The sequence below is a fragment of the Paraburkholderia sp. RAU6.4a genome, from assembly GCF_050435625.1.
Lineage (GTDB): Bacteria > Pseudomonadota > Gammaproteobacteria > Burkholderiales > Burkholderiaceae > Paraburkholderia > Paraburkholderia tuberum.
This window is the reverse complement of record NZ_JBNDKQ010000002.1, coordinates 3726865-3783835: the sequence shown is the minus strand read 5'-3', so window position 1 is coordinate 3783835 and position 56971 is coordinate 3726865. Positions and strand designations below refer to the sequence as shown.

Genomic DNA, 56971 nt, shown 5'->3' with positions numbered 1-56971 from the left:
GCACCGCCATCTCGGCGTGCTCGGCCGGGAAGATATCGATCGTGTCGCCGCGCACGCGGAACGAGCCGCGCTGGAAGTCGGCTTCGTTGCGGCTGTACTGCATCGCGATCAGCCGCGCGATGACGTCGCGCTGGCCGAGCCGATCGCCGGTGCGCAGCGTCAGGATCATCTTGTGGTATTCGGACGGATTGCCGATACCGTAAATCGCCGACACCGTCGCGACGATCACCACGTCGCGCCGCTCCATCAGGCTCTTGGTCGCCGACAGCCGCATCTGCTCGATATGCTCGTTGATCGACGAGTCTTTCTCGATGAACAGATCGCGCTGCGGCACATACGCTTCCGGCTGGTAGTAGTCGTAGTACGAAACGAAGTACTCGACCGCGTTGCGCGGAAAGAACTCGCGGAACTCCGAATACAGCTGCGCGGCGAGCGTCTTGTTCGGCGCGAACACGATCGCCGGGCGGCCGAGCCGCGCGATCGTGTTGGCCATCGTGAAAGTCTTGCCGGAGCCGGTCACGCCGAGCAGCGTCTGGAACGCGAGACCGTCGCCGACGCCTTCGACGAGCGTGTCGATGGCCGTGGGCTGGTCGCCGGCGGGCGGATACGGCTGGTAGAGCTTGAACGGTGAACCTTCGAACGCGATGAATTTTGATTCGTCGAGCGTATCGTCGGCTTCAGTCAGATGGTGTTCGGACATGAGGGGCGGCACCGGGCCTTGGGCAAAGAATCATTCTAACGGGTTGCGGAAAGCGAAGATCGAGCGGGCTTACGTAGGGCGGCCCTGGGCGCCGGTGTGTTATGGCCCTTTGCGGACTTGCGTGCCCTGACGGGGTTTACCGCGAACTCCCATGCCGGGCTGTGTCCTCCACGCCAGGCGTCATCGTGGCGCAGTCAGCGCCAATGGGCAGCGCACCTCGGCCTGGTCGCGCCGTCGACATCGCCACACCCGCTCGAATTCCTTACTGCCACATGGCTCTCCAGTGCCTGTTTTTCAAGCAAATAATCGCCTTTTGCCCGTCTGGTCGTCCGAAAAAAGCGCCCGGATTCGTTACAATGCGAAGTTGCGCTCGCTCGCCGCTGTCCATAGGCCGTCCCCGATTTTCGCGTTTCGTCGAACTCACGCCCACCCGCGAAACGCCGCCGACGCCCCAGATGGAGCCGCTCGCGCGCGAAGCCGCCCTCTTTTCACTACTGCTGCCCACCCATCATGTCTCTGTTCTCCGCCGTCGAACTTGCTCCCCGCGACCCGATTCTGGGCCTGAACGAAGCTTTCAACGCCGATACGCGCGCCACCAAGGTCAACCTCGGCGTTGGCGTGTACTTCAATGAAGAAGGCAAGATTCCGCTGCTGCGCGCCGTGCGCGAGGCGGAAAAGGCTCGCGTCGAAGCCGCGCTGCCGCGTGGCTATCTGCCGATCGAAGGTATCGCCGCTTACGATGCCGCCGTGCAAAAGCTGCTGCTCGGCAACGACTCGCCGCTGATCGCGGCCGGCCGCGTCGTCACGGCGCAGGCGCTGGGCGGCACGGGCGCGCTGAAGATCGGCGCGGACTTCCTGAAGCGCGTGAATCCGAATAGCAAGGTCGCGATCAGCGATCCGAGCTGGGAAAATCATCGCGCGCTGTTCGAAGGCGCGGGCTTCGTGGTCGAATCGTATCCGTACTATGACGCGCAGACGCACGGCGTGAACTTCGACGGCATGTTGAGCGCGCTGAACAGCTATGAGGCGGGCACGATCGTCGTGCTGCACGCGTGCTGCCATAACCCGACCGGCGTCGACCTGAGCGTCGAGCAGTGGAAGCAGGTCGTCGAGGTCGTCAAGGCGCGCAACCTCGTGCCGTTCCTCGATATCGCCTACCAGGGCTTCGGCGACAACATCGAAGCGGACGCGGCAGCCGTGCGTCTGTTCGCGGCGCAGGAACTGAACGTGTTCGTGTCTTCGTCGTTCTCGAAGTCGTTCTCGCTGTACGGCGAGCGCGTCGGCGCACTGTCGATCATCACCGCGAGCAAGGAAGAAGCGGCGCGCGTGCTGTCGCAACTGAAACGCGTGATCCGCACCAACTACTCGAACCCGCCGACGCACGGCGGCTCGGTGGTCGCGGCCGTGCTCGCATCGCCGGAACTGCGCGCGACATGGGAAAGCGAACTGGGCGAAATGCGCGAGCGCATCCGCGCGATGCGCAATGGTCTCGTCGAGCGTCTGAAGGCAAGCGGCGTTGATCGTGACTTCAGCTTCGTGAACGCACAGCGCGGCATGTTCTCGTACTCGGGTCTGACGGCACCGCAAGTGGACCGTCTGCGCGAAGAGTTCGGTATCTATGCGGTCAGCACGGGCCGCATCTGCGTGGCTGCGCTCAATACGCGCAACCTCGACGTCGTCGCCACCGCGATTGCTCACGTGCTGAAGTAAGGCGATTCACAGCGCGGAGGTTTGCCGTGCAAGTGCAGCAGGTTCGCCGCTGCCACCGCCTGTAAAAACGGCGCCCTTTTCTGAAAGGGCGCCGTTTTTTTATTTTCTGACGGTTCGGCCTTGGTTGGCGCAGCGTCGGGGCTCTCCGCGAGGAATCAGCGCGAATCCCGATGAATATCGTGGGTGACGAACCCGGCATCGTTTTCCGGCATATCGAGCCAGTCGGGCTGCTCGAGAGAACGGAGAATATCTTCAAGACCGCTTCGCCAATGCTCGCGCATCGTCGACAGACCGAATTGAAAGTCCTTGTAGTGTCCTTCGTATTCCTTGTGCCGGTAGATCAGGTGAATCACGTTGTAGCGCTTTGAACACGACAGATCTTCGGCCAGCTTGCACCACGGATCGTCGCGTTGGTCTTCTGGCACACGGTCCAGCACCTCGCGCAGTACGTGGCGGAAACGCTGCGAGCGCTGCAGCATGTCGGTCACGAGACGCGTACGGCTCGAATACTGGATGTCTTTCATGCGGCCCTGCACGTCGGTGAGGTTGTCCGGCACCGGCCCGATCGCGCTCCATAGGTCGACCTGAAACGCGAGCGTGTCGCGACGCGGCGTGGACTGGAGCATCTCGTAGAGCGGCGTATTCGACATCAGGCCGCCGTCCCAGTAGAACTGACCGTCGATCTCGACGGCCGCGAAGCCCGGCGGCAACGCGCCAGACGCTATGAAATGCTCGGGCCTGAGCGTGGTGTGGGTATTGTCGAAGTACGCGAAATTGCCCGTGCCGCAATTCACCGCGCCCACCGACACGCGTATTCCGCCGGAATTAATCCGGTCGAAATCACACAGCGACTCGAGCGTGGCCTTCAGCGGCGTGGTGTCGTAGTAGCTCGCCAATTGCGGCGGACCGGACACCGTGGGCAACGGCGGTGGGAAACGCGGCACGAAAAAGCCCTTTTGCCCTTCGACGATCGCGCTCATTGCCTGCGCTGCCGTAAATGCCTTGCGCACCGCTTCGCTCGAATTGAACAGCAGGTGCTCGATCGGAGCCGGCAAGGGCGCCCCGAACGCCGGCTGGCAGATCGTCTCCCAGAATTGCAGCAGACGCTCGACGCGTCGTTCCGGTGGATTGCCCGCAATGATCGCCGTATTCAGTGCACCGATCGAGATGCCCGCGATCCAGTTCGGTTCGATGCCGGCTTCGTAAAGTCCCTGAAAGACGCCGGCCTGATAGGCGCCGAGCGCGCCGCCGCCTTGCAGCATCAGCGCGACGGTTTCGTAGTTGGGCAACCGGAGATGCCGGCGCGGGCGGGCGGCGACCGACGGACCCGCGCCCTCCCCGTCGCCCGACACGCCCACCCGTGCCCGCTTCAGATTGCGTTGCGCCATGGGCCGCCCCTTAGTGCATGTACCAGCCGTGGCTCACGACGAACGACTGGCCGGTCAGCGCCGCGCTCGGGAATGTCGACAGGAACAGCACGGTCTGCGCGACGTCTTCGACCGTCGTGAAGATACCGTCGACGGTACCGCCCAGCATCACGCGCTTGATCACTTCCTCTTCGCTGATGCCGAATTCTTTCGCCTGCTCGGGAATCTGCTTGTCGACGAGCGGCGTGCGCACGAAGCCCGGACACACGACGTGCGAACGCACGTTATGCGCAGCGCCCTCTTTGGCAAGCACGCGCGACAGGCCCAGCAGAGCGTGCTTCGCGGTCACGTACGCCGACTTCAGCGGCGAGGCGAGATGCGAGTGGACCGAGCCCATGTAAATCACGACGCCGCCGCGATTGTCCTTGTACATGTGCTTGAGCGCGGCCTTGGTGGTCAGGAACGCGCCGTCCACGTGAATGGCCTGCATCTTCTTCCAGTCCGAGAACGAATAGTTTTCGATCGGATTGACGATCTGGATGCCGGCGTTGGAAACGAGAATGTCGATCGAACCGAATTCCTCGGCGACCTTGTCGATCCCCTGGTTGACGGCATCTTCGTTCGTCACGTCCATTGCCACGCCGATTGCCTTACCGCCGCCCTTTCTGATTTCTTCAGCCACGGCGTTCGCGCCGTCCTGGTTCAGGTCGGCGATCGCGACCGCAGCACCCGCGGCCGACAGAGTCAACGCGATCTGTTTGCCGATGCCGCTCGCGGCACCAGTGACGACGGCAACTTTGCCGTTCAGATTCGAGTTCAGAGACGACATCCAGAACCTCCATGCAGTTGATGAGCAATGAGACCACGAGACCGCGCGCGGCGAGAAGTCGGCCAAACGGTATAGACCGTTCGGCGGATGCAGCGCGGCGGCCGACTTTGCTATTGTGCATGAACCCTGTGAACGACATAGGTAAAACGCACATCGAGCCGTATCTCTTTAAACTGGACGCTTTCGGGCTGAATCCGGGCTCCATTCCCGTGGCATCACCAACCAGGAGACATGCATGAATTATCGACGTCTGGGCGCGCTCGGGCCTGCAAGTGAGCGAGTTGTCCATCGGCTCATGGGTCACGTACGGCAACCAGGTGGATCACCGCGCCGCGCGCGAATCGCTTGCCGCTGCGCGCGACGCGGGCGTCAATTTCTTCGACAACGCCGAAGTCTACGCGGGCGGCAAATCCGAGGAGATCATGGGCCATGCGTTGAAGGAGCTCGCGTGGCCGCGCGTGAGCTACGTCGTGTCGACGAAATTCTTCTGGGGACTCAACGAAGCGCCGAACCAGTACCACACGCTGAACCGCAAGTACCTGATGAACGCGATCGACGCGTCGCTGAAGCGCCTGCAGCTCGACTATGTGGATCTCGTGTTCTGTCATCGTCCGGACCCGAACACGCCGGTCGAGGAAACGGTGTGGGCAATGAGCGACATGATCGCGCGCGGCAAGGCGCTGTACTGGGGCACCTCGGAATGGAGCGCCGACGAGATTCGCGCCGCCTATGAAATCGCCGAGCGGCATCATCTGCACAAGCCGGTCATGGAGCAGCCGCAATACAACCTGTTTCACCGCAAACGCGTCGAGCAGGAATACAAACGGCTCTACGAGGACATCGGCCTCGGCCTGACCACGTGGAGCCCACTCGCATCGGGTCTGCTCACCGGCAAATATCGTGACGGCGTGCCAGCCGACAGTCGCGCGCAGTTGCAGGGCTATGACTGGCTGCGTCAGCAGCTCACGGACCCGACCCGGAACAACGTGGTCGGCCAGCTCGGCGCGGTCGCCGACGAGCTCGGCTGCACGGTCGGTCAGCTCGCGATCGCGTGGATTCTGAAGAATCCGAATGTCAGCACGGTGATCACCGGCGCCTCGCGGGTCGAACAGATCGGCGAAAACATGCAGTCCGCCGAGGTGGCCAAGCGCATCACACCGGAGATAAAGCAGCGGATCGAGGAGATCATCGGCGACGCGCACGAGTAATCGCGCGCGCAGCGCCACGCACCGGGTGGCTAACCGGGCACGCGCGGTCGCGTACAATACGCGACCGCGCGTCGCCGGCTCCTTCGGGCCAGCCTGCGCTCTCTCAGCGTCCTCTCATCATGCTCAGCTACCGCCACGCCTTTCATGCCGGCAATCACGCCGACGTTCTGAAACACGCCGTCGTGTTGCAGCTCCTGCGCTACCTTGGCCAGAAGGACAAGGCCTTCTGGTATATCGACACCCACGCGGGCGCCGGCGTTTACTCGCTGAAGGAAGGCTACGCGACGAAGACCGGCGAGTTCGAAACGGGTATTGCGAAACTGTGGGGCCGCAACGATCTCCCGCCGCTGTTCGCCGAATACGTCGATGAAGTCAGCGCGCTCAATGCCGATGGCCAGTTGCATTTTTATCCGGGCTCGCCGTATCTTGCGTGGCGACAACTGCGCGCGCAGGATCGTATGCGGCTCTTCGAATTGCACAGCACCGAAATCGAAGTGCTGCGCCACAATTTTCGCGACGCGGGCCGACGCGCAATGCTGTATGCGGGCGACGGCTTCGACGGGATTCTCACGCTGTTGCCGCCCGCGCCGCGCCGCGCGCTGATCCTGCTCGACCCGTCGTATGAAGACAAGCGCGATTACGGGCGCACGCTGCGCTGTGTCGAGGAAAGTCTGAAGCGGTTTCCGACCGGCACGTACGCGGTCTGGTATCCGCAGGTCAAGCGCCCTGAGTCGCAGCGCTTTCCCGATCAACTGAAGCAGTTGCAGAAGGACAACTGGCTGCACGTCAGCCTGAGCGTCAGCAATCCGCCGGAAGACGGCTATGGGCTGTTCGGTAGCGGCATGTTCATCCTGAATCCGCCGTATACGCTCGCCAAGACGCTGAAGGATCAGATGCCATGGCTCGTCAAAACGCTCGGCGAGGACAAGGCTGCGACGTTCAAGGTCGAATATCGCGGCAATTGAACGTGATGAGCGGCGCGTGAGCGTGCCGCGCGCGGTTCCCCGTCAGCTGTCTTGCGCAACCCGATCTCCGCATACGCTCACTTGAACTGCGCGGCCGCCTTGCTCGCGAACTGGTTCGTATAGGTAGCACCCAGATCGATCTTCTTCGGATCGAGCCGGCTATCGAACGACGACAACGCGCGCAGCGACGTCGCCGGGCCATCAGCGGGCATCAGTCCGTCCGGCGAATACGCGTCGCGCACGTTGTGAAAGGCGTCGAGATAGAGCGTCGGGTCGCCCAATAGATAGGCTTGCGGCACCATCTTCAGCAGATCCGCGTCGCTCGCAGTCTGCAGCCAATGATCCGCACGCACGATCGCGTTGGTCAGCGCCTGCGTTGTCTTCGGATTTTTCTGGATGAAGCTTTCGGCCGCGTAAAGCGTCGCCGCGGGCATCATGCCGCCGAACACCTCCTGCGTGCCTTTCACCGTGCGCGTATCGACAAGCACCTTGATGGCGCCGCTACGCGTGAGCTTGGTCATCATTGGATCGACATTGGACAGCGCGTCGATCTGCCCACTGCCCACCGCGGCCAGCACCGTCGCGCCGCTGCCGACACCGATCGCCGAAATGTCGCTGCGCTGCACGCCGGCCTTGCGCAACGCAACGGTGAGCACGAGATCCGTCGACGAACCCGGTGCGCTCACGCCGACCTTCGCGCCTTTGAAGTCCGCGAGCGACTTGATCTGATTGGCCTTCGACTTCACCACGCCGATCACGATCTGCGGTGCGCGGCCCATCAACACGAACGCGCGATAGTGCTGCCCCTTCGCCTGCATGAACAACGTGTGCTCGAACGCGCCCGCGCCGACTTCGGCGCTGCCGCCCACCACCGCTTCGAGCGCTTTCGAGCCGCCCGCGAAATCTTCGAGCGTGACGTTCAGGCCTTCGTCCTTGAAGTAGCCGAGCTGCTGTGCGGCGAGGACCGGCAGATAGTACAGGCCAGGTAAGCCGCCGACGGCCATCGTCAGTGTCGGCATTTCCGGTGTGTCCTTCGCGAACCCAGCGCCGGGCAACGCAGCCAGTGCGAGCAGGATCACGCAGGCGCGCGTCGCACGCTGCATCCATTGATTGACCATGGTGACGTCTCCTTGTTGTGTTTTCCGTTCGAAGCTGTGACGCAGGCGCACATGCCGAGATCGAAGCTCACGGCGGCGAGGCGCGCAACGATTGTCGTCGGACGGTTTCACGGACGCCATGCGCCCAAACCCGAATGAGATTGTCGGGTGCGAGGCAAGCTGGCGTATGGGGGAGAAACGGGACCGCGCAGAAGCACCGACGACGATCTCTCGCGCCGTCGGTACCTATTGCGGAAGGGGCACCGCTCGAGGCACCGGCCGCGGCACGCCACCACCCGCCGGCAATTGGATATACGGCGCGACCACGAACGGCGGCGACGATTCCGGAGGCAGCTCGACCGGTGCCGCGATCGGCGGCGCGGCGACGATCGGCTCCGGCGCAGGCGGCGAGCTCAGCAGTACGGTACCGCTCTGGCCATTATTGACGCCGCCAAGCGTATCGAGGATCACGGGGGGACGCCCGTTATCGGACACTGCGAATGCGTCCGACGCGGCGCAGAGGGCGGCGAGCGTCGCCATGGCGGCCACGGCCATCACGGCTCGGAAAGTTTGCAGCGAACGGACGGAGGACATGGACAGCCCGATTGGTTATGAATGCCGTCTTGTGCGAAAAACGCCATACATTACCGCGGGCCGCGTTACGAAGCTAGTCGATATTCGCCATCAGCAGCTTTCTTGCGCCGTTCACTCGAAAAAACGTCGAAGGCACACGCGGATTTCGATGTCCAGATACGACAAAGCCCCGCTTTGACGGGGCTCGACATTGGTACTGCACGGCCGCGCAAAAGCAGGCGCCGCCAGGTCAAACTCAAAGCGGAAACTTACAGCGAATAGCCGTTGGTTTCGAGCGAACGGATGCGCTGTTCGAGCTGAACGATATCCGACGACGAGGCGAGATATGCCACACGACGGCTACGTTCCGCGGTTTCGAACCAGGTGCTGAGCTTCTCAAGAATGAATGCAAACATGATGTTCTCCAAGGATCAGATCGAATCCCCGGTGATTTGGCATCAGGGATTTCCCGTAAAAGGGTTAACCCGTATTATAGCCTTAAGGTGCAACCTGAACAGTGAAATGCCCGCATGGTGTGCATTCCGTTTTGGAATAGTGCACTCGAAAGGTGCAATGCAGTTCCTGATTTTATTGCGATTCATCCAGGCGTCCTTTAAGTGGATGTCATTTTCGCAATTTTTATGCGCACTTTCGGTGCATGAATCGCTCGACCTTGAGAATCGGCAGGCTGGGTTGCACTTCGATCAGCCGCTAAAGCGGGCGGCAACCTTGTCCGATACAAGATCGGTGTCCGCCAGTCGCTCGATAATCGGACAATCTGGCCGGTCATCACCATGACAATGATCGGCCAGATGCGCGAGAGTGTCGCGCATGTCCGTCAGTTCGGCGATGCGGCGATCGAGTTCGGCGACATGTTCGAGCGCGATCCGCTTTACTTCGGCACTTGCACGCGAGCGGTCGTGCCATAGAGCAAGCAGCCGCCGGATATCCTCGACCAGAAATCCGAGCCGGCGAGCCTGGCGAATAAAGCGCAAGGAATGCACTTCCTGCGGGCCATACACGCGATAACCGGCACTCGTGCGCGCCTTCGCAGTCAATAGGCCGACACTTTCGTAGTAGCGGATCATTTTTGCCGTAACGCCCGACACGCGGGCCGCTTCGCCTATGTTCATGACTGTTTCCTCAAGGTTGCGGCTGAATTCCAATCGATCCTACACCTTCCCATGGTGGGAAGGTCAGCTACCCAAACAGGGTACGGCAGGCATAATTCGACTATCCGCAATCTGATTCCGCCGAGGTCTTTGCAATGACAATCGAACTCCATGTAGAAGGCATGAGCTGCCAGCACTGTGTTGCCGCTGTCACGAGCGCGATTCGCGAGCACGACGCCGCCGCGCAGGTTCAGGTGGATCTCGCGACCGGCCGCGTGCTCGTGGAGTCGGCGCAACCCGTCGATGCGCTGAAGGCCGCGATTGACGAGGCCGGATACACGGTCACGTCTGTGCGCTGAGGGTGCCGCGCATGTTCAAGGTTGCCGTAATAGGTGGTTCCGGATTGCTCGGCCGCGCGCTCAACGACGAACTCGCGCGCCAGACCGGCTGGCAGACCGTCTCCACCGCATATAGCCGAACGTCTCCGCGAATGGTCGCGTTGGATGTTCGCGATAGCGTTGCGGTCGAGCGTTTCATCGACCGCGTAGCGCCGGATGCCGTCGTGATTGCCGCGGCGGAGCGCCGTCCCGACGTATGCGAGCGCGATCCGGCGCTTGCTCGCGCGCTGAACGTCGATGCCGTGCGAATGATCGCCGGGGCGGCGAACCGACACGGCGCGTGGACACTGTCGATCTCGACCGACTACGTGTTCGACGGCACGCACCCGCCCTATCGTCACGACAGCACACCTGCGCCGCTGAACGCGTACGGACAGAGCAAGCTCGAAGGCGAGCGAGCGCTGACCGACACGGCCGAGGGCGGATGCGTGCTGCGTCTGCCGCTGCTATATGGTCCGATCGTCAGTTGGTCGGAATCGGCCGTGACTAGCCTCGTGCCGGCGATTGCAGCGGCGGCGGCGCCGGGGGCCGAGGCTGCCAGGATGGACGCTTGGGCGATCCGCTATCCTACGTTCACGCCCGATGTCGCTTTCGTGATCCGACAGATGCTTGAGCGGCACGCGCGCGGCGAAACGGTCTCTGGCATCGTGCAATGGTCGGGCGACGAACCAATGAACAAGTACGAGATCGCCGTGCGCCTGGCAGAAGCGTTGCAACTCGACGCGCGCCTGACGCCCCAGCGCACACCCACCGACGCGACGCCGCGCCCGCACAACTGTCATCTGGCATCGAGCCGTTTAGAGGTACTCGGAATCGGCCGACGCACGCCTTTCGATATGGCGATCCGGGAGGTGCTGGCCGCGTTTCCGTGGCAGGGACAGGCAACTTCCGTATGATCCGGCGCCTTGCGTGCGTACGGTAAGCGGCTGGCGAACCCACGTTGACGAACGGTGAATCAGGCGACAGCGGTAAGAGGTTGCCAGTTATGTGGCAGCAATGCGGCGATGTCGCTTGCCCTGTGGGTGGGCGGCCGTGTCCCGAGGTCTTTCAGATATGCGTGGGGTTCGTGACCGTTCAGTTGCGCTGAGCGGATGAGGCTCATGATTGCGGCCGCACGTTGGCCAGCGCGCAGCGACCCGGCGAACAATCGGATCCTATGTAGCGTGAGAGTTGTCAAGGCCCGAGTCGTAAGATTGACCGTGCCAAGGGTTGCTCAACGGAGGGCATCATGGACGCAAATCACGTTACCGGACCAACATGCTGAGGGCGTCATCCTGGCAGTGTCGCTTGAACTGTCTGCCGCCCAGTGGAAGGTCGCGCTTCACGACGGATTCAGGGAGAAGCCGGCGGTCCGCACGGTCAGCGCGCCACAGGCGAACTTGCGACTGCAGGCCGTTCTCGAACTCATCGCGCAGCACAAGCAGAAGTGGTCGCTGCCGTCGAACGAGCTAGCGTCAAGACTAATGGGATGGACGCCCCCACCCGAAGCGGCATCAATGTGCCAAAGTGGATGTGTCGAAGCAACCACCTGACCGAGGGGAGCGCCCATCGTGAAGATTACGACAGTTGGCATCGATCTGGCGAAGAACGTTTTTGCCGTCCATGGTGTAAATGAGCATGGTCGAACGGTGCTGAAGAAAGTGCTCAAGCGAAATCACGTTGCGGACTTCTTCGCCAACCTCCCCGCTGCGTGATCGGGATCGAAGCGTGCGCCAGCGCGCACTATTGGGCCCGCAAGCTGCAGGCCATGGGCCATACGGTCCGACTGATTGCACCGCAGTTTGTCAAACCGTACGTCAAGACGAACAAGAATGACGCGGCGGATGCTGAGGCAATCTGCGAGGCAGTCGCGCGGCCGAACATGCGTTTCGTGCCGGTCAAGAGCATCGAGCAGCAATCGGTGTATAGGCAACTTGATGAGCAGGGACTTCAGGCGGCGAGTTTCTGCTGAACCCGTTGATCGTCTTTCACCGGTCAGTACGCCAACCACGATGAAGCACGGCGCGACATCAACCAGTACATCGTCGGTTTTTACAACGCAGTACGCTTGCATTCGACTTTGGGCTATCTGTCGCCCGTTGCCTACGAGGCAAAACCGACAGTAAAAGAACCTATCAGCCTGTCCGAAATAACTTGACCACTACATCCTTGTGTCCTTAGATACGTGCGGGAGGCTAGCGTTGAGCGCGGGAACGCCACCGAGCAGCGCTCGGGACGCGCTAGACGCTTGTTTGTGCGCAGGTCGTATGCGCAAAAACGCGTCGATCAACAGGCTACTTTTGGCAGTGGCTGGCAACGGCGTCCGACCACGCTTATTGTTCGTGCCCGGTCGAGCATGTTGTTGTTGATTTGGCCGCGTAAACGCAGAAACCCCACCGCGGCGGGTGGGGTTTCTGACTGGGGGGGAGCCTGACGATTACCTACTTTCACACGGGCAATCCGCACTATCATCGGCGTGGAGTCGTTTCACGGTCCTGTTCGGGATGGGAAGGGGTGGGGCCGACTCGCTATGGTCATCAGGCATGACGGGTTGCTGCGTCGCAGGGCTGGAGTCAACCGGTTGCGCCACAGCCAATCGGGAAGAAGCGTAAAGGATTCGAGTGTGGGGGGTTGTGTTGTTTCTGGCACAACACTGAATCCCAACCGTGCGTTTCTGTGAGCTCCCGCGGGAGTTCACACCAATCCCCTTCGGGGAGACACACCTGTTATAGGATCAAGCCTTACGGGCAATTAGTATCAGTTAGCTCAGTACATTACTGTACGTGCACACCTGACCTATCAACGTCCTGGTCTTGAACGACCCTTCAAGGGGCTCGAAGCCCCGGGGATATCTCATCTTAAGGCGAGTTTCCCGCTTAGATGCTTTCAGCGGTTATCTCTTCCGAACATAGCTACCCGGCGATGCCACTGGCGTGACAACCGGTACACCAGAGGTTCGTCCACTCCGGTCCTCTCGTACTAGGAGCAGCCCCCTTCAAATATCCAGCGCCCACGGCAGATAGGGACCAAACTGTCTCACGACGTTTTAAACCCAGCTCACGTACCTCTTTAAATGGCGAACAGCCATACCCTTGGGACCGGCTACAGCCCCAGGATGAGATGAGCCGACATCGAGGTGCCAAACACCGCCGTCGATATGAACTCTTGGGCGGTATCAGCCTGTTATCCCCAGAGTACCTTTTATCCGTTGAGCGATGGCCCTTCCATACAGAACCACCGGATCACTATGACCTGCTTTCGCACCTGTTCGACTTGTCAGTCTCACAGTCAAGCACGCTTATGCCATTGCACTATCAGCACGATTTCCGACCGTACCTAGCGTACCTTCGTACTCCTCCGTTACACTTTGGGAGGAGACCGCCCCAGTCAAACTGCCTACCATGCACTGTTCCCGACCCGGATCACGGGCCAAGGTTAGAACCTCAAACAGATCAGGGTGGTATTTCAAGGACGGCTCCATTGAGACTGGCGTCCCAACTTCATAGCCTCCCACCTATCCTACACAGACCGGTTCAAAGTCCAATGCAAAGCTGCAGTAAAGGTTCATGGGGTCTTTCCGTCTAGCCGCGGGGAGATTGCATCATCACAAACACTTCAACTTCGCTGAGTCTCGGGAGGAGACAGTGTGGCCATCGTTACGCCATTCGTGCAGGTCGGAACTTACCCGACAAGGAATTTCGCTACCTTAGGACCGTTATAGTTACGGCCGCCGTTTACCGGGACTTCAATCAGGAGCTTGCACCCCATCATTTAATCTTCCGGCACCGGGCAGGCGTCACACCCTATACGTCCACTTTCGTGTTTGCAGAGTGCTGTGTTTTTATTAAACAGTCGCAGCCACCAGTTTATTGCAACCCTTTCACCCTTCTGGCGCAGGCCAGTCAGGCTATGAGGGCGTACCTTATCCCGAAGTTACGGTACCAATTTGCCGAGTTCCTTCTCCCGAGTTCTCTCAAGCGCCTTAGAATACTCATCTCGCCCACCTGTGTCGGTTTGCGGTACGGTCACTGTGAAACTGAAGCTTAGAGGCTTTTCCTGGAACCCCTTCCAGTTGCTTCGCCACCGAAGTGGCTCGCCTCGCACCCTTGAATTCTGCGCCCGGATTTGCCAAAGCGCCTTCTCCAATGCAAGGACCGGGACTTCCAACACCCGGACAACCTTCCGCGATCCGTCCCCCCATCGCATTTCACAATGGTGCAGAAATATTAATCTGCTTCCCATCAGCTACGCATTTCTGCCTCGCCTTAGGGGCCGACTCACCCTACGCCGATGAACGTTGCGTAGGAAACCTTGGGCTTACGGCGAGGGGGCCTTTCACCCCCTTTATCGCTACTCATGTCAGCATTCGCACTTCCGATACCTCCAGCACACTTTCCAGTGCACCTTCGCAGGCTTACGGAACGCTCTCCTACCATGCACATTACTGTGCATCCGCAGCTTCGGTATATGGCTTAGCCCCGTTACATCTTCCGCGCAGGACGACTCGATCAGTGAGCTATTACGCTTTCTTTAAAGGGTGGCTGCTTCTAAGCCAACCTCCTGACTGTTTTAGCCTTCCCACTTCGTTTCCCACTTAGCCATATTTGGGGACCTTAGCTGGCGGTCTGGGTTGTTTCCCTCTTGACACCGGACGTTAGCACCCGATGTCTGTCTCCCGTGATTGCACTCTTCGGTATTCGGAGTTTGCTATGGCGTAGTAATCCGCAATGGACCCCACAACCATGACAGTGCTCTACCCCCGAAGGTGAGACACGAGGCACTACCTAAATAGTTTTCGGAGAGAACCAGCTATTTCCAGGTTTGTTTAGCCTTTCACCCCTATCCACAGCTCATCCCCTAACTTTTCAACGTTAGTGGGTTCGGTCCTCCAGCACGTGTTACCGTGCCTTCAACCTGGCCATGGATAGATCACCTGGTTTCGGGTCTACACCCAGCGACTGGACGCCCTGTTCGGACTCGCTTTCGCTACGCCTGCCCTAATCGGTTAAGCTCGCCACTGAATGTAAGTCGCTGACCCATTATACAAAAGGTACGCCGTCACCCCTTCGCAGAGGCTCCGACTGTTTGTATGCATGCGGTTTCAGGATCTGTTTCACTCCCCTCCCGGGGTTCTTTTCGCCTTTCCCTCACGGTACTGGTTCACTATCGGTCGATCACGAGTATTTAGCCTTGGAGGATGGTCCCCCCATCTTCAGACAGGATTTCACGTGTCCCGCCCTACTTCTCGTACACCCAGTTCTTCCATGCTGTTTTCGTCTACAGGGCTATCACCTGCTATGGCCGCACTTTCCAGAGCGTTCGACTAACAATACAGATAACGTGTACCGGCTGATCCCATTTCGCTCGCCACTACTCTGGGAATCTCGGTTGATTTCTTTTCCTGCGGTTACTTAGATGTTTCAGTTCACCGCGTTCGCCTCACGCAGCCTATGGATTCAGCTACGGATACTCCATTAGGAGTGGGTTTCCCCATTCGGACATCTCCGGATCAATGCTCGTTTGCCAGCTCCCCGGAGCTTTTCGCAGGCTACCGCGTCCTTCATCGCCTGTGATCGCCAAGGCATCCACCACATGCACTTGTTCGCTTGACCCTATAACGGGTGTGTCTCTGTGTCGACCCACGTTAGCGCTTTAGCGCTTAACGTGGGTCCCATCCCCGGAGGGGATAGACGCACTCGCTACAGGTTGAGTATTCGTGTTGCGCCGTATTCCAAAGCGATCTCTCGATCACCTTTAAAATACATCGATACAATCACAACCCTGATTCACCTACTCACACACCCATCTCCAGGTATGCTTTCGTGAATCTCTTTACTACTTCTTCCTGATTGTTAAAGAACGGCAGCCGGTATGAAGCCTGTGCCTCATACCGCTCTGACTGGCTCAATCGCCAATGCGCAACGCTCTGCCTTCATGCAGAACCCTGCGCATTGAGGATTGGTGGAGGATGACGGGATCGAACCGACGACCCCCTGCTTGCAAAGCAGGTGCTCTCCCAGCTGAGCTAATCCCCCAGTCCCACAGATAGTCCAGCGGCCCCAGCCCTTCAGCTCACCAGACAAGACACTGGTGGGTCTGGATGGATTCGAACCATCGACCCCCGCCTTATCAAGACGGTGCTCTAACCGGCTGAGCTACAGACCCTGAGCCTGCCTGCGTTGCTTCTAACCACAGCCGATAAGCGTGAGCACTTGAGTGCAATGAATGCACAGCTCTGGAAAGGAGGTGATCCAGCCGCACCTTCCGATACGGCTACCTTGTTACGACTTCACCCCAGTCATGAATCCTACCGTGGTGACCGTCCTCCTTGCGGTTAGACTAGCCACTTCTGGTAAAACCCACTCCCATGGTGTGACGGGCGGTGTGTACAAGACCCGGGAACGTATTCACCGCGGCATGCTGATCCGCGATTACTAGCGATTCCAGCTTCACGCACCCGAGTTGCAGAGTGCGATCCGGACTACGATCGGTTTTCTGGGATTGGCTCCACCTCGCGGCTTGGCAACCCTCTGTTCCGACCATTGTATGACGTGTGAAGCCCTACCCATAAGGGCCATGAGGACTTGACGTCATCCCCACCTTCCTCCGGTTTGTCACCGGCAGTCTCCCTGGAGTGCTCTTGCGTAGCAACTAGGGACAAGGGTTGCGCTCGTTGCGGGACTTAACCCAACATCTCACGACACGAGCTGACGACAGCCATGCAGCACCTGTGTTATGGCTCCCTTTCGGGCACTCCCGCCTCTCGGCAGGATTCCATACATGTCAAGGGTAGGTAAGGTTTTTCGCGTTGCATCGAATTAATCCACATCATCCACCGCTTGTGCGGGTCCCCGTCAATTCCTTTGAGTTTTAATCTTGCGACCGTACTCCCCAGGCGGTCAACTTCACGCGTTAGCTACGTTACCAAGCCAATGAAGGCCCGACAACCAGTTGACATCGTTTAGGGCGTGGACTACCAGGGTATCTAATCCTGTTTGCTCCCCACGCTTTCGTGCATGAGCGTCAGTATTGGCCCAGGGGGCTGCCTTCGCCATCGGTGTTCCTCCACATCTCTACGCATTTCACTGCTACACGTGGAATTCCACCCCCCTCTGCCATACTCCAGCGCTGCAGTCACCAATGCAGTTCCCAGGTTAAGCCCGGGGATTTCACATCGGTCTTACAGCACCGCCTGCGCACGCTTTACGCCCAGTAATTCCGATTAACGCTCGCACCCTACGTATTACCGCGGCTGCTGGCACGTAGTTAGCCGGTGCTTATTCTTCCGGTACCGTCATCCCTCACGGATATTAGCCACGAGGTTTTCTTTCCGGACAAAAGTGCTTTACAACCCGAAGGCCTTCTTCACACACGCGGCATTGCTGGATCAGGCTTGCGCCCATTGTCCAAAATTCCCCACTGCTGCCTCCCGTAGGAGTCTGGGCCGTGTCTCAGTCCCAGTGTGGCTGGTCGTCCTCTCAGACCAGCTACAGATCGTCGGCTTGGTAGGCCTTTACCCCACCAACTACCTAATCTGCCATCGGCCGCCCCTTGAGCGCGAGGTCCCGAAAGATCCCCCGCTTTCCTCTCCCGAGCGTATGCGGTATTAATCCGGCTTTCGCCGGGCTATCCCCCACTCCAGGACACGTTCCGATGTATTACTCACCCGTTCGCCACTCGCCACCAGACCGGAGTCCGTGCTGCCGTTCGACTTGCATGTGTAAGGCATGCCGCCAGCGTTCAATCTGAGCCAGGATCAAACTCTTCAGTTCAAACCTGTTACTGTGTTCGGGCTCTCTCGAACCCGGTCGCTCACTCAACGTACTGACGATGATTGATCCGTCTTTCGACAGACAAACCTTCCTCCAATACTGTGTGAGGCTTCTGATACTTCTGCCTGACAGCAGATTCCGGAGAATCCGCCGCCGCATTCCGCATCAAGCGCCCACACTTATCGACTGTTAGTTTTTAAAGATCGGTCCGCCAAACCCGCCGCGCCTGAACCACCACTACCCGGCACCGCTTCGTTTGCGTCGCTGCGTCTGCAGCAGAGAAGTGAGATTATGGAGAACTTCCGTCGGATCGTCAACAGGTTTTTATCACTCGCCTAACCTGCCCACGCCGCTGAAGCCCACGCCATCAAAGGCTTCCCGCTTCTCCGCACCCCGGCGTCCGGAGCGCGAAAGTGCGGAATTCTAGTCGCCGCAGCCAGAACTTGCAAGCGAAATCCTGGGGTTTTCCTTAGGGGATCTTTCCCATACGGCCCGGATCGTCTATCGATGGGGTTTTCACTTCGGGCGCCAGCGTCTGGGCAGCGGATGCGCCGATCGTCCAATCATGCAGCACGGTATAAGCGACCGCCAGCAACGTCGGGCCGATGAAAACACCAAGAAAACCAAACGCAAACGCGCCGCCGAGGATGCCGAGCATCACCAGAATCAACGGCATGTCACTGTTTTTGCCGATCAGGATCGGCTTGATGACGTTATCGGCCATGCCGACTACCAGCAGGCCCCATATGACCACAAAAATCGCCCATCCAGTCGACCCGCCCTGATACAGCCAGATCGCTGCCGGCAACCAGACAATGACCGGACCGCCCGGCACCACCGACAGAAAAAACGTCACGAGCCCGAGCAACGCCGGCGCCGGTACGCCCGCCATCCAGAAACCGAATCCCGCGAGAACCGCCTGTACGAGGGCCGTACCAAGAATCCCGTAGACCACCCCCTTCACCGTGCTGCCCGCCAGCGCCAGCAGATACTCGGCGCGCTCACCGGCTACTCGACGCATGCCGGCGTTCAGCCAGGCGGCCGCCCCCTCGCCACCGGTATAAAAGAAGAACGCGAGCACGATGCTCAACGCCAGCAGCCCCAGCCCATGCGTCACCGCAAGCGCCGCCGCCAGAATCCACTTCCCAGCCGGCGCGGCGAGCGTGTGCAATTGCGCGATCAACTCGGAATTGCTGCTGGTCAAGCGCTCCCAAAAGGCCTCGATGCTCGAACCAACCAGCGGGATCCGCTGCACCCACGGCGGCAGATCGGGCAACCCCGACTCGAAAAGTCTTTGCACCAGCGCAACGATGTCGTGAACATGCGCGCCGAACGCGAAACCCGCATAGACGAACGGCCCGAGCACCACGACCAGAATAATCAGCACGATCAAGGTCGCGGCCAGCTTGCGCCGCCCGCCGACCACGCCAGTGAGTCGCCGGTAGAGTCCCCAGGAACTGTAGCTGAGGATGGCGCCCCACAGCAGCGCGGTCGTAAATGGCGCCAGCACCAGCAACGACCCACCCACGAGCACAATCAATGCGAATACCGCGGCAAGTCGCTCGATCAGTTGGTCAGATTTCACGATGAATCTCCTATTGCGCCAGACCGTGGCAATGACATGACACACGCCCGTCAGGCGCCCGCTGAACGCCGTCAGTATAGAAGCGAGTTGGGCGTCCGGGGTGTCTTATACCATCCCGCCAGGGTGTTGCGAGTCGCTTGCGACTGTGCCGGTGGCGACCGCATTTTTTGAGATGAAAGCGCCCAAATTGCCCGGAGATTGCTGGCCAATCCATATAGCTGCCTGGAAAAGACTAGAATATAAGGTTCCGTGCCCCCAATTTTTCTGGATTTATGCGCTCGCGAATCACCAAACGTCTCCCTCCCGACGCCGACAAGCTCGTCGGTCTCTCGCTCGCGCTTTTCGCGTCGGGCAGCCGTACCGAAGATCGCTTCTGGGAAGCGAAGCTCGACGCGCTGCTGGCCAAAGTCGTGCGCAACGCCAACCAGACTACGCTGGACGCCGCGCTCGACCATCTGCAGCAAAACCATCCGGATGCCTACGGCGCGCTGGCCGACATGGCGGAAACGCACAGCGAATCGTTCGTGATCGAACATGAAGGCGTGTCTTATGAAGCGCTGCTGATCGCCGCGCCTGTGCTCGCCTGGACCCGCTACGTGATTCCGTCCGGCCCGCTCAAGTCCGACGCCGCCGACGCCCTGCGCGCACACCTGCAAGCGCACGTGCTCGCTGCCAACACGCGCGTGGCAATGGCTCCATTCCTGTTCAGCATCGACCAGTTGCCGCGCCATCACGTCGAAACGTGGCGCATCGCCCAGCAACTTGCGCAAGCCGCGGTCAGCGGCGGCAACGCGAAGCTCAATTTCGGCGAACTGCCGGAGACCTCGCCGATTCTGGCGGACCCGCGCTTTCTGCTCGCCGTAGTCGCCGCTCCCGTCGGCGACGCGACGTTCCGCTGGCAGGAAGAAGAGCACGGCACTCGCATCGAGCGCGGCCAATGTCTCGAGCAATGGGCCACCCAAGGCGGCGCGAATCTGTCGGTCGTGCTGCCGGGCTGCGAATTCGAATGTCTGCTGCCGGATGCGTACTACTCGGCGTGCCGCGACGCCGATGAAAGTGTGCGTCCGCACACCGTGCGTACCGCCGTGCGTTATCTTTTCGACACTATTGGCGCGGCGCCGCAGGATCTGCGCGCGGTGGTCGCCGGCTTCGGCGAACGGCGCATCGACGAGTACCGCGTCGGCTTCACGCGCAAGGGCAGCAACGACGTGATCTACGGTGTCGTGTGGCCACTCTACGGCCGCGAAAACGGCGAGGGGGGCATCGACGAGGAGCCGGAGGAAATCACCGGCTCGGACGAACCGCTCGAGGAAATCGTCGCGCTGCTCAAGGAAACCGGCATCACGGATGTGCGCCGCCACGCGGGCCGCTTCGAGCCGGAATATTGCGACGACTGCGGCGTGCCGCTGTATGCGGACCCGCTCGGCGAAATCGTCCACGCGGAAATGCCCGAAGACGCCGAGCCCGCGCAACCCCATTTCCATTGACACCGAAGTCGACATCCCTGCCTTATCGCAAAAAAGCCCCGTATATACGGGGCTTTTTTGTTGATTGTCCGCATTTCTTATGCCTTTTGGACAGCCGTCAAAACGAAGGGAATTTGTCATCATAGGCACGGTGACGCATCGCCGTGATCGAGTCAGCTCCACGAGTCCCACAGATGCGTCGCGCCATTTCGCCCGATACATCTGGAGACATGCATGCGCTTCGCGATTCTCAATTCAAACGCAGAACGACGTGATGGACTCAAGGCCTTGCTGCGGCAGATCGACCGGCTGGCACGCTTCACAGAGGCCGATGAATGGCGTCTGCTCGAACGTCCGTTCAAGCGTTATCGGCCTGATCTCGTCGTGATCGACTGGGAGGACTGGATGTCGGTTGCGCAGGTGCGCGCGTTGCTCAGCCACTTTCCGGACCTGCGCATCAGCGTGCTCACCGACGGGACTTTGCCCGCGCTCGTGCGCGCGCTGATGGACGAAGGTGTGCTCGGCGTTGTTCCACGCGACACCGATCCCTGCCTGATCGTGCGCGCATTGGAAATGGTGCTGCTCGGCGGTCACTACGTGCCGCCCGGCGCGCTGGCGATCGATCCGCCGCTGCCGACCGACACCGCGATTCGTACGTTCGACGAAGAAAGTCCGCCGCCCCGCCGCAACAAACTCTCGGGCGGGCTGTCACCGCGGCAGGAGCAGATCATGCGCTGCGTGCACATGGGCAGCACCAACAAGATGATCGCGCGCACGCTCGGCATTAGCGAAGGTACGGTCAAGATCCACCTGACGAGCATATTCCAGCAACTTGGTGCGCCCAATCGCGCCGCCGCGGTCGCGCTTTACAACGGATGGCTCACGAATCATTTGCAAGTGCTGCGCAACAACGGCGAGCACAGCGCGCGGCCGGTCATCCGCGGGCAGCCTGGCCCGGTTCCACTCCGGCGCCGCACACGTGCGCGCTTCCAGTATCCGTTGCCGGGCAGCGACACCAGCAGCGCGCTACCGATGGCCGCGGAGCCCGCCACGTCGTACGGTGAGGCCCCACCCGGCCGGCCCGCGCGGAAGTCGGTCGGCCCGGGTTCCGCATGACCCGGGGCGCGGGGCACGCCGCGCGCATGGGTTGGAACGTCCGCATGCGCGCGGCGTCGAGGGTGGGCTGGCATGGAATCCGCTCACACCTTTTGTCGTCCAACGAGTAATATGAGACACATGGGTTTCCTCTACACACCGCTTCCGTTTTGGGTCGCTGTCGGTGGCTGGATTGCCACTGCGATGGTGATCGCGCTCGCGCTGTGGAAAAAACCTTTCAAAAGACTTCAGGACGGCACGCTCCAGCATGTCTGGCTCGCGATAATCGTCGCGGTGTCGGTGCTGTGGTCGAGCAACGCCTGGCTCGACGACGGCACCGTGATGCACCTGCTCGGCGCCACGCTCGTCGTCACGCTGTTCGACTGGGGGCTCGCCCTGATCGCGATGGCGGTGGTCGCGGGTCTGGCCGCCGTCGTCTTCGATGCGCCGTGGCAGGGCATCGCGCTGACGTTCCTCGTGTACGGAGCCCTGCCCGTCGCCATCTCGACCTTGCTCCAGCGCATCTGCACCGCGTGGCTACCGCGCAATCTTTTCATGTTCATCTTCGGCCAGGGCTTCGTTTCGCCCGCCATTGCCGTGTCGTTGACGGCCGCGGCAGCGCTCGGCATCCATATCGTCGTGTCCGGCGGTTCGATGACCGTGGTGCCAATCGGCTACGCGCTCAGCGTGCTGCTGCTCGCCACCGGCGAAGCATGGTTCACTGGCATGGCGACCGCGCTGATCGCGGTCTACCGTCCCGCATGGGTGACCACCTACGACGTGCGGCGCTATCGTCTGGGCGGCCCGCGCACTTGAGAATGCGCGCTTTGACGTCGCGTGCGGCGCATCTGTGATAATCAGCGCCTCGTCACCGGAGACTTTCCGGGCGTCCCCGCCAGGACAAGGCAGAATATTTGCAGCAACATTGAACTCAACCCTTGCGCGGGGCATCTTATTTGCCTCATCTCCCATTTGCGTCTAAAGAACTAGATGGATCGCACCAATGTACCGAGCCGGTTGCTGCGGGTGATCGGCCGGTTGGCAGCCTGCGCAGCGAGTCTCTCGCTCATCTGCGCGGCTCCCGCATTCGCTGATCAGCTCGAACAGCACAACGACCTCGTCAAAAGATTTATCACCGAAATGCACGCGGATCCGCTCGTCGCGGATTGCGCCGCGCATGGCGACTTCGTCGCGAGCACGTCAACCGCTTTCGACCACGTCGAATTCCCGTCCAGTTCGTTCGACAGTGCGCACTCGTCGGTCACGCCATGGAACGACTCGTTCGACGAAGGCAAGCAGCGCGTCAAGGTGGACAGCATCGTCACCGTCGAGGGCGTCGGCGTGCGCCAGGACAACTCGGGCGAGCCGGCCGATCTGAAATTCCGCTGCGGCTACGTCGGCTCGCAGATGCTCGCGTTCAGCTGGAACGATCCGGTACCGCCAAACCGCGCGCATAGCGCGGGATCGGGCAAGCACAAAGGCGGCAAAGGCAAGCACGCGGTCGGCGGCAAGACGTCGAAGAAGTCGTCGAAGACAGGCTCGGGCCAATCGTCGCGCACGACGTCGAGCAAATCGGCAAACAAGAGCTCGAAGAAGAAGAGCCAATGACATCTGGCGCTGATCGAGCCGCGCCAACGTCCGATCAGTCGCCCCAATAAAAAACGAGGCACGCACTTTTGCCGTGCGTGCCTCGTTTTTTGTGTCCATTCGTCCGCTTCTTCAGGCGAACGTCTCCACGTGTCGCAGGATCGCTTGCAACATTGCGGCGCCAAGCGATGCGCTGCGCTCGCCGTTCCAGCCGGCCCGCTCGTCGGGCAGATTTGCGTTGTCCTTGAACGGCATTTCCAACGTCAACGACAGACAGCCGAATTCGTTGCCGATGTACTTCGACGCGAGCTTCAACGCATCCTCGCGATACTTGCTCGCCGCATAGCCATACTGGTCCTGAAAATCCGGACTCGCGTGCTTGAACGCCTCGATGAACGCCGTCTGCTCGCGGCCCTGCCGCTCGGTGAAGCCCGGCAACATTTCGGAGCCCGCGACGAACACATACGGCAATGCCTCGTCGCCATGAATATCGAAGAACAGGTCGCAGCCTATCGCATGAATCGCGTCGCGCACCACCAGCACCTCGGGACTGCGCGCGGCATCCGGCTCCATCCATTCGCGATTCAGGTTCGCGCCGGCCGCGTTGGTGCGCAGATTGCCGCGCACGCTGCCGTCCGGATTCATGTTCGGCACGATGCGAAACACTGCATGATCGTACAGCTTGCGCGCGACCGGGTCGCCCGCCCAATCGCCCCAACCGACGAGGCGCTTCACGAACCCCTCGATGAACCATTCGGCCATCGTCTCGCCCGGATGCTGCCGGGCAATCAGCCAGATGTTCTTTTTGGGCGCGGCGTTGGCGGCATCGTTGGCGGGCGGCGTGCCGAGCGTGAGCAGCGAAATCGGCCGGCCTTCGACCGTCTTGCCGAGTTCGGTCAGCGACGCGTGCGGCATCTGCTGCACGGCGCCGAGAAACTCGGCATGACGCTCCTCGCTGTACGGTTCGAAGTACGCGTAGTAGATGCTGTCGAAATCGGGCGTATGGTCGATCGTCAGCACGCGGCCGTCGTACGACGTCGGCACGCGAAACCAGTTCACGCGGTCGTAGCTCGCGACCGCCCGATAGTCGCGCCAGCCCTCCGCGAACGCGCACGCGGCGGCGTTCTCGAAGGTCATCACGCAGCGCTCGCCCGCCGCGCCCGACAGGCGGAAATAGAACCACTGCGCAAACTCGGCGTGGCTGTCGGGCCGTACGCGCAGGCGAATATTGCCGGCGTCCTCGCAGGACAACACATCAACTGCGCCTGCGTCGAAATTGCTCGTAATCGATAACGTCATCGGAGTCTTCCCTGCCTGAATTCACGCTGCCTTTTTAGCGCAGCGGCACGCTTATTCCGCAACGCGGCGGCGAAATACGAAAGTGGAGTCGTTCGAGGCTTCGGCACAGAACGCGTAGCCTTCGGTCTCGAAGTCCTTCAACTGCTCGGGACGATCGAGGCGATTTTCCACCGCGAAACGCGCCATCAAGCCGCGCGCGCGTTTTGCATGGAAGCTGATGATTTTGTAGCGGCCGCCCTTCCAGTCTTCGAACACCGGCGTGACGACCGGCGCGTCGAGCAGCTTCGGCTTGACCGACTTGAAATATTCGCCCGATGCGCAATTGACCAGCACGCGCGAGGTGGCCGCATTCTTCTTCAACTGCGCGTTCAACGCGTGCGTGATCCGCTCGCCCCAGAACGCGTACAGATCCTTGCCGCGCGGGTTGACGAAACGCGTGCCCATTTCGAGCCGGTACGGCTGCAGCAGATCGAGCGGACGCAGCAGGCCGTAGAGGCCCGACAGCACCCGCACGTGATTCTGCGCATAGTCGAGATCGGCCGACGACAACGTCTTCGCATCGAAACCTTCGTACACGTCGCCGTTGAAAGCGAGCACCGCCTGCTTGGCGTTGTGCGTGCCGAATTGCGGCGACCAGTCCGCGTAACGCTGAAAATTGAGGTGCGCGAGCTGATCGGAAATGCTCATCAGCGAAGCGATCTGTTGCGGCGACAAACGGCGCAGGCCGCTGATCAGTTCGGCGGCGTCATCGACGAAATCGGGGATCGTGTGCTTTTTGACGTGCGGCGGGGTGTCGTAGTCGAGCGATTTCGCCGGCGACAGAACGATTATCATAGAGGCTTGCAGGCACGCCGTGCCTGGCGGTCAAAGACGAAAGCCCGATTGTAACGAATGCCCGGTTCCCTCGCCTCAAGCGGCGCGTTGCGCGTCGTACTCGATTCCAATGTCTGGATCGACATACTCGTATTCGACGACCCGCACACGCGGCCGATCGCCGCCGCGCTCGAAAGGGGCGCGCTCGCCGCGCTGATCGACGCGCGCTGCCTCGCCGAGCTCGCCTACGTGCTCGACTATCCGCAGTTCGCGCACCGCAATGTCGACAAAGCCGCTGCGCTCGCGGTCGTCGCGCGGCTGGCGCAACTGGTTAAGCCGTGTGAGCCGACCGAGTCCGCCGCCGACGCGCGGCCGCTGCCCCAATGCAAGGATCGCGACGATCAGAAGTTTCTCGAGCTTGCGCATGCGGCGCAGGCCGACTGGCTCGTGTCGAAAGACCGTGCGGTGCTGAAGCTCGCGAAACGGATCGCGCGCGACTTCGGCTTCAGGATCGCGCAACCGGCACCGTTCGTCGCGGCAATCGGCATCGCGCAGAATGCTGGGGGCGAGCCCGTCAACGCGTGAATCCGACCGTCCGTGCGGCGCGTTGAGCCGAGCGCATGTTGAAGGTTCATCGTCAGGCGGCTTCTGACGATCAACGTGACACCCGCGGCGCGCACAGCGTGTCGCGATTCCCTACAATCAGGCTTCGCCCTTCGCAACGACAGTTCGAGAACCGGCCCACCTTATCGCCCTGCTACCCACGACGCCATGAACGCACCGCACGACACGCCCACGAGCCCCACGTTTCCGTCTCGCCTGCCGAACGTCGGCACGACGATTTTCACCTTGATGAGCGCGCTCGCCGCGGAAAAAGGCGCGGTGAATCTGGGTCAGGGCTTTCCCGACTTCGCCTGCGATCCGCGCATCGTCGACGCGGTCGCGAACGCGATGCGCGACGGTCACAACCAGTATCCGCCGATGGCCGGTGTGCTGCCGCTGCGTCAGGCGATTTCGGACAAGATCGCGAATCTGTACGGCCGCCACTACGACGCCAATAGCGAAATCACCGTGACCGCGGGCGCCACACAGGCGTTGCTGACCGCGATTCTTTGCACTGTCCATCCCGGCGACGAAGTGATCGTGATCGAACCGACCTACGACAGCTATCTGCCGTCGATCGAACTCGCGGGCGGCAAGCCGGTTTTCGTCACGCTCGACGCACCCGACTACGCCATCCCGTTCGACAAGCTCGCCGCCGCGATCACGCCGAAGACGCGGCTCATCATGATCAATACGCCGCACAATCCGACCGGCACCGTGTGGCGCGAACAGGACATGCGCAAGCTCGAGGAGATCGTGCGCGGCACCAACGTGCTGATCCTGTCCGACGAGGTGTACGAGCACATGGTCTACGACGGCGCGCCGCATGAAAGCGTCGCGCGTTATCCGCAACTCGCGCAGCGCAGCTTCGTCGTGTCGAGCTTCGGCAAGACCTACCACGTGACGGGCTGGAAAGTCGGCTATGTGGCCGCGCCCGCCGCGCTGACCGCCGAGTTCCGCAAGGTGCACCAGTTCAACGTGTTCACCGTCAACACACCGATGCAGATCGGCCTCGCCGATTACATGAAGGACCCGGCGCCGTACGTGGAGCTACCGGCGTTCTATCAGCGCAAGCGCGATTTCTTCCACGCGGGCCTCGCGAATTCGCGCTTCAGGCTGCTGCCGTGCACGGGCACGTATTTTCAATGCGTCGACTATTCGGCGATCAGCGACCTGCCCGAAGCCGAATTCGCGCAATGGCTGACCGGCGAAATCGGCGTCGCGGCGATTCCGGTCTCGGCGTTCTATCACGAGGCGCACGAGTCGGGCGTGGTGCGCTTCTGCTTCGCCAAGCAGGAAGGCACGCTCGCTACCGCGCTCGAACGGCTCGCGCGGCTCTAGGATGCCTTGCGCGATGCCACGAACGAACCCACGTTACTTGCCATCGCGCTGCGCGGCACGGGTGTGCGCTTCGCAAGCATGCACGCTTCATGGCACTGCGCTCATTCCCTCAGGACGCACGCGACGCCGCGACACAGGCCTTGCGATCCTCCGTCACGCGCTGCGCAGCCGGCCGCGGGTTGATCGTCTTCACGTAGCGCTTCCAGTCGATCCCCGCTTCGAGCAGAAGATCGCGGCCGTAAATGGTCTGTGTCGCCATACCGACGAGCGGCAGGCTCACGTAGCCGGCGGTATCCGCCACGCTGAATTGCTCGCCGCACAGATACGGCGAGAACTTCGCGATCCGTTTGAAACCGGCGATGTGATGCGTGAGCAGCTTCTCGACGCGCCCTTTCGTCGCGTCGCTGACCGTGCCGCCGAAAAACGCTTCCTTGTACAGATTGCGCGCTGTCAGCTCGAGATGTACATCGACGAAAAAGATCATTTCGCGTTCCTTGGCGGCCTGCCACGGATCGGCGCAGAAGATCCGCTTGTCGGGAAAACGCGCAGCCAGATATTCGACGATGCACTGCGACTCGCAGAGGTCGCCGTGCTCGGTCTGCAGATATGGCACCTTGCCGAGCGGCGAATGCTCGAGCAGCGCTTCTTCCTGACTCGGCTTCACGAACTGCTCCTCGAACTCGATGCCATGTTCGAGCAGCACGAACTTGACCTTGTTGTAGTAGTTGGACAGCGCAAAACCGCACAGCTTGATCATGGGGTGTCTCCCCTTACGTCACGGTGTGTGAGACCGCGCGTCGAGGTTGAAGCAGCGGCTTTCCATCGAATCATCCAAGAAATTGCACGATCGTGCTATTCTAAAATAACCATGGAGTCGGGCATCACAATGAACTCTCGCAATTTCAGCATCGCGACCATCGGCATCGTCGGCACCGGCGCGATGGGCCGCGGTATCGCGCAAATCGCGGCGCTCGCTGGCCTACGCGTGCGGCTCTACGACACCCACGCGGCCGCCGTCGGCGCCGCGCGCGACTATCTCGCGGAGACTTTCGCCAAATTGACGGCCAAAGGCAAGCTGGAGCAGTCGCGCTCGCTCGCCGCGCTCGCCAACGTGAGCGGCGTGCAGGCGATCAGCGAGCTGGTCGGCTGCGATCTCGTCGTCGAGGCGATCGTCGAAAAGCTCGAGGTGAAGCAGGCGCTGTTTCGCGAGCTCGAAACCGTGGTCAGCGGCCGCTGCATCCTCGCGTCGAATACGTCGTCGCTGTCGATCACCGCGATTGCCGCGGGCTGCACCGATCCGTCGCGCGTGGTCGGCTATCACTTCTTCAATCCGGTGCCACTGATGAAGGTCGTTGAAGTGATCGACGGCCTGCGCAGCGACCCCGAAGCCGGCGACGCGCTGATGGATCTCGCCCGCCGCATGGGCCACACGCCGGTGCGCGCGAAGGACATGCCGGGCTTCATCGTCAATCACGCGGGCCGCGGCATGAATATGGAGGGCTTGCGCGTGGCGGGCGAAGGCGTCGCGAGCTTTGCGGACATCGACCGCATCATGCGCGAGCAGGCCGGCTTTCGCCTCGGGCCGTTCGAGCTGCTGGACCTGACCGCGCTCGACGTGTCGCATCCGGTGATGGAGTCGATCTATCACCAGTTCTACGAAGAACCGCGTTACACGCCGTCGCCGATCACGGGCACGCGGCTGTCGGGCGGACTGCTCGGCCGCAAGAGCGGCGAAGGTTTCTATCGCTACGTGGACGGTAAGCAGCAGGTTGCCGCCGAAGCGCCCGCGCCGACCACGCTGCCGCAAAGCGTGTGGGTCAGCCAACGCTACCGCGACGCGTATGAGGCAGTCGTGCAACTGGTCGGCAAAGCGGGCGTAAAGCTCGACGAAGGCGCGACGCCCGCCGCCGGTTCGCTGATCGTCGTCACGCCGTTCGGCCACGACGCGACCACGGCCGCGGTCGACGAAGCGCTCGACGCGAGCCGCGTCGTCGCCGTCGATGCCCTGTTCCCGCTCGTCGGCGCGCAACGCCGCACGCTGATGACCACGCCGGCCACGACACGCGCCGCATGCGATAGCGCGCATGCGCTGTTCGCCGCCGACGGCATCCCCGTCACCGTGATCCGCGATTCGACCGGCTTCGTCGCGCAGCGGGTGGTCGCGACGATCGTCAACATCGGCTGCGACATCGCGCAGAAGCAGATCGCGACGCCGGAGGACATCGACCTCGCCGTCATGCTCGGCCTCGGCTACCCGCGAGGACCGCTCGCGCTCGGCGACGCGCTCGGCGCCACCACCATTCTCACGATCCTGCGCAACATGCACAGCGTGCTCGGCGAACCGCGCTATCGTCCGTCGCCGTGGCTCGCAAGACGCGCGCAACTCGGCCTTGCGCTCACCCAGCGCGACGCCACCGACATCCCAACGGAGACCCAATCATGAGCGCCGCCCTGCTCGCTTCACGCCCGGCCAGCAGCGAATCCACGCTGGTCCTCACGCTGTCGAACCCCGGTGCGCGCAACGCGCTGCATCCGGACATGTACGCCGCGGGCATCGAGGCATTCGATACCGTCGAGCGCGATCCGTCGATTCGCGCCGTCGTGATCACCGGCGCCGATAACTTCTTTTGCGCGGGCGGCAACCTGAACCGCCTGCTCGAAAATCGCGCGAAAGATCCCTCCGTGCAAGCCGATAGCATCGACATGCTCGCTCAATGGATTTCGGCACTGCGGCTATCGTCGAAGCCGGTCATTGCCGCGGTGGAAGGCGCGGCGGCAGGCGCGGGATTTTCGCTCGCGCTCGCCTGCGATCTGATCGTCGCCGCGGACAACGCCAAATTCGCGATGTCCTACGCGCGCGTCGGTCTGACGCCCGACGGCGGCGGCTCGTGGTTTCTCGCCGAGGCGCTGCCGCGCCAGCTGGCCACCGAGGTACTGATCGAAGCCAAGCCGATCGGCGCCGCGCGTCTGCACGAACTCGGCGTCGTCAACCGGCTCACGAAAGCCGGCACCGCGCTCGATAACGCGCTCGCCTGGGCCGACGAGCTCGGCGCGATTTCGCCCAATTCGGTCGCGCGCATCAAGGGGCTGATCGCCGCGGCCGGTACGCAGCCGCTCGCTGATCATCTGGTCGCCGAGCGCGATAACTTCGTCGCGTCGCTGCATCATCGCGACGGTCTCGAAGGCATCACCGCGTTCCTCGAAAAACGCGCACCGATCTACAAATGAACGACGAGAGAGCCGCCCGACATGCCCGACTACCAACTGCCGAAACGGCGCCGCATCTTCCTGATGCGTCACGGCGACGTCACCTACTTCGACGACTCCGGCCGCGCGATCGATCCTGAAACCGTGCCGCTGAACGCGAACGGCCGCGAGCAGGCGAGCGCGGCGGGCCGCGTGTTCGCCGAACAGCAGGTGCGCTTTGACCGCGTGATCGTCAGCGGCTTGCCGCGCACGATAGAAACCGCGCGGTGCGTGCTTGCCGAAACGGGTCAGCAGATCGAGCCCGAAATCGAGCCCGCGTGGCGAGAAATTCGCGGCGGACGGCTCGGCGGCATTCCGCCGAGCGATATCGAGGCCGCGTTTCTCGGCGTGTTCGACGGCATCGTGCCGGAGAGCATGCGCTTTCTCGACGGCGAAACGATCGGCGAGCTGTTCGATCGCGTGCTGCCGGCCGTCACGGCGCTGCGCGAAGACACGTCGTGGGACACCGCGTTGCTGGTGCTGCACGGCGGCGTCAATCGCGCGATCCTGTCGCACGCGCTGACGGCCGGCGGCCGCACGTTCTTCGGTCATCTGGCGCAGGCGACCGGCTGCATCAATGCGCTCGACGTCGGCGCCGCGCCGCGCGACTGGGTGCTGCGCATGCTCAACTATTCACCGCCGTCGCCGTTGCATCGCGACGTTCGCAACACCACGATGGAAATGCTCTACGCACAGTTCATCCGATACCAGCGTAGCTGACACCGAACTGGAGGAGACACATGGCGCAAGCCACGCAGACCGGCGAACCGGCACGCAGACAGGACTACTCGGCTTTCGAGGGCACCCGCCCGGTCAACGAGCGGCAACGCTTCGACAACGACGCGCTCGCCGCGTGGCTGGCCGGACATGTCGACGGATTCGAGGGGCCGCTCACGCTCGAGCAATTCGCGGGCGGACAATCCAATCCCACGTTCAAGCTGATCACGCCGTCGCGCGCGTACGTGATGCGCGCGAAGCCCGGGCCCGCGGCGAAGCTGCTGCCGTCCGCGCATGCGATCGAACGCGAATATCGCGTGATGCACGCGCTCGCCGACACCGACGTGCCGGTCGCACACATGCTCGCGCTGTGCGAGGACGAAAGCGTGATCGGTCGCGCGTTCTACGTGATGGAGTTCGTGGAAGGTCGCGTGCTGTGGGATCAATCGCTGCCCGGCATGACGCCCACCGAGCGCGCGGCGATCTACGACGAAATGAATCGCGTGATCGCGGCGTTGCACAGTGTCGACGCCGCCACCGCCGGCCTCGCCGACTACGGTAAGCCAGGCAATTACTTCGCGCGCCAGATCGGCCGCTGGAGCAAGCAGTATCTGGCGTCCGAGACCGAGCCGATCGACGCGATGCACCGGCTGATCGAATGGCTGCCGCAGCATATGCCGGCGGAGACGAACGAGCGCGTGTCGGTCGTGCATGGCGACTACCGGCTCGACAATCTGATTTTCGATCGCAACGAGCCGCGCGTGCTCGCGGTGCTCGACTGGGAACTGTCGACGCTCGGCGATCCGCTCGCCGACTTTGCTTACCACTGCATGGCGTGGCATGTCGACCCCACGCAGTTCCGCGGCATCGCGGGACTCGATTGGGCCGCGCTCGGCATTCCCGATGAAGCGCGGTACGTCGAGCGCTATTGCCAACGCACCGGTTTCGAGATTCGTGGCGACTGGAATTTCTATCTGGCCTACAACATGTTCCGCATCGCAGCGATCCTGCAAGGGATCATGAAGCGCGTCGTCGACGGTACCGCATCGAACGCGCAGGCGCTCGACGCCGGCCGGCGCGCGAAGCCGATGGCCGAACTCGCCTGGCACTATGCGCAGAAGGTTCTCTAGACACAAGGGCGCGCCCTGCTCCCCATCATTCGCAGTCCGTTACCCGCGAGGTCCAAGATGAATTTCGATTACACCCCGAAGGTCCAGGCGTTGCGCGAAAAACTGCTCGCCTTTTTCGACGAGCACATTTACCCGAACGAACAGGCGTTCTATGCGGAGATCGCGCGCAACCGCCAGAACGGCAACGCATGGGTGCCGACCGAACTGGTCGAGCAACTCAAGCAGAAGGCGCGCGAGGCCGGTCTGTGGAATCTGTTCCTGCCGCAATCGGAGCGCGGCGCGGGCCTGACGAATCTCGAATACGCGCCGCTGTGCGAGATCATGGGCCGCGTGCCGTGGGCGCCGGAAGTGTTCAACTGCAACGCGCCGGACACCGGCAACATGGAGACGATCGAGCGCTACGGCAGCGAAGAGAACAAGCGCGAGTGGCTCGAACCGCTGCTGCAAGGGCAGATCCGTTCGGCGTTTCTGATGACGGAGCCCGAGGTCGCGTCGTCGGATGCGACGAACATCCAGACTAGCATCGTGCGCGATGGTGACCATTACGTGATCAACGGTCACAAGTGGTGGTCGTCGGGCGCGGGCGATCCGCGCTGCAAGGTCTATATCGTGATGGGCAAGACCGATCCCGACGCGCCGCGCCATCAGCAGCAGTCGATGATCCTCGTGCCCGCCGACGCCACCGGCATCACCGTGCATCGCCCGCTCACGGTGTTCGGTTACGACGACGCGCCGCACGGCCACATGGAGATCACACTCGACAACGTGCGCGTGCCCGCTACCAGCATGCTGCTCGGCGAAGGCCGCGGCTTCGAGATCGCGCAAGGCCGTCTCGGCCCGGGACGCATCCACCACTGCATGCGCCTGATCGGTCTCGCCGAACGCGCGCTCGAATTGATGGTGAAGCGCTCGCTGCAACGTGTCGCGTTCGGCAAGCCGGTGGCGTCGCAAGGGGTCACGCAGGAGCGTCTTGCCGAGGCGCGCTGCATGATCGAGCAGGCGCGTCTGCTCACGCTGAAGACGGCGTACATGATGGATACCGTCGGCAACAAGGGCGCGCGCGGCGAGATCGCGATGATCAAGGTGGTCGCGCCGAACATGGCGTGTCAGGTGATCGACTGGGCGATTCAGGCGCATGGCGGCGGCGGCGTCAGCGACGATTTTCCGCTCGCGTATGCCTATGCGTCGGCGCGCACGCTGCGTTTCGCCGACGGCCCCGACGAAGTGCATCGCAACGCGATCGCCAAGCTCGAACTTGCGCGTCATATGGATGCGGGCTCGGCGGCTCGCGTTGAGATGCCGGTCACACGCGTTTGAGTGCTTCGGCTCGGTGTGAGCGTGGGGACTGAGCCCGCGGCAAGCAGCGTCGCGCGATCTATGCTCTAATTTTCGGCAACGGCGGCGCCCTCTTTGCGGCGCCGCTTCGACGAACAAAGGAGCCAGGATGATCGACGTCTATAGCTGGGCGACCCCGAACGGCCACAAGATTCATATCATGCTCGAGGAAACGGGCCTACCCTACAACGTGCATGCCGTGAACATCGGTGCCGGCGACCAGTTCAAGCCGGAATTTCTCGCCATCAGTCCCAACAACAAGATTCCCGCGATCGTCGATTCCGAAGGTCCGAAAGGCGCCGACGGCCGGCCTTTCGCGCTATTCGAATCGGGCGCGATCCTGATTTATCTGGCCGAGAAAACCGGCAAGTTTCTACCGAGCGATCCGGCCGCGCGCTACGCGGCACTGCAATGGCTGATGTTCCAGATGGGCGGCCTCGGTCCGATGCTGGGGCAAACGCATCACTTCCGCGTGTATGCACCCGAGCAGATCGAATACGCGGTCAATCGCTACACCAATGAGGCGCGACGTCTGTACGGCGTGATGGACACGCAACTCGGCAAGACGCGTTACCTGGCCGGCAACGACTATACGATCGCGGACATCGCCGCGTTTCCGTGGACCCGTTCGTGGAAAAATCAGGGCATCGAGCTCGATACCTTGCCGAACGTGAAGCGCTGGCATGAAGAGATCGCTGCGCGGCCGGCGGTGGTGCGCGGCGTCGACGTGCTGGCGTCGGCGCGCGCGCCGCTGATGGACGACAAGGCGAAAGAGATCCTGTTTGGCGCGACGCAGTACGCGAAACACTAGTTTCGGTCGTCTCGCTGACGCGGCTCGACACAAACAGAAAGCGCGAGCGGCATGCCTGCCGGCTCGCGCTTTTTCATTTCGTCTGCGAAGGGAAAACGCTAGAAGTAATGCCGCGTGATGAACTCCGCGACGCACACCGGTCGTTCGCTGCCCTGACGCTCCAGCGTCACGTTCCACGCGAGTTGCACACCGCTGTTGTCGACGTCGGTCACCGACTCGACGGCGAACTTCCCGCGCAGCGACGACCCCACGGGTACCGGCGACATGAAACGCACGCGGTTCAAGCCATAGTTGACGCCCATGCGCTGCTCGATCTTCACCGTTTTGCCGAGCAAAGCCGGAATCAGCGACAGCGTCAAAAACCCATGCGCGACCGGGCCGCCAAACGGCGATTCGCGTTTGGCCCGCTCGGGATCGATGTGAATCCACTGATGATCGCCGGTTGCCTCGGCGAAACGGTCGACCCTCTCCTGATCGACGCTCAGCCATTCGCTGACGAGCGGCTCGGCGCCAATGAGCGCGCGCAAAGCACCCGCATTGTCGAAAGTGACTGGCGTCGCCGCGCTCGCCGTCATGCCGCCGCTCCCGGATTGCGCAGGCCGAACATGCCGTTCGAGCGCACGGTGATCACCGTTTCGCCGTGCTGATTGATGCCCTCCCAGCGTGTCGACACGATGCCGCGATCCGGCTTGCTCTGCGACACGCGCTTGTCGACGATGACGTTCATCATCGTGATCGTGTCGCCGACTCGTACCGGCTTGAGCCAGCGGATCTCGTCGATCCCGGGCGAACCCATCGATGTCGAATCCGCCAGTACCTTGCGCACGAGCATGCCCATCATTACCGAGCAGGTGTGCCAACCACTCGCGACGAGGCCGCGGAACGGCGATTCGGCCGCGGCGGCTTCGTCGAGATGAAACGGCTGCGGATCGAACTTCTGCGCGAACTCGACAATCTCCTCGCGCGTGAACATGTGCTTGCCGATTTCGCGGCTCGAGCCCACTTCCATGTCTTCGAAACTGATTTTCATCGTGCACCTCCTTTGTCCGGTGGAACGGCCCGATCAGTCTTCGGCGACCGCAAATCCGGGCAGCGTGGCAAACCGCGCGAGATGATGATCGACGTCGCCAAGCGTGGTCTCGATGATCGCGAGGCGCTTGAACAGATGCGCGGCCGCCACTTCGTTCGTGACACCCATGCCGCCGTGCAACTGCACCGCCTGTTGACCAACGAAACGCGCGGCCTGGCCGACCCGAACTTTTGCCGCGGAGATCGCTCGACGGCGCTCGTTCGCGTCTTCACTCGCGTAGCGCATCGCAGCCAGATACGTGATCGAGCGCGCCTGCTCCGCGTGGATCAGCATCTCGACCATGCGATGCTGCAACGCCTGGAAACGCGCGATCGGCTGGCCGAACTGCTGGCGCGTTTTGGTGTACTCGACGGTGGCGTGATTGAGCGCGTCGAGCGCGCCGAGCGCTTCCGCGCACAGCAGCAGCGTGCCGTAGTCGGCGATCTGCTCGAGGGTTGCCGCCCCCGCGTGTTTGCCGGCGAGCCGGCGCGCGGGCGTGCCATTGAATTCGAGCGTCGCGGCGCGTTGACCGTCGATCGTGCGGTACTCGGTGAGCGTGACGCCGGCCGCGTCACGCGCGACGACAAAGAGTGCGATCTCGCCATCGAGGCGCGCCGGCACGATCCAGTGGTCCGCCTGCGCGCCGTGCAGCACGACCGATTTGGTGCCGCTCAGCGTGTACTGCGCACCCTGCCCGCTCGCGGTCGTCGCGACTTCGAACAGATCGTAGCGCGCATGCGGCTCGTGAAACGCCACGGCCAGCCTCGCTTCGCCCTGGGCCGCCCGTTCGAGCAGCGCGGCATCTTCGCCGTCGCCGGTGCCGGCAAGGCGTAGCGCTTCGATGCCGACCGCGGTCGCCCAAAACGGCTCGACGACGAGCGCGCGGCCGAGCTCCTGCATGACCACGAGCATGTCGATCGGACCACCGTTGAAGCCGCCCTGCGTTTCGGGCACCGGCAACGCGGTCAGCCCCAGTTCGGTGAACGCGGCCCAGTGCACAGCCGATACGCCCGCCTCCGAGCGCACGATCTGCTGGCGCGCTTCGAAGCCGTAGCTCCTGTCGAGATAGCGGCGCAGCGCATCGGCAAATTGCTGTTGTTCGTCGTTGAAAGTGAAGTCCATGCGCCGCTCCTCAAAGTCCGAGAATCATCTGCGCGATGATGTTCTTTTGAATTTCGTTCGAGCCGCCGTAAATCGACGTCTTGCGGAAGTTGAAGTAGTACGCGGCAAGCGGCGCGGCATCGTCGTCGCCGGCAAGACTGTGCTCGCGTTCGCCTTCGAGGAACGGCACGTCGAACGGCGCGGCCAGCGGGCCGATTGCTTCGAACATCAGCTCGGTGAGCCCCTGTTGCACTTCCGTGCCCTTGATCTTCAGCATCGACGCTTCCGGGCCCGGGCCGCGACCGCCCGCCTCGTTGGCTACCACCCGTCGCACGGTGACTTCCAGCGCCATCAACTCGATTTCGAGACTCGCTACCTTCGCCGCAAACACCGGATCGTGCAGCAGCGGCTTGCCGTTCTTTTTCTGATTCAGCGCGACACGCTTCAGAAACGCCAGCTCACGCTTCGACGCTCCGACTCGCGCAATGCCGGTACGCTCGTGGCCGAGCAGATATTTCGCATACGTCCAGCCGCGATTTTCTTCGCCGACGAGATTGTCGACCGGCACTTTGACGTCCTCGAAGAACACCTCGTTGACTTCGTGATCTTCGTCGAGCGTGATGATGGGCCGCACCGTGATGCCCGGGGTTTTCATATCGATCAGCAGGAACGAGATGCCCTCCTGCTTTTTGGCGCCGCTGTCGGTGCGCACGAGGCAGAACATCATGTCGGCGTGCTGGCCGAGCGTGGTCCAGGTCTTCTGGCCGTTGACCACGTAATGATCACCGACGCGCTCCGCGCGGGTGCGCAGCGACGCAAGGTCGGAACCCGATCCCGGTTCCGAGTAGCCCTGACACCACCAGTCCGTGCCGTCGAGAATACGCGGCAGATAGTGGCGCTTCTGCGCCTCGTTACCGTACTTCATCAGCACCGGCGCAACCATAGACACACCGAAAGGCAACACGGAAGGTGCGCCGATACGCGCGCACTCTTCTTCCCAGATATGTCGTTGCGTCGCGTCCCAGCCGGGGCCGCCGTATTCGCGCGGCCACGCGACTGCCGACCAGCCTCGCGTGCCGAGCAGCCTGTGCCAGCTTGCGAAGTCTTCGCGGGAAAGCCGTTTGTGATTGAGAACCTTGTCGCTCAGCTCGCGAGGCAGATTCGCTTCGAGCCAGGCGCGGATGTCGGCGCGGAACGCGTCTTCAGCGGGGGAATAGTCCAGATTCATGCGTAGTGTCTCCTGGCCGCCACCGCCCGGCCGCCTGGAGCCACCGCGCTATTGCAATGGTTCCTTCAGCGCAGCTGGGACCGGCAGCGGCATCACTTCGATGCCTTCCTCGACCAAGGCACGCGCATCCTCCGGTGTCGTGACACCGCGAATACTGCGCACAGGCGCTTCGTTGTAGTGAATGCGTCGTGCTTCCTCGGCGAAGCGGTCGCCCACGTTCTCCGTCTTCTCCAGTACCTCGCGCAGCGCGCGCATCATGTGCGCCTGCATTTGCTCCGCGCCCGCCGGCGCCTTGGAGTCGGTCGCGCCCGACAGATTCAGACGCGGTGCCGAAGGCAAACGGCTCACCTCGTTCGCACCGCAGATCGGACATTCGACGAGCTTGCGGGACTGCTGCGACTCGAAGTCATCGGTCGAAGCGAACCAGCCTTCAAACCGATGGCCATGCGGACACTGTAAATCGAGGACCTTCATATGGAATCAGGGCTTGCGTGCCAGTTTAGCGCAAAATGGAAATTTGTGAACGATCGTTCGCAAAACTTTAGAGCCGGCGTGCAACCGCCAGCGGCCGCAAGGGAATATGACGCGGGTGGGCGATTTTAACGCTTTACGGCAGGTGCTGCCGAAGGCGGCCCGGCTAGTAAGCGGTGCCACATCTGCTCCGCTCTACGGCCCGCTTGCGGCGCACTGCTACGCCACGAGATTGCTCAGTTGACGGCTCACACGCGGTTCAATCTGACGGGCCTCCTTCGTCAGATTGATCTGCTTCGCGAGTTTTGCGACATCCGCCACACCGACCTCAATCTCGTACCCGCCGCGCGCGGTCAGCCATTCGAGCACGTCCGCCAGATGCCAGACCGATGCACTGCCTTCGTGGATCGGTGACGGGAAGTCGATTGCGTTGTTCAGCATCAGCTTGCGCATGTTTTGCCGCGACACGCCGGCCACCTCGGCCACGTCGGTCAGCCCTACGAAGTCAGGTCCCGCCTCGATCAGCTGCGCGGACGGCACCGCACCTTTCACGTCCTTGAGCGCGCTGGTGACAGCCGCGAGCGCGCTCGCGCCTTCACGGGTGAAAAGCAGCCCGAGGCGGCCGGGTTGCCCGACGCCAATCGTGGCGTCGTCGCACCCCGCTTCGCCCAACCGCTCGACGATCGCGTCTGCATCGCATTCTTCCGCGGCGAGGCGGTATTTCAACGTGAACACATATTCCATACGTTACTCCTGTCTTCGTTGAGCCCAGGTTGTTGCGATTCCTGCTCGATACCTGCTTGATACCTGCGTGATACCTACGAACCCACTAGCGCCGTGCCGTGCAGTTGCCGACGATGCGCCGCAAGTGCCTGGCGTGACTGCCGGCATTCTTCGGCGCACTCCAGACGCTCGATATACAGAACTCCCCGCAACGACATTCGGCGTCTCTGTACGGGCAATGGATTTTTCCCCACGCATGACCTCTTCCGCCGTCCTGAACGCGCCAGCCGTGCTGCTCCGCGTATGCCAATGCGGCCTCGATCTCTTTCTTCATGTGCCTTGCTCGAACCATCGAGACCTCCAATTTAGTCGCTCCAGCACAGGTTGTCAATTGACAACCTGTGCTGGAGCAGAAATGAGATCACTGCGATCTTTAACTTCAGTCATCCAAAACAAAATCGACGACGAATTCGGTGATCGAGAGGTTCATACTAGCCGGCAGCCGGCGCCACGACGAGCCAGCCAGATGGCATAGGAGACGGCTTATTTTTCGAGCCAGAAAGAAACCGCGAAGTCAATGAAAAGCCCCTGCCGGTCATCGACCAACAGGGGCTCCGTTCACCTGCAACGCGGATCAGCTATCGGGCAGACCCGAACTTATACCGTTTCGGGCGCCTCGGTCGGCCACGTACCCGACAGCACTTTCTCGAGCCAGAAGGTACCGATGATCGTCTTCACATCGGTGATCTTGCCCGTGCGCACCCACTCGGATACCTGCTCCACGGTTGCGGTGAAAAGTTCGAGAAACTCGCCTTCATCGAGGTTGCGCTCACCCGCGGTCAAGCCCCGCGCGAGATAGATATCAATGAATTCGGTCGAGTAAGAAATGATCGGGTGAATGCGAGTCAGGTACACGTACTCGCGCGCGGTATAGCCGGTTTCCTCGCGCAGTTCCCGGACCGCGCAGGCCAGCGCGCCCTCGTTCGGGTCGAGCTTGCCGGCCGGATATTCGACCATCACCTTGCCCATCGGATAGCGATATTGACTTTCGAGCAGCACGCGAGCGTCGTCGAACAAGGGGATCACCATGACGGCGCCCGGATGCTGAACGTATTCGCGCGTTGCCTGTTTGCCGTCGGGCAGTCGGACCGTATCGTACTTGACCGTCATGAACGGTCCTTGATGGACCGTCTTGCTGTCGATACAAGTCTCGGTTAGCGCCGCGTCGTGATTGGGAAGCTCAGCCATGTGCGGACCTCAGAACAGCCAGGCGCGCGCGACGGCGGGACGCCGTCAGCGGCGTTTGACGAGATATTGGAAGGTAAAGCCGGGGAAAGCGAACACGACGAACAGCGCGAACGTGATCGCGTAGAACTGCCAGCCCTGCTCGAAGCGATTTCCCGCGCGCGCTTCGAGCAAAAAGCCCAGCGCGCCGACCACGAAATACAGCACGATCAATTCGGCAATCCGGAGCCAGGCGCTTTTCTTCGCCGCTTTCAACGGCACCGCGGCGAAGAGGCGCTGATTCAGGAACGGCAGGTTGGCGCCGACCAGCGCCAACAGCACGATAAACCAGCCCGCAGCGGACATCAGAGCAGCAGCGTGTGCTGGATCGCCTGCAAGCAGGCGCGCAACAGCGGATCCGGCACGATACCGAGCACCAGCACGGCGACGCCGTTCAACGCGAGCAACGCGCGCGTGCTCGTGTCCGCCACGATCGGCGACTTGTCTTGCGGCTCGTCGAAGTACATCAGCTTGACGATACGCAGGTAGTAGAACGCGCCGAACAGCGACGTGATCACGGCGAGCACGGTGAGCCAGGTCAGGCCGGCGTTCATCGTCGCTTGCAGCACGGCGAGCTTCGCATAGAAGCCGACTGCCGGCGGAATACCCGCGAGCGAGAACATCATGATCATCATCACGAACGCGAATACCGCGCTGCGCTGATTGAGGCCCTTGAAGTCCTCCAGCGTGTCCGCTTCGAAGTCGCGGCGCGCGAGCAGCATGATGACGCCGAACGTGCCGAGCGTCGTGATCAGGTAGACGATGCTGTAGAACATCGCCGAGCCGTACGCGTTCGCGGCGCCCGTGGTCTTCTGGTCGACCACGCCGGCGAGCAGGCCGAGCAGCACGAAGCCCATGTTCGAGATCGCCGAATACGCGAGCATCCGCTTGACGTTGCGCTGCACGATCCCGGTGATGTTGCCGACGATCAGCGACAGCGCCGCCAGAATCACCAGCATCTGCTGCCATTCGACCGCCAGCGGCAGCAGGCCCATTACGAGGAAACGCAGACCCCACGCGAACGCCGCGACCTTCGGGCCGCCGCCGACGATGAGCGTCATCGCCGTCGGTGCGCCCTGGTACACGTCAGGCACCCACATATGGAACGGCACCGCACCCATCTTGAACGCCACGCCCGCCACGATGAAGATGACGCCGAATAGCAGCACGGTCGGATCGTAGTGGCTCGTGCTGATCGCCTTGAACACTTCGTTCAGGTCGAGCGAGCCGGTCGCGCCATACAGCATTGAAACACCGTACAGCAGGAAGCCGGAAGCCAGCGCGCCGAGCACGTAGTACTTCATCGCCGCTTCGTTCGACGACGCCACTTCGCGACGCAGCGCGATCACCGCGTACAGCGACAGCGACATCAGTTCGAGACCGAGATACAGCGTCAGGAAGTTATTGCCCGAGATCATCACGATCTGGCCGAGCAGCGAGAACATGCCGAGCAGGAAGAAGTCGCCGCGGAACAGGCTACGGTCTTCGAGGTAGCGACGCGAATAAACGATCGTCACCGCATAGCCAAGCGACACCACCGCCTTCATCACATTGGCGAACGGATCGACCACGTACATGTGATCGAAAAAGTAATGCACTTGCGGGTCGAACGCATTGATCGCGAACCAGATCCCGGCGACGAGCGTCGAGAAGAACGCGATGAAATACGTGGTACGGCGACCCTCCTGGCCGACGAACGTGTCGTTGAGCCACGCGATGACAATGGCGAACATCACCAGTGCGTCGGGCAACAGAGCAGTCATAGGGGCGTTTTGCATGGTCTTAAATTCCTCCGCTCGTCGTTACTGAGGCAACGGCAGCTTCGATTGGGCAACGTGGGAGAGGAGGTTTTCCACGGATACGTGCATCACATCGGTAAAGGGCTTCGGGTACAGGCCCATGAACAGCGTCAGTGCGGCGAGCACAGCCAGCATGAAAAATTCGCGACGGTCGATGTCGAGCAGGTTCTTCACGTGGTCGTTCGCGACCGCGCCGAAGTACACGCGCTTGTACATCCACAGCGTGTAGGCCGCGCCGAGAATCAGCGTGACTGCCGCGCCACTCGCGATCCAGAAGTTGTACTGGACGGAAGCCAGAATCACCATGAATTCGCCGACGAAACCGGAAGTGCCCGGCAAGCCGCAATTCGCCATCGCGAACAGCATCACGAACGCCGCGAACTTCGGCATCACGTTGACGACGCCGCCGTAATCGGCGATCTGACGCGAGTGCATGCGGTCGTACAGTACGCCGATGCACAGGAACATCGCGCCCGACACGAAACCGTGCGAGATCATCTGCACGATCGCGCCTTCCGCGCCGAGCTGATTGAAGATAAAGAAGCCGAGCGTGACAAAGCCCATGTGCGCGATCGACGAATACGCGACCAGTTTCTTCATGTCGGCCTGCACCATCGCGACGAGACCGATGTAGATCACCGCGATCAGCGACAGCGTGATGACGACCGGTGCGAGGAAATGGCTCGCATCAGGCGTGATCGGCAGCGAGAAGCGCAGGAAACCGTACGCACCGAGCTTCAGCATGATCGCGGCCAGCACGACCGAGCCGCCGGTCGGCGCTTCCACGTGCGCGTCCGGCAACCACGTGTGCACCGGCCACATCGGCACCTTCACCGCGAAGGCCAGGAAAAACGCGATAAACAGTAGCATCTGCGGCGTCATCGCGATCTGCGCGTGCTGCCACGTGGCGATGTCGAACGAGCCGGTCTGGTTGTACAGATAGATCAGCGCAACCAGCATCAGCAGCGAGCCCGCCAGCGTGTACAGGAAGAACTTGAATGCCGCGTACACGCGGTTCGCCCCGCCCCACACGCCGATGATGATGTACATCGGGATCAGCGTCGCTTCGAAGAACACGTAGAACAACAGGCCGTCGGCCGCGCTGAACACGCCGACCATGATGCCCGACAGGATCAGGAAGGCCGCGAGGTACTGGCCGACGTTCTTCGTGATCACTTCCCACGCCGCGATCACGACGATCACCGTGATCAACGCGGTCAACGCAACGAACCACATCGAAATGCCGTCCACGCCGAGGTGATACGTGATGTGGAAGCGCTCGATCCAGTTCGCCTGCTCGACGAACTGCAGCTCGGCGGTGCTCGAATCGAAGCTGGTGATCAGTGGCAGCGTGACGAGGAAGCTCAGAACCGAGCCGATCAGCGAAATCCAGCGCGCGGGGGCGGGGTTCTCGTCGTTGCCGATCGCGAGGACCAGCAGACCGAAGAAGATCGGCAACCAGATCGCGATGCTCAGAATCGGATAAGCGTGCATGGGTGTCCCTCGCCTTTATTTGCCGCCGAGCGTTACGAACAGGGTCAGGAGCCCCAGCATGCCGATGATCATGGCGAACGCGTAGTGGTAGATGTAGCCGGATTGGAGGAAGCGGATCACGCTCGCGAACCAGCCGATAAAGCGTGCGCTGCCGTTGACGATGCCGTCGATCACGACCACGTCGCCTTCCTTCCACAGACCCCGGCCAATGGCCACCGCGCCCCGCGCAAACACGACTTCGTTGATCTTGTCCATGTAGTACTTGTTATCGAGCAACGTGTAGATCGGGCCGAATGCGCGCTTGATGACAGCGGGCAGATCCGGACGGACCAGATACAGGAACCATGCGACCACCACGCCTGCGAGCGCGAGCCACACAGGCAGGCCCGACACCGAGTGCAGACCCATCGACGCCCAGCCCTGGAATTCTTCGGTCATCTCATGCAGCGCCGGATGGTTCTCGCTGATGTAGATCACCTTGTCGAACGCGACGCCGTGCTGGAAGAAGTCGCCGAACAACATCGGACCGACGCCGATCGCGCCGATCACGATCGACGGAATCGCCAGCAGCACGAGCGGCACCCACACGACCCACGGCGTTTCGTGCGGCTCGTGAGCGTGGTCGTCGTGACCATGACCATGGTCGTCATGCCCATGCGACTCGGCCTCCGCGCCCATCGGCGATTCCGGGTGCTTCGGATTGCGGAAGCGCTCCTCACCGTGGAACACCATGAAATACATACGGAACGAATACAACGCGGTCACGAACACGCTTGCGACCACGGCGAAGTACGCGAAACCCGAGCCTGGCAGATGCGACAGTTTCACCGCGTCGATGATCGAGTCTTTCGAGTAGAAGCCCGAGAAGAACGGCGTGCCGATCAGCGCGAGCGAACCGATCAGCGACGTGATCCACGTAATCGGCATGTACTTGCGCAGGCCGCCCATGTTGCGCATGTCCTGATCGTGATGCATGCCGATGATCACCGAACCCGCGCCGAGGAACAGCAGCGCCTTGAAGAACGCGTGCGTCATCAGGTGAAACACGGCGACCGAATATGCCGACGCGCCGAGCGCGACCGTCATGTAACCGAGCTGCGACAGCGTGGAATAAGCGACCACACGCTTGATGTCGTTCTGGACGATCCCGAGGAAACCCATGAACAGCGCGGTAATCGCACCGATGACCATGACGAACGACAGCGCCGTATCCGACAGTTCGAAGAGCGGCGACATGCGCGTGACCATGAAGATACCGGCCGTCACCATGGTCGCCGCGTGAATCAGCGCGGAGATCGGCGTCGGGCCTTCCATCGAGTCCGGCAGCCACACGTGCAGCGGGAACTGAGCCGACTTACCCATCGCGCCGATGAACAGGCAGATGCAAGCCACCGTCAGCAGGCCCCAGTCGGTACCCGGGAAGTTCAGCGCCGCGAGTTCGGTACGCTTCGCGAAGACTTCGCCGTAGTTCATCGAGCCGGCGAACGCGAACAGCAAACCGATGCCGAGCAGGAAACCGAAGTCGCCGACGCGGTTCACGATAAACGCCTTCATGTTCGCGTAGATCGCACTCTCACGCTTGAAGTAGAAGCCGATCAGCAGGTACGACATGAGACCCACCGCTTCCCAGCCGAAGAACAGCTGCAGGAAGTTGTTGCTCATCACGAGCATCAGCATCGAGAACGTGAACAGCGAGATGTACGAGAAGAAGCGCTGGTAGCCGTCGTCGTCGGCCATGTAGCCGATCGTGTAGATATGCACCATCAGCGACACGAAGTTCACCACGCAGATCATCATCGCGGTCAGCGAGTCGACCAGGAAACCGACTTCGAGCTGGGTCTTGCCGATTGACATCCATTGATAAATGGTCGCGTTGAAGCTCGCGCCGTCCATCACCTGGAAAAAGACCATGACCGACAGGATGAACGAAATCGCGACGCCGAGGATCGTGACCGAATGCGCACCCGCCCGCCCTATTGCCTTGCCGAACAGCCCCGCAATCAGGGAACCAGCGAGCGGTGCCAGCGGAATTGCCAACAGCAGGTTTTCATTGAGTATCGTGGACATAACCGCTTTTCCTGAAATTAACCTTTGAGCTGATCGAGATCCTCGACATTGATCGTGTCGAGACTACGGAACAGGGTCACCAGAATTGCGAGACCGATCGCCGCTTCGGCTGCCGCAACCGTCAGCACGAAGAAGACGAAAATCTGGCCATGCACGTCGCCCAGGTAGTGCGAGAACGCGATGAAATTGGTGTTCACCGCGAGCAGCATCAGTTCGATCGCCATCAGGATGATGATGACGTTGCGGCGGTTCAGGAAAATGCCGACGATGCTGATCGCAAACAGGATCGCGCCGAGGACAAGGTAATGGGCAAGGGTCAACATGATTTCTATCTCCTGTCCGCTCAGCTGTTCTTGGCCGGCGCCGAGTCGGCTGCTGCTGCGGCTGCCGCGGCAGCCGCCTGTTCCGCAGCGAGGGTCGCCGCGGTTTTCTCTGACGGCATCTTCACAACGCGCACGCGGTCCTGCACGCGCACCTTGACCTGTGCGCTGACGTTCTGACGCTTGCTGTCCTTCTTGTGGCTCGTGGTCAGCGCGATCGCCGCGATGATGGCAACCAGCAGGATCAGGCCGGCAATTTCGAACGCGAAGATGTAGTCGGTATAGATGACCTTGCCGATCAGGCGCGTGTTCGACCAGTCGCCCATGCCAGCGGCAGCCGCGGCCGTGTCGTGCAGCGCCGTGGTGGTCGCGCCGTAGCCGTGCCACAGGATCAGCGCGGTTTCGATCACGATGATCGCGCCCACCGCCGAGGCCATCGGCACGAAGCGTTTGAAGTCCTTGCGCAGCACGTCGAGATTGACGTCCAGCATCATCACGACGAACAGGAACAGCACCATCACCGCGCCGACGTAGACCAGCACCAGCAGGATCGCGAGGAACTCGGCCTCCAGCAGCATCCAGATCGCCGCTGCGTTGAAGAACGCCAGCACGAGAAACAGTGCGGATGACACCGGGTTGCGCGAGGTGATCACCTTCAGCCCTGAAACCACCAGGAGCAGCGCGAAGATGTAGAACAGTACGGTCGTGAATTCCATGATTACCGGTTCATCGTTAGGCCATCGTCAGGCATTGTTCTTTGGCACCCGTGGCTGGCAAAAGCGGACGAAACCGCCAGAACCGCCACACAGGTGCGCCGTGCCGCGGCGTTCAGGCCGCGGCGGTCGGCCCGACAGCAGGCCGTGTTACTGCTTTTACTGCCGCATTTGCTGCAAGCGGGAAAACGCTTCAACGATACGGTGCGTCGGCTGCCTTGTTGGCGGCGATTTCTGCTTCGTAACGATCGCCAACGGCCAGCAGCATTTCCTTCGTGAAGTAAAGGTCGCCGCGCTTCTCGCCGTGATACTCGAGAATGTGCGTCTCGACGATCGAATCGACCGGGCAGCTTTCTTCGCAGAAACCGCAGAAGATGCACTTGGTCAGGTCGATGTCGTAGCGCGTCGTGCGGCGCGTGTTGTCCGCGCGCGTTTCCGATTCGATTGTGATCGCGAGCGCCGGGCACACTGCTTCGCACAGCTTGCACGCGATGCAGCGCTCTTCGCCGTTTTCATAGCGGCGCAGCGCATGCAGACCGCGGAAACGCGGCGAGATCGGGGTCTTCTCTTCCGGGAACTGCACGGTGATCTTGCGCTGGAACGCGTAGCGTCCGGTCAGCGCGAGGCCTTTCAGGAGTTCCGTGAGGAAGAAAGTCTTGAAGAAGTTTTGGATTGCGGTCATAGGTTCGTCCGCCCTTTATTTCCAGATGTTCAACGGCGACATGATCCAGAAGCCGACCACCACGAGCCACACCACGCAGACCGGAATGAAAATCTTCCAGCCGAGACGCATGATCTGGTCATAGCGGTAGCGCGGGAACGTGGCACGCGCCCAGATGAACACCGACAACAGGAAGAAAACCTTGGCGACGAGCCAGACGATGCCCGGGATGAACGACAGGAACCCGAACGGGGCGCTCCAGCCGCCGAGGAACAGTGTTGCAGCCAATGCCGAGATCACGATCATGTTGATGTACTCGGCGAGGAAGAACAGCGCGAACGCCATACCCGAGTAATCGATCATGTGGCCCGCGACGATTTCCGATTCGCCCTCCACCACGTCGAACGGGTGACGGTTCGTTTCCGCGATGCCCGAGATGAAGTACACGACGAACATCGGCAGCAGCGGCAGCCAGTTCCAGGACAGGAAGTTCAGGCCGTGCGAGGCGAAGAAGCCCTGCTCCTGCGAGCCGACGATGCCCGACAGGTTCAGTGTGCCGGCCGTCATCAGCACGACCACCAGCGCGAAGCCCATCGAGATTTCGTACGAGACCATCTGCGCGGCGGCGCGCATCGCGCCGAGGAACGCGTACTTCGAGTTCGACGCCCAGCCGGCCAGAATCACGCCGTACACGCCGATCGACGAGATCGCCATCGCGTATAGCAGACCCGCGTTGATGTCGCCGAGCACCGCGCCCGCCTGGAACGGGATCACCGCCCAGACCGCGAAAGCCGGCACCACCACCATGATCGGCGCGATCAGGTAGATCCAGCGGCTTGCCTGAGCGGGCTGGATCACTTCCTTGAGCAGCAGTTTCAGCACGTCGGCGATCGGCTGCAAGAGCCCGGCGGGGCCGACGCGGTTCGGACCGAGACGCACATGCATCCAGCCGATCAGCTTGCGCTCCCACAGGATCAGGTAAGCCACGCACAGCAGGATCGCGACGGCCACCACCAGGATGCGCACGAGCGCCCACACCGTGGGCCATGCCACACCGAGAAGTTGGGCGCCGCCCGAGTTGATCGTATCGAACAAGCTCATTTACGCCTTCTCCACCACCAGTTCACCGAACAGGCTGCCCAGCGCTGCACCGGCAGGCGTAGCCGCCGATACGCGGACGACCGTCTCCGCAAGATTCGCATCGCGCACGGCCGGCAACTGCACCGCTTGCTCGCCCTGACGAACGCGCACCGCGTCGCCCTCTTTCAAACCCAGTTTGTCGAACAGCGCAGCGGGCAGGCCGACCGAATTCGCCGTACGGGCCGCCGCGGTCAGATGCAGCGACTCCGCGCGACGCACGAGCGCATCGGCATGATAGATCGGCACGTTCGCGAGACGCTCGAACTTGCCTTCCGCCGCCTTCGCGGCCTGGCCGCGCGTCACCGCGACGCTGGTGCGGTTCGATAGACGCGACTTCAGCTCGCCGTCGCCGAGCGCGGCCGCGCGCACTTCTTCGACCGTGTCGTATTCGAAGCCCGACGCACCGAGCAGGCTGCCCAGCACGCGCAACACCTTCCAGGCCGGACGCGTGTCGCCGAGCGGACGCACGACGCCGTTGAACGCCTGCACCGTGCCTTCAGCGTTGACGAACGTACCGCCCGTTTCGGTGAACGGCGCGATCGGCAGCAGCACGTCGGCATAGTCCGCGCCCGTCTGGAACGGCGACATCACGACGACCATCTCGGCCTGCTTCAGCGCGGCAAGCGCCTGCGCCGGGTTGGCGGTATCGAATTCCGGCTCGAGATTCAGCAGCAGATAGCCCTTGCGCGGCTGCTCGAACACTTCACGCGCGCTCAGGCCGCCTTCGCCCGGCAGCGCATTCACGAGGTGCGCCCCGACCGTGTTGGCCGCTTCGGTAAGGAAACCGAGCGTTGCGCCGGTTACTTCGGCAATCCATTGCGCCGCGGCGTGGATCGCCGCGAAGTCCGGATGACGAACCGCTTCGTTACCGAGCAGCACGACGCGATGCTCGCCGGTGGTCAGCGATTTCGCGATCTGCTTGTGCGCGTCCGTCGGCTGTGTGCCGGCGAATGCTTCCGGCAATGCGACGCCCTTCGCTTCGCCCACCGCACCGGCGATGCCTGCCAACACCTCGAGCCATGCCGACGGCGCCGCGACCACGCGTTGCGCCTGAGGGATCATCGCGTCGTCGTTGGTGGCCTGGAGCAGTGTAAGTGCCGAACCGCCTCGTGCGACCTGGCGCAAACGCGCGGCGAACAGCGGATGGTCACGGCGCAGATCCGAACCGATCACGAGCGCCGCATCGACGTTCGACAGATCGGCGATCGTGCTGCCGAGCCACGGCGCGCCGGTAACGGGCGCCGAGAAATCAGATTGACGCAGACGGAAGTCGACGTTCGGCGTGCCGACCGCTTGAGCGATCTGCTTCAACAGGAACAGTTCTTCGACGGTGCTGTGCGCGCTCGACAGTGCGGCAAGCGCGTTCGCGCCGTGGTCACTCTTGATGCCCTTCAGACCCTTGACCACGTATTCGAGCGCGGTCTGCCAGTCGGTTTCGACCCACTGGCCGCCTTGCTTGAGCATCGGTTTGGTCAGACGCTCGGGGCTGTTCAGGCCTTCGTACGAGAAGCGGTCCTTGTCCGAGATCCAGCACTCGTTGATCGCCTCGTTTTCGAACGGCAAAACGCGCATCACGCGATTGTTTTTCACCTGCACGATGAGGTTCGCGCCGACGGAATCGTGCGGGCTCACCGACTTGCGACGCGACAGCTCCCACGTACGGGCGCTGTAGCGGAACGGCTTGCTCGTGAGCGCGCCGACCGGGCACAGGTCGATCATGTTGCCCGACAGCTCGGAGTCGACCGTCTTGCCGACGAACGATGTGATTTCCGCATGCTCGCCGCGGCCCAGCATGCCGAGTTCCATCACCCCGGCGATTTCCTGGCCGAAGCGAACGCAACGCGTGCAGTGAATGCAGCGCGACATCTCTTCCATCGAGATCAGCGGACCCACGTTCTTGTGGAACACCACGCGCTTTTCTTCGCTATAGCGTGACGACGACTTGCCGTAACCAACGGCCAGATCCTGCAACTGGCATTCGCCACCCTGATCGCAGATCGGGCAGTCGAGCGGATGGTTGATCAGCAGGAATTCCATCACGGCTTGCTGGCCCTTCACCGCCTTGTCCGACCTGGTGCGCACGATCATGCCGGCCGACACCGGCGTCGCGCACGCGGGCACGGCCTTCGGCATCTTCTCGACATCGACCAGACACATCCGGCAATTGGCCGCAATCGACAGCTTCTTGTGATAGCAGAAGTGAGGAATGTAGGTGTCAACCTTATGCGCAGCCTGGATCACCATGCTGCCTTCAGGCACCTCGACTTTCTTGCCGTCTATTTCCAGTTCAACCATGATGGTCAATCTTCCTTAACCTGTTACCGCTCAATCGTTCGCGTGTTCATCGCCCGCTTCGGGCGATGAATCCTGCGGTTGAGGTGTTCGTCTGGTAGTTATCCGTCAGCCAAACCTGTCGGCCCGACTCAGGCAGCCACGGTTTCGGGCGCCGCCGCCATGCCGGCATGACCGCCGACGAGGCAATGCTTGTGGGCGACGTGATATTCGAATTCGTCCCAGTAGTGCTTGAGCATGCCCCGGACCGGCATCGCGGCCGCGTCGCCGAGCGCGCAGATCGTGCGGCCCATGATGTTTTCCGCGACGGAGTTCAGCAGATCCAGATCTTCCTGGCGGCCGAGACCATGCTCGATACGATGCACGACGCGATACAGCCAGCCCGTGCCTTCACGGCAAGGCGTGCATTGACCGCACGACTCTTCGTAATAGAAGTACGACAGGCGCAGCAGCGAGCGCACCATGCAGCGCGTCTCGTCCATCACGATCACTGCGCCCGAGCCGAGCATCGAGCCGGCCTTCGCGATCGAGTCGTAATCCATGTCGGTCTGCATCATCATCTCGCCCGGTATCACCGGCGCCGACGAACCACCAGGAATCACAGCCTTGATCTTCTTGCCGCCGCGCATGCCGCCGGCGAGTTCCATCAGCGTCGCGAACGGCGTGCCGAGCGGAATTTCGTAATTGCCCGGACGCTCGACGTCGCCCGACACCGAGAAAATCTTCGTGCCGCCGTTGTTCGGCTTGCCGATTTCAAGGTAATTCTGCGGGCCGATGGCGAGCAGGAACGGCACCGCCGCGAACGTTTCGGTGTTGTTGATCGTGGTCGGCTTGCCGTACACGCCAAAGCTCGCCGGGAACGGCGGCTTGAAGCGCGGCTGCCCCTTCTTGCCCTCGATCGATTCGAGCAGCGCGGTTTCTTCGCCACAGATGTACGCGCCGTAACCGTGATGCGCATGCAGCTCAAACGAAAAGCCAGAGCCCATGATGTTGTCGCCGAGGAACCCGGCGCGGCGAGCTTCTTCCAACGCTTCTTCGAAGCGCTTATAGACTTCCCAGATTTCGCCGTGAATATAGTTGTAGCCGACCGTGATGCCCATCGCGTACGCGCCGATCGCCATACCTTCGATCAGCGAATGCGGATTGAAGCGCAGAATGTCGCGGTCCTTGAACGTACCCGGCTCGCCCTCGTCCGAATTACAGACGAGGTACTTCTGGCCCGGGAACTGACGCGGCATGAAGCTCCACTTCAGACCGGTCGGGAAGCCCGCGCCGCCGCGGCCGCGCAGACCCGACGCCTTGACGTCGGCGATCACCTGCTCGGGCGCGATCTTTTCTTCCAGGATACGGCGCAGCTGGGCGTAGCCGCCGCGCGCCACATAGTCTTCGAGATGCCAGTTGTCGCCGTTCAGGCCGGCGAGAATCAGCGGTTTGATGTGACGATCGTGTAAAGACGTCATTTCGAAAGTTCCTCGAGCAGCTGGTCGATCTTCTCGCGGCTCATGAAGCTGCACATGCGTTGGTTGTTCACCAGCATCACCGGCGCGTCGCCGCACGAACCCATGCACTCACCTTCTTTCAGGGAGAATTTGCCGTCGGGCGTGGTTTCGCCGAAGTCGATGCCGAGCTTCTGCTTCAGGTATTCAGCGGCGCTTTCGGAACCGCCGTCCGGGCCGAGCTGGCACGGCAGGTTCGTACAGAGCGTGATCTTGAACTTGCCGACCGGCGAGGTCTCATACATCGTGTAGAAGGTCGCTACCTCCTGCACGGCGATTGCCGGCATGCCGAGATAATCCGCGACGAACTGCATGAGTTCGGGCGACAGCCAGCCATGCTCCGTTTGAGCAATGGCCAACGCCGACATCACGGCGGACTGTTTCTGATCCGCGGGGTACTTTGCGACCGCACGATCGATTTCTTTCAGGCCTTCAGCTGAGATCATTTTCAGACACGACTCTTTCAATTCCTACCGAACGAAAACCTGTCGCTCACGTCAAACTGCGACAGACCCGGCGTTCCTTTGCTTGACCCGCGTGGCGGTGCGACGACCGCAGACGCGCGTCGATGAATACGTCCTAGCGATCCACTTCGCCGAACACGATGTCCTGCGTGCCGATGATCGTCACGGCGTCGGCGATCATGTGGCCGCGCGCCATTTCGTCGAGCGCGGACAGGTGCGCATAGCCCGGGGCGCGGATCTTCAAACGATACGGCTTGTTGGCGCCGTCCGAGATCAGATAGATGCCGAACTCGCCCTTCGGATGTTCGACTGCGGCATACGCCTCGCCTTCGGGCACATGGAAGCCTTCGGTGAACAGCTTGAAGTGGTGGATCAGATCTTCCATGTTCGACTTCATGCCGACGCGCGACGGCGGCGCAACCTTGTGATTGTCCGTCATTACCGGGCCCGGATTTTTGCGCAGCCACTCAATGCACTGTTTCGCGATACGCGTGGACTGGCGCATTTCTTCGACGCGCACCAGATAGCGGTCATAGCAGTCGCCATTCACGCCGACCGGAATGTCGAAGTCGAGCTTGTCATAAACCTCATACGGCTGCTTCTTGCGCAGATCCCACTCGATCCCCGAGCCACGCAGCATCGCGCCGGTCATGCCGAGCTGCAGCGCGCGCTCCGGGCTGACCACGCCGATACCAACCAGACGCTGCTTCCAGATCCGGTTGTCGGTGAGCAGCGTTTCGTATTCGTCGACGCACTTCGGGAAGCGCGTAAAGAAGTCGTCGATGAAGTCGAGCAGCGAACCCTGACGGTTTTCGTTCATCTTCGACAACGCCTTCGCATTGCGAATCTTCGACGCCTTGTATTGCGGCATTGCGTCAGGCAGATCGCGATAGACGCCGCCCGGGCGATAGTAGGCCGCGTGCATGCGCGCGCCCGACACCGCCTCGTACACGTCCATCAGGTCTTCGCGCTCGCGGAACGCATACAGGAACACCGCCATCGCACCGACGTCGAGCGCGTGCGAGCCAATCCACATCAGGTGATTCAACACGCGCGTGACTTCGTCGAACAGCACACGAATGTATTGCGCGCGCAGCGGCACGTCGATGCCGAGCAGCTTTTCAATGGCGAGCACGTAGCCGTGCTCGTTGGCCATCATCGACACGTAGTCGAGACGGTCCATGTACGGCACCGACTGGATGAACGTCTTGCTTTCGGCGAGCTTTTCAGTCGCGCGATGCAGCAGACCGATGTGCGGATCGGCGCGTTGGATCACTTCGCCGTCGAGTTCGAGCACGAGACGCAACACACCGTGCGCTGCCGGGTGCTGCGGACCAAAGTTGAGCGTGTAGTTCTTGATCTCTGCCATGACGTTCTCTTAGTGTTTCAGACCGCCATAGCGATCCTCGCGGATCACGCGCGGCGTGATTTCCCGCGGCTCGATCGTCACCGGCTGATAAACGACGCGCTTCTCTTCCGGGTCGTAACGCATCTCGACGTAGCCGGAGACCGGGAAATCCTTGCGGAACGGATGACCGATGAAACCGTAGTCGGTCAGAATGCGGCGCAGGTCCGGGTGGCCTTCGAAGACGATGCCGTACAGGTCGAACGCTTCGCGCTCGTACCAGTTGACCGAATTCCAGATATCGACGACGGACGGCAGGATCGGCATGTCGTCGTCCGGCGCGAACACGCGCAGCCGCAGACGCCAGTTGTTTTGTACCGACAGCAGATGCAGCACTGCCGCAAAACGCGGGCCGTCGTAAGCGCCTTCGGCATAGGTCTGATAATCGACGCCGCACAGGTCGACACACTGCTCGAAACCGAGCGAGCGATCGTCGCGCAGACGCTTTGCCACGTTGAGGTAGTCGCCGGCCTTGACGACGATCGTCAATTCACCGACCGACTCGGTCACGCTCAACAGGAGGCCGCCAAAGGCCGCCTCGAGGTTCGCTTTCAGGGTCTCGAGTTTGCTTGCCATATTGTGGGGAGGCGTTGGCCTTATTGACGGGCGATGGTGTTAGTGCGGCGAATCTTGGCTTGCAGCTGGATCACGCCGTATACCAGCGCTTCCGCCGTGGGCGGACAACCCGGCACGTACACATCGACCGGGACGATCCGGTCGCAGCCGCGCACCACCGAGTATGAGTAGTGGTAATAGCCACCGCCGTTCGCGCATGAGCCCATCGAGATCACCCACCGCGGCTCCGCCATCTGGTCGTAAACCTTGCGCAGAGCGGGCGCCATCTTGTTGCACAGCGTGCCGGCGACGATCATCACGTCCGACTGACGCGGACTCGGACGAAACACCACGCCGAAACGGTCGAGATCATAACGGGCAGCGCCCGCATGCATCATCTCGACCGCGCAGCACGCAAGACCGAACGTCATCGGCCACAGCGAGCCGGTGCGCGTCCAGTTGATCAGTTTGTCCGCCGTAGTGGTGACAAACCCTTCCTTCAAGACCCCTTCGATACTCATTTGCTTTCCACTCCAGACGGGGCGGCAAGCCTGGCCACCCACGCAAACCGGCGATTAACCCATCATTCCCAGTCGAGGCCGCCCTTCTTCCAGATGTAGGCAAAGCCAAGCAGGAACTCGAGCAGGAAAATCATCATTGCCGTGAACCCAGTCCAGCCGATGTCACGCAACGCCACGCCCCACGGGAACAGGAATGCGGTCTCAAGGTCGAAAATGATGAAGAGAATGGCGACGAGGTAGTAGCGCACGTCGAATTTCATGCGCGCATCTTCGAATGCTTCGAAGCCGCACTCGTACGGTGCGTTTTTCTCGGTGTCGGGCTTGTTGGGACCGAGGAGCTTGCCAATACTGACCAGTGCTACGCCTAAACCGGTGCCCACAATAAGGAACAGCAAAACGGGGAAATAGGCTGCGAGGTTCAAGACAATCCTCAATCGGTTGGTTCTGAGTGCCGTCAGGAGCATAGCACCCCTGACGCGAAATCACTTCCTCAACGCGCATGACGTAAGCCGTACAGCGATACGCCAGAAGTGAAAATGCCAGCCGAAGCGAAGCAAACGGCTGGCATTTAGATAACATTTGGTGCCGACGGCGAGACTCGAACTCGCACAGCTTTCGCCACTACCCCCTCAAGATAGCGTGTCTACCAATTTCACCACGTCGGCACTATATGCAATCCGGGAAAACAACTTGCAAAACCCGCGAATCGCTTCAAGACTTGAATTGTAACTTGCTTAAGCAGATTGTTCAACGCACAAGACCACGTCCGCCGAAAATTTATTTCGGCACGCCCGTCGCCGGAACCGACGCAGGCGAAGCCGGCGCTGCCGCCACCGGGGCCGAGCCCGCAGCCGGCGCGGAAGCCGCGACCGGCGCAGTAGCGGCCGCGCCCAGCACGCCTGCCGACGGCTTCACGTGATACGCACCAAGGTAAGTGAGTGCCAGTGTCGTGGCAAAGAACAGCGCTGCGAGCACTGCCGTGGTACGCGACAGGAAGTTCGCCGAACCCGTCGCACCGAACAGGCTACCCGACGCGCCGCTGCCGAAAGCCGCGCCCATATCGGCACCTTTGCCGTGCTGCAGCAACACAAGTCCGATGACCCCGAACGCCGACAACAACTGAACGACGATAATCAATGTTTTCAAATACAGCATCACACTCACCTGAGTCTTTATTTAACCGCGCCGCACACTGTGTGTTGCGCGAAATGGAGTCATCCTCGCCGAGACGCCCAGCTTAACCAGCTACGCTGGTCGCAGCGGCCGCCTTGCAGATCGCCAGGAAATCCTGATCTTTCAACGACGCGCCACCGATCAGGCCGCCGTCGATATCGAGCTGACGGAACAGTTCTTCCGCGTTGTCCGGCTTGACGCTGCCGCCGTATAGCAACGGCACGTCCGCCGCACCCTTGGCCGCGAGACGTGCGCGC

General features: G+C 61.5%; 52 protein-coding genes, 3 tRNA genes, 3 rRNA genes and 4 pseudogenes (2 of these 62 running past the window's edge). 19 read left to right on the top strand and 43 right to left on the bottom strand.

The features are described 5' to 3' along the window. Positions 1 to 700, bottom strand: partial view of an excinuclease ABC subunit UvrB gene (gene uvrB, locus OKW40_RS22320; protein WP_184062154.1) — the start only. The gene continues 1394 nt to the left of window position 1, outside the view; 700 of the gene's 2094 nt are visible here — the first part of the coding sequence; its start codon is at positions 698 to 700; its stop codon lies beyond the left edge, outside the window. A gap of 510 nt (positions 701 to 1210) precedes the next feature. Here uvrB and OKW40_RS22315 point away from each other — a divergent pair. Next, positions 1211 to 2410 carry an amino acid aminotransferase gene (locus OKW40_RS22315; RefSeq protein ID WP_090803836.1) on the top strand — a complete coding sequence of 400 codons (1200 nt, stop codon included), beginning with the start codon at positions 1211 to 1213 and terminating at the stop codon, positions 2408 to 2410. A gap of 155 nt (positions 2411 to 2565) precedes the next feature. Here OKW40_RS22315 and OKW40_RS22310 read toward each other — a convergent pair whose 3' ends face one another. Both OKW40_RS22310 and OKW40_RS22305 read right to left on the bottom strand, forming a co-directional pair. After that, entirely contained in the window at positions 2566 to 3798 is a 1233-nt protein-coding gene (locus OKW40_RS22310; RefSeq protein WP_429356900.1) for a patatin-like phospholipase family protein, read from the bottom strand. A 10-nt stretch (positions 3799 to 3808) separates the two neighbouring features. Then, positions 3809 to 4606: a 3-hydroxybutyrate dehydrogenase gene (locus OKW40_RS22305; RefSeq protein WP_090803833.1), complete on the bottom strand. Its 798-nt coding sequence runs from the start codon at positions 4604 to 4606 to the stop codon at positions 3809 to 3811. Positions 4607 to 4841: 235 nt separating this feature from the next. Between OKW40_RS22305 and OKW40_RS22300 the strand changes: the two are divergent. Both OKW40_RS22300 and OKW40_RS22295 read left to right on the top strand, forming a co-directional pair. After that, a pseudogene (locus tag OKW40_RS22300) lies at positions 4842 to 5814 on the top strand (potassium channel beta subunit family protein). Between the two features lie 119 nt (positions 5815 to 5933). Next, a complete protein-coding gene (locus tag OKW40_RS22295) occupies positions 5934 to 6779 on the top strand; it encodes a 23S rRNA (adenine(2030)-N(6))-methyltransferase RlmJ (RefSeq protein ID WP_429491510.1) in 846 nt (281 codons plus the stop codon). 77 nt (positions 6780 to 6856) lie between these two features. Here the strand turns inward: OKW40_RS22295 and OKW40_RS22290 are convergent, their stop codons facing one another. From OKW40_RS22290 to cueR, 4 genes are all read right to left on the bottom strand, one after another. Beyond that, on the bottom strand, positions 6857 to 7897 hold the full coding sequence (locus OKW40_RS22290; protein ID WP_429491508.1) for an ABC transporter substrate-binding protein: 1041 nt from the start codon (positions 7895 to 7897) through the stop codon (positions 6857 to 6859). A 225-nt stretch (positions 7898 to 8122) separates the two neighbouring features. Continuing rightward, the gene (locus tag OKW40_RS22285) at positions 8123 to 8470 is read right to left on the bottom strand and encodes a hypothetical protein (protein WP_429356897.1); all 348 of its coding nucleotides are present in this window, start codon (positions 8468 to 8470) and stop codon (positions 8123 to 8125) included. A 248-nt stretch (positions 8471 to 8718) separates the two neighbouring features. Next, complete coding sequence (locus OKW40_RS22280) at positions 8719 to 8865, bottom strand: DUF3563 family protein (protein WP_429491506.1); 147 nt, start codon at positions 8863 to 8865, stop codon at positions 8719 to 8721. A gap of 288 nt (positions 8866 to 9153) precedes the next feature. Continuing rightward, entirely contained in the window at positions 9154 to 9582 is a 429-nt protein-coding gene (cueR, locus tag OKW40_RS22275; protein WP_429492025.1) for a Cu(I)-responsive transcriptional regulator, read from the bottom strand. Between the two features lie 134 nt (positions 9583 to 9716). Here cueR and OKW40_RS22270 point away from each other — a divergent pair, with 134 nt between their 5' ends. Both OKW40_RS22270 and OKW40_RS22265 read left to right on the top strand, forming a co-directional pair. Then, a complete protein-coding gene (locus OKW40_RS22270) occupies positions 9717 to 9920 on the top strand; it encodes a heavy-metal-associated domain-containing protein (RefSeq protein WP_090803824.1) in 204 nt (67 codons plus the stop codon). A gap of 11 nt (positions 9921 to 9931) precedes the next feature. Then, positions 9932 to 10855, top strand: a complete 924-nt coding sequence (locus OKW40_RS22265) for a dTDP-4-dehydrorhamnose reductase family protein (protein ID WP_429361811.1) — start codon at positions 9932 to 9934, stop codon at positions 10853 to 10855. A gap of 59 nt (positions 10856 to 10914) precedes the next feature. Here the strand turns inward: OKW40_RS22265 and OKW40_RS22260 are convergent. Next, positions 10915 to 11106 (bottom strand): annotated as a pseudogene (locus OKW40_RS22260) (transposase domain-containing protein); the annotation flags it as partial. 403 nt (positions 11107 to 11509) lie between these two features. Between OKW40_RS22260 and OKW40_RS22255 the strand changes: the two are divergent. Next, positions 11510 to 11862 (top strand): annotated as a pseudogene (locus OKW40_RS22255) (IS110 family transposase); the annotation flags it as partial. A gap of 75 nt (positions 11863 to 11937) precedes the next feature. Continuing rightward, positions 11938 to 12096: pseudogene (locus OKW40_RS22250) on the top strand (IS3 family transposase); the annotation flags it as partial. Between the two features lie 270 nt (positions 12097 to 12366). On the opposite strand, the gene rrf reads toward OKW40_RS22250, so the two are convergent. The 6 genes from rrf to OKW40_RS22220 all read right to left on the bottom strand — a co-directional run bounded on the left by rrf (position 12367) and on the right by OKW40_RS22220 (position 19295). Further along, positions 12367 to 12480 (bottom strand): 5S ribosomal RNA (gene rrf, locus OKW40_RS22245). Between the two features lie 188 nt (positions 12481 to 12668). Next, positions 12669 to 15550, bottom strand: a 23S ribosomal RNA gene (locus OKW40_RS22240). 347 nt (positions 15551 to 15897) lie between these two features. Further along, positions 15898 to 15973, bottom strand: a tRNA-Ala gene (locus OKW40_RS22235). A 53-nt stretch (positions 15974 to 16026) separates the two neighbouring features. Beyond that, positions 16027 to 16103, bottom strand: a tRNA-Ile gene (locus OKW40_RS22230). Between the two features lie 74 nt (positions 16104 to 16177). After that, positions 16178 to 17710, bottom strand: a 16S ribosomal RNA gene (locus tag OKW40_RS22225). Together the 16S, 23S and 5S rRNA genes with 2 tRNA genes alongside form the textbook arrangement of a ribosomal RNA operon. Before the next feature lie 469 nt (positions 17711 to 18179). Further along, positions 18180 to 19295 (bottom strand): AI-2E family transporter, encoded by a 1116-nt coding sequence (locus OKW40_RS22220; RefSeq protein ID WP_090803817.1) that lies wholly within the window; start codon positions 19293 to 19295, stop codon positions 18180 to 18182. Between the two features lie 272 nt (positions 19296 to 19567). Here OKW40_RS22220 and OKW40_RS22215 point away from each other — a divergent pair, with 272 nt between their 5' ends. The 4 genes from OKW40_RS22215 (at position 19568) to OKW40_RS22200 (ending at position 23464) form a co-directional block, all read left to right on the top strand. After that, positions 19568 to 20782, top strand: a complete 1215-nt coding sequence (locus tag OKW40_RS22215) for a DUF2863 family protein (protein ID WP_184045961.1) — start codon at positions 19568 to 19570, stop codon at positions 20780 to 20782. 213 nt (positions 20783 to 20995) lie between these two features. After that, entirely contained in the window at positions 20996 to 21877 is an 882-nt protein-coding gene (locus OKW40_RS22210; RefSeq protein WP_090803814.1) for a response regulator transcription factor, read from the top strand. Between the two features lie 120 nt (positions 21878 to 21997). Further along, positions 21998 to 22672 (top strand): energy-coupling factor ABC transporter permease, encoded by a 675-nt coding sequence (locus tag OKW40_RS22205; protein ID WP_184028785.1) that lies wholly within the window; start codon positions 21998 to 22000, stop codon positions 22670 to 22672. A gap of 174 nt (positions 22673 to 22846) precedes the next feature. Then, positions 22847 to 23464, top strand: a complete 618-nt coding sequence (locus OKW40_RS22200; protein WP_018420043.1) for a BspC domain-containing protein — start codon at positions 22847 to 22849, stop codon at positions 23462 to 23464. A 111-nt stretch (positions 23465 to 23575) separates the two neighbouring features. Here the strand turns inward: OKW40_RS22200 and OKW40_RS22195 are convergent, their stop codons facing one another. Next, positions 23576 to 24742 carry a M14 family metallopeptidase gene (locus OKW40_RS22195; RefSeq protein ID WP_429491504.1) on the bottom strand — a complete coding sequence of 389 codons (1167 nt, stop codon included), beginning with the start codon at positions 24740 to 24742 and terminating at the stop codon, positions 23576 to 23578. Between the two features lie 51 nt (positions 24743 to 24793). Next, positions 24794 to 25576, bottom strand: coding sequence for a peroxide stress protein YaaA (yaaA, locus tag OKW40_RS22190; protein ID WP_184072133.1), 783 nt, complete (start codon positions 25574 to 25576; stop codon positions 24794 to 24796). A gap of 57 nt (positions 25577 to 25633) precedes the next feature. Here yaaA and OKW40_RS22185 point away from each other — a divergent pair, with 57 nt between their 5' ends. Continuing rightward, the gene (locus OKW40_RS22185) at positions 25634 to 26140 is read left to right on the top strand and encodes a putative toxin-antitoxin system toxin component, PIN family (RefSeq protein WP_184059289.1); all 507 of its coding nucleotides are present in this window, start codon (positions 25634 to 25636) and stop codon (positions 26138 to 26140) included. Between the two features lie 186 nt (positions 26141 to 26326). Then, on the top strand, positions 26327 to 27499 hold the full coding sequence (locus OKW40_RS22180) for a pyridoxal phosphate-dependent aminotransferase (protein ID WP_184059291.1): 1173 nt from the start codon (positions 26327 to 26329) through the stop codon (positions 27497 to 27499). 109 nt (positions 27500 to 27608) lie between these two features. On the opposite strand, the gene OKW40_RS22175 is transcribed toward OKW40_RS22180, so the two are convergent. Further along, entirely contained in the window at positions 27609 to 28256 is a 648-nt protein-coding gene (locus tag OKW40_RS22175) for a glutathione S-transferase (protein WP_429491502.1), read from the bottom strand. Between the two features lie 129 nt (positions 28257 to 28385). Here OKW40_RS22175 and OKW40_RS22170 point away from each other — a divergent pair, with 129 nt between their 5' ends. The 6 genes from OKW40_RS22170 (at position 28386) to OKW40_RS22145 (ending at position 34738) form a co-directional block, all read left to right on the top strand. Beyond that, positions 28386 to 29942, top strand: a complete 1557-nt coding sequence (locus tag OKW40_RS22170) for a 3-hydroxyacyl-CoA dehydrogenase (protein ID WP_429491500.1) — start codon at positions 28386 to 28388, stop codon at positions 29940 to 29942. Beyond that, entirely contained in the window at positions 29939 to 30727 is a 789-nt protein-coding gene (locus OKW40_RS22165; RefSeq protein ID WP_090803799.1) for an oxepin-CoA hydrolase, alternative type, read from the top strand. Before OKW40_RS22170 ends, OKW40_RS22165 begins: the two co-directional genes overlap by 4 nt. 21 nt (positions 30728 to 30748) lie before the next feature. Continuing rightward, entirely contained in the window at positions 30749 to 31465 is a 717-nt protein-coding gene (locus OKW40_RS22160) for a histidine phosphatase family protein (protein ID WP_184059297.1), read from the top strand. A gap of 20 nt (positions 31466 to 31485) precedes the next feature. Beyond that, positions 31486 to 32592 (top strand): phosphotransferase, encoded by a 1107-nt coding sequence (locus tag OKW40_RS22155; protein ID WP_184059299.1) that lies wholly within the window; start codon positions 31486 to 31488, stop codon positions 32590 to 32592. Between the two features lie 57 nt (positions 32593 to 32649). Further along, a complete protein-coding gene (locus OKW40_RS22150) occupies positions 32650 to 33909 on the top strand; it encodes an acyl-CoA dehydrogenase family protein (protein ID WP_429406804.1) in 1260 nt (419 codons plus the stop codon). Between the two features lie 127 nt (positions 33910 to 34036). Next, positions 34037 to 34738, top strand: a complete 702-nt coding sequence (locus OKW40_RS22145) for a glutathione binding-like protein (protein ID WP_018420032.1) — start codon at positions 34037 to 34039, stop codon at positions 34736 to 34738. 98 nt (positions 34739 to 34836) lie between these two features. Here OKW40_RS22145 and OKW40_RS22140 read toward each other — a convergent pair whose 3' ends face one another. The 26 genes from OKW40_RS22140 to tpiA all read right to left on the bottom strand — a co-directional run. Continuing rightward, positions 34837 to 35313: a MaoC family dehydratase gene (locus OKW40_RS22140; RefSeq protein WP_429491498.1), complete on the bottom strand. Its 477-nt coding sequence runs from the start codon at positions 35311 to 35313 to the stop codon at positions 34837 to 34839. Beyond that, positions 35310 to 35768, bottom strand: coding sequence for a MaoC family dehydratase (locus OKW40_RS22135; protein WP_090803790.1), 459 nt, complete (start codon positions 35766 to 35768; stop codon positions 35310 to 35312). Before OKW40_RS22135 ends, OKW40_RS22140 begins: the two co-directional genes overlap by 4 nt. Before the next feature lie 33 nt (positions 35769 to 35801). Next, a complete protein-coding gene (locus OKW40_RS22130; RefSeq protein ID WP_429491496.1) occupies positions 35802 to 36929 on the bottom strand; it encodes an acyl-CoA dehydrogenase family protein in 1128 nt (375 codons plus the stop codon). 10 nt (positions 36930 to 36939) lie between these two features. After that, positions 36940 to 38136 carry an acyl-CoA dehydrogenase family protein gene (locus OKW40_RS22125; protein ID WP_429491495.1) on the bottom strand — a complete coding sequence of 399 codons (1197 nt, stop codon included), beginning with the start codon at positions 38134 to 38136 and terminating at the stop codon, positions 36940 to 36942. Between the two features lie 48 nt (positions 38137 to 38184). Next, entirely contained in the window at positions 38185 to 38610 is a 426-nt protein-coding gene (locus OKW40_RS22120; protein WP_429491494.1) for a DUF1178 family protein, read from the bottom strand. Between the two features lie 216 nt (positions 38611 to 38826). Further along, positions 38827 to 39351 carry a helix-turn-helix transcriptional regulator gene (locus OKW40_RS22115; protein WP_090803783.1) on the bottom strand — a complete coding sequence of 175 codons (525 nt, stop codon included), beginning with the start codon at positions 39349 to 39351 and terminating at the stop codon, positions 38827 to 38829. Between the two features lie 85 nt (positions 39352 to 39436). Then, a complete protein-coding gene (locus OKW40_RS22110) occupies positions 39437 to 39682 on the bottom strand; it encodes a hypothetical protein (RefSeq protein ID WP_429492023.1) in 246 nt (81 codons plus the stop codon). A gap of 305 nt (positions 39683 to 39987) precedes the next feature. After that, positions 39988 to 40578 carry an NUDIX domain-containing protein gene (locus OKW40_RS22105; RefSeq protein WP_090803782.1) on the bottom strand — a complete coding sequence of 197 codons (591 nt, stop codon included), beginning with the start codon at positions 40576 to 40578 and terminating at the stop codon, positions 39988 to 39990. A 45-nt stretch (positions 40579 to 40623) separates the two neighbouring features. Beyond that, positions 40624 to 40920 carry a DUF2818 family protein gene (locus OKW40_RS22100; protein ID WP_018420024.1) on the bottom strand — a complete coding sequence of 99 codons (297 nt, stop codon included), beginning with the start codon at positions 40918 to 40920 and terminating at the stop codon, positions 40624 to 40626. After that, positions 40920 to 42392 carry an NADH-quinone oxidoreductase subunit NuoN gene (gene nuoN, locus OKW40_RS22095; protein WP_035470481.1) on the bottom strand — a complete coding sequence of 491 codons (1473 nt, stop codon included), beginning with the start codon at positions 42390 to 42392 and terminating at the stop codon, positions 40920 to 40922. Before nuoN ends, OKW40_RS22100 begins: the two co-directional genes overlap by 1 nt. Before the next feature lie 24 nt (positions 42393 to 42416). Continuing rightward, a complete protein-coding gene (locus OKW40_RS22090) occupies positions 42417 to 43907 on the bottom strand; it encodes an NADH-quinone oxidoreductase subunit M (RefSeq protein WP_429491492.1) in 1491 nt (496 codons plus the stop codon). 15 nt (positions 43908 to 43922) lie between these two features. After that, positions 43923 to 45974 (bottom strand): NADH-quinone oxidoreductase subunit L, encoded by a 2052-nt coding sequence (nuoL, locus tag OKW40_RS22085; protein ID WP_184059316.1) that lies wholly within the window; start codon positions 45972 to 45974, stop codon positions 43923 to 43925. Between the two features lie 17 nt (positions 45975 to 45991). After that, positions 45992 to 46297 (bottom strand): NADH-quinone oxidoreductase subunit NuoK, encoded by a 306-nt coding sequence (gene nuoK / locus OKW40_RS22080; RefSeq protein WP_187610965.1) that lies wholly within the window; start codon positions 46295 to 46297, stop codon positions 45992 to 45994. 20 nt (positions 46298 to 46317) lie between these two features. Beyond that, positions 46318 to 47010 carry an NADH-quinone oxidoreductase subunit J gene (locus tag OKW40_RS22075; RefSeq protein WP_090803774.1) on the bottom strand — a complete coding sequence of 231 codons (693 nt, stop codon included), beginning with the start codon at positions 47008 to 47010 and terminating at the stop codon, positions 46318 to 46320. Between the two features lie 190 nt (positions 47011 to 47200). Next, a complete protein-coding gene (gene nuoI / locus OKW40_RS22070; RefSeq protein ID WP_090803773.1) occupies positions 47201 to 47689 on the bottom strand; it encodes an NADH-quinone oxidoreductase subunit NuoI in 489 nt (162 codons plus the stop codon). 15 nt (positions 47690 to 47704) lie between these two features. After that, positions 47705 to 48769, bottom strand: a complete 1065-nt coding sequence (gene nuoH / locus OKW40_RS22065) for an NADH-quinone oxidoreductase subunit NuoH (RefSeq protein WP_429452077.1) — start codon at positions 48767 to 48769, stop codon at positions 47705 to 47707. Next, entirely contained in the window at positions 48770 to 51103 is a 2334-nt protein-coding gene (gene nuoG, locus OKW40_RS22060) for an NADH-quinone oxidoreductase subunit NuoG (protein ID WP_429491490.1), read from the bottom strand. A gap of 128 nt (positions 51104 to 51231) precedes the next feature. Continuing rightward, positions 51232 to 52560: an NADH-quinone oxidoreductase subunit NuoF gene (gene nuoF, locus OKW40_RS22055; protein WP_090803768.1), complete on the bottom strand. Its 1329-nt coding sequence runs from the start codon at positions 52558 to 52560 to the stop codon at positions 51232 to 51234. Beyond that, positions 52557 to 53042, bottom strand: coding sequence for an NADH-quinone oxidoreductase subunit NuoE (nuoE, locus tag OKW40_RS22050; RefSeq protein ID WP_187610970.1), 486 nt, complete (start codon positions 53040 to 53042; stop codon positions 52557 to 52559). The genes nuoF and nuoE overlap by 4 nt, the downstream gene beginning before the upstream one ends. A gap of 133 nt (positions 53043 to 53175) precedes the next feature. Further along, entirely contained in the window at positions 53176 to 54429 is a 1254-nt protein-coding gene (locus OKW40_RS22045) for an NADH-quinone oxidoreductase subunit D (RefSeq protein ID WP_090803765.1), read from the bottom strand. Positions 54430 to 54438: 9 nt separating this feature from the next. Further along, positions 54439 to 55041 (bottom strand): NADH-quinone oxidoreductase subunit C, encoded by a 603-nt coding sequence (locus tag OKW40_RS22040; protein WP_090803764.1) that lies wholly within the window; start codon positions 55039 to 55041, stop codon positions 54439 to 54441. A gap of 20 nt (positions 55042 to 55061) precedes the next feature. After that, the gene (locus OKW40_RS22035; RefSeq protein WP_006052903.1) at positions 55062 to 55541 is read right to left on the bottom strand and encodes a NuoB/complex I 20 kDa subunit family protein; all 480 of its coding nucleotides are present in this window, start codon (positions 55539 to 55541) and stop codon (positions 55062 to 55064) included. Between the two features lie 62 nt (positions 55542 to 55603). Then, on the bottom strand, positions 55604 to 55963 hold the full coding sequence (locus OKW40_RS22030; protein ID WP_184059326.1) for an NADH-quinone oxidoreductase subunit A: 360 nt from the start codon (positions 55961 to 55963) through the stop codon (positions 55604 to 55606). Positions 55964 to 56121: 158 nt separating this feature from the next. Beyond that, positions 56122 to 56206: transfer RNA gene (locus tag OKW40_RS22025), tRNA-Leu, on the bottom strand. A 112-nt stretch (positions 56207 to 56318) separates the two neighbouring features. Beyond that, positions 56319 to 56696: a preprotein translocase subunit SecG gene (gene secG, locus OKW40_RS22020; RefSeq protein ID WP_184059328.1), complete on the bottom strand. Its 378-nt coding sequence runs from the start codon at positions 56694 to 56696 to the stop codon at positions 56319 to 56321. Between the two features lie 82 nt (positions 56697 to 56778). Beyond that, positions 56779 to 56971, bottom strand: partial view of a triose-phosphate isomerase gene (tpiA, locus tag OKW40_RS22015; RefSeq protein ID WP_184059330.1) — the end only. It continues 584 nt past the right edge of the window; 193 of the gene's 777 nt are visible here — the last part of the coding sequence; the start codon falls outside the window, past its right edge — the gene reads right to left on this strand; the stop codon is at positions 56779 to 56781.

Bases quoted from the DNA above. Each gene is read 5' to 3' on its own strand.
- OKW40_RS22315 (WP_090803836.1), top strand. From the start codon at position 1,211: ATGTCTCTGTTCTCCGCCGTCGAACTTGCTCCCCGCGACCCGATTCTG.
- OKW40_RS22310 (WP_429356900.1), bottom strand. From the start codon at position 3,798: ATGGCGCAACGCAATCTGAAGCGGGCACGGGTGGGCGTGTCGGGCGAC.
- OKW40_RS22305 (WP_090803833.1), bottom strand. From the start codon at position 4,606: ATGTCGTCTCTGAACTCGAATCTGAACGGCAAAGTTGCCGTCGTCACT.
- OKW40_RS22295 (WP_429491510.1), top strand. From the start codon at position 5,934: ATGCTCAGCTACCGCCACGCCTTTCATGCCGGCAATCACGCCGACGTT.
- OKW40_RS22290 (WP_429491508.1), bottom strand. From the start codon at position 7,897: ATGGTCAATCAATGGATGCAGCGTGCGACGCGCGCCTGCGTGATCCTG.
- OKW40_RS22285 (WP_429356897.1), bottom strand. From the start codon at position 8,470: ATGTCCTCCGTCCGTTCGCTGCAAACTTTCCGAGCCGTGATGGCCGTG.
- OKW40_RS22280 (WP_429491506.1), bottom strand. From the start codon at position 8,865: ATGTTTGCATTCATTCTTGAGAAGCTCAGCACCTGGTTCGAAACCGCG.
- cueR (WP_429492025.1), bottom strand. From the start codon at position 9,582: ATGAACATAGGCGAAGCGGCCCGCGTGTCGGGCGTTACGGCAAAAATG.
- OKW40_RS22270 (WP_090803824.1), top strand. From the start codon at position 9,717: ATGACAATCGAACTCCATGTAGAAGGCATGAGCTGCCAGCACTGTGTT.
- OKW40_RS22265 (WP_429361811.1), top strand. From the start codon at position 9,932: ATGTTCAAGGTTGCCGTAATAGGTGGTTCCGGATTGCTCGGCCGCGCG.
- OKW40_RS22215 (WP_184045961.1), top strand. From the start codon at position 19,568: ATGCGCTCGCGAATCACCAAACGTCTCCCTCCCGACGCCGACAAGCTC.
- OKW40_RS22210 (WP_090803814.1), top strand. From the start codon at position 20,996: ATGCGCTTCGCGATTCTCAATTCAAACGCAGAACGACGTGATGGACTC.
- OKW40_RS22205 (WP_184028785.1), top strand. From the start codon at position 21,998: ATGGGTTTCCTCTACACACCGCTTCCGTTTTGGGTCGCTGTCGGTGGC.
- OKW40_RS22200 (WP_018420043.1), top strand. From the start codon at position 22,847: ATGGATCGCACCAATGTACCGAGCCGGTTGCTGCGGGTGATCGGCCGG.
- OKW40_RS22195 (WP_429491504.1), bottom strand. From the start codon at position 24,742: ATGACGTTATCGATTACGAGCAATTTCGACGCAGGCGCAGTTGATGTG.
- yaaA (WP_184072133.1), bottom strand. From the start codon at position 25,576: ATGATAATCGTTCTGTCGCCGGCGAAATCGCTCGACTACGACACCCCG.
- OKW40_RS22185 (WP_184059289.1), top strand. From the start codon at position 25,634: ATGCCCGGTTCCCTCGCCTCAAGCGGCGCGTTGCGCGTCGTACTCGAT.
- OKW40_RS22180 (WP_184059291.1), top strand. From the start codon at position 26,327: ATGAACGCACCGCACGACACGCCCACGAGCCCCACGTTTCCGTCTCGC.
- OKW40_RS22175 (WP_429491502.1), bottom strand. From the start codon at position 28,256: ATGATCAAGCTGTGCGGTTTTGCGCTGTCCAACTACTACAACAAGGTC.
- OKW40_RS22170 (WP_429491500.1), top strand. From the start codon at position 28,386: ATGAACTCTCGCAATTTCAGCATCGCGACCATCGGCATCGTCGGCACC.
- OKW40_RS22165 (WP_090803799.1), top strand. From the start codon at position 29,939: ATGAGCGCCGCCCTGCTCGCTTCACGCCCGGCCAGCAGCGAATCCACG.
- OKW40_RS22160 (WP_184059297.1), top strand. From the start codon at position 30,749: ATGCCCGACTACCAACTGCCGAAACGGCGCCGCATCTTCCTGATGCGT.
- OKW40_RS22155 (WP_184059299.1), top strand. From the start codon at position 31,486: ATGGCGCAAGCCACGCAGACCGGCGAACCGGCACGCAGACAGGACTAC.
- OKW40_RS22150 (WP_429406804.1), top strand. From the start codon at position 32,650: ATGAATTTCGATTACACCCCGAAGGTCCAGGCGTTGCGCGAAAAACTG.
- OKW40_RS22145 (WP_018420032.1), top strand. From the start codon at position 34,037: ATGATCGACGTCTATAGCTGGGCGACCCCGAACGGCCACAAGATTCAT.
- OKW40_RS22140 (WP_429491498.1), bottom strand. From the start codon at position 35,313: ATGACGGCGAGCGCGGCGACGCCAGTCACTTTCGACAATGCGGGTGCT.
- OKW40_RS22135 (WP_090803790.1), bottom strand. From the start codon at position 35,768: ATGAAAATCAGTTTCGAAGACATGGAAGTGGGCTCGAGCCGCGAAATC.
- OKW40_RS22130 (WP_429491496.1), bottom strand. From the start codon at position 36,929: ATGGACTTCACTTTCAACGACGAACAACAGCAATTTGCCGATGCGCTG.
- OKW40_RS22125 (WP_429491495.1), bottom strand. From the start codon at position 38,136: ATGAATCTGGACTATTCCCCCGCTGAAGACGCGTTCCGCGCCGACATC.
- OKW40_RS22120 (WP_429491494.1), bottom strand. From the start codon at position 38,610: ATGAAGGTCCTCGATTTACAGTGTCCGCATGGCCATCGGTTTGAAGGC.
- OKW40_RS22115 (WP_090803783.1), bottom strand. From the start codon at position 39,351: ATGGAATATGTGTTCACGTTGAAATACCGCCTCGCCGCGGAAGAATGC.
- OKW40_RS22110 (WP_429492023.1), bottom strand. From the start codon at position 39,682: ATGGTTCGAGCAAGGCACATGAAGAAAGAGATCGAGGCCGCATTGGCA.
- OKW40_RS22105 (WP_090803782.1), bottom strand. From the start codon at position 40,578: ATGGCTGAGCTTCCCAATCACGACGCGGCGCTAACCGAGACTTGTATC.
- OKW40_RS22100 (WP_018420024.1), bottom strand. From the start codon at position 40,920: ATGTCCGCTGCGGGCTGGTTTATCGTGCTGTTGGCGCTGGTCGGCGCC.
- nuoN (WP_035470481.1), bottom strand. From the start codon at position 42,392: ATGCAAAACGCCCCTATGACTGCTCTGTTGCCCGACGCACTGGTGATG.
- OKW40_RS22090 (WP_429491492.1), bottom strand. From the start codon at position 43,907: ATGCACGCTTATCCGATTCTGAGCATCGCGATCTGGTTGCCGATCTTC.
- nuoL (WP_184059316.1), bottom strand. From the start codon at position 45,974: ATGTCCACGATACTCAATGAAAACCTGCTGTTGGCAATTCCGCTGGCA.
- nuoK (WP_187610965.1), bottom strand. From the start codon at position 46,297: ATGTTGACCCTTGCCCATTACCTTGTCCTCGGCGCGATCCTGTTTGCG.
- OKW40_RS22075 (WP_090803774.1), bottom strand. From the start codon at position 47,010: ATGGAATTCACGACCGTACTGTTCTACATCTTCGCGCTGCTCCTGGTG.
- nuoI (WP_090803773.1), bottom strand. From the start codon at position 47,689: ATGACCGCAATCCAAAACTTCTTCAAGACTTTCTTCCTCACGGAACTC.
- nuoH (WP_429452077.1), bottom strand. From the start codon at position 48,769: ATGAGCTTGTTCGATACGATCAACTCGGGCGGCGCCCAACTTCTCGGT.
- nuoG (WP_429491490.1), bottom strand. From the start codon at position 51,103: ATGGTTGAACTGGAAATAGACGGCAAGAAAGTCGAGGTGCCTGAAGGC.
- nuoF (WP_090803768.1), bottom strand. From the start codon at position 52,560: ATGACGTCTTTACACGATCGTCACATCAAACCGCTGATTCTCGCCGGC.
- nuoE (WP_187610970.1), bottom strand. From the start codon at position 53,042: ATGATCTCAGCTGAAGGCCTGAAAGAAATCGATCGTGCGGTCGCAAAG.
- OKW40_RS22045 (WP_090803765.1), bottom strand. From the start codon at position 54,429: ATGGCAGAGATCAAGAACTACACGCTCAACTTTGGTCCGCAGCACCCG.
- OKW40_RS22040 (WP_090803764.1), bottom strand. From the start codon at position 55,041: ATGGCAAGCAAACTCGAGACCCTGAAAGCGAACCTCGAGGCGGCCTTT.
- OKW40_RS22035 (WP_006052903.1), bottom strand. From the start codon at position 55,541: ATGAGTATCGAAGGGGTCTTGAAGGAAGGGTTTGTCACCACTACGGCG.
- secG (WP_184059328.1), bottom strand. From the start codon at position 56,696: ATGCTGTATTTGAAAACATTGATTATCGTCGTTCAGTTGTTGTCGGCG.